The organism is Sphingomonas sp. 1F27F7B, from assembly GCF_005503355.1.
Classification (GTDB): domain Bacteria; phylum Pseudomonadota; class Alphaproteobacteria; order Sphingomonadales; family Sphingomonadaceae; genus Sphingomonas.
Genome location: NZ_SCMK01000021.1, coordinates 1 through 57,671 on the forward strand (window position 1 = coordinate 1; position 57,671 = coordinate 57,671).

The window sequence follows — 57,671 nt, forward strand, 5'->3', positions numbered from 1 at the left end:
CTCGAATTCACCGACATGGCGCTGCCCGGGGACGCGCTGCTCGGCGAGGCCGGGCGCGGCTTCGCAGCGGCGATGGCGACGCTCGACATCTTCCGCACCACTGTGGGCGCCGCCGCGCTCGGCTTCGCCCGCCGCGCGCTCGACGAGGCGACCGCCCGCGCCCGCACCCGGCGGCTCGGCGACGGCACGCTCGCCGACAATCCGGTCACCCAGTCCAAGCTCGCCGAGATGGTGCTCGACATCGATACGTCCGCCCTGCTCATCTACCGCGCCGCCTGGCTGCGCGACGTGCAGGGCCAGCGCAACACGCGCGAGGCCGCGCTGGCCAAGCTGCACGCGACCGACAGCGCCCAGCAGGTGATCGACAAGGCGGTGCAGATCTTCGGCGGCCTCGGCGTCACCGTCGGCGCGCCGGTTGAGGCGCTGTACCGCGAAGTGCGGGCGCTGCGCATCTATGAGGGTGCGTCGGAAGTGCAGAAGATCGTCATCGCCCGCCAGCACCTCGCCCAGAGTACGGGCTGATGTTCCGCGTCTCCTATCCGCTGCGTTTCGCGCATTGCGATCCGGCGGGCATCGCCTTCTATCCGCGCTGCCTTGAGCTGTGCGACGCCGCAGTGGAGGACTGGACCCCGGCGGTGCTGGGCGACGACCGGCGGGCAATGCACATGGGGCGCGGCCTGGGTCTGCCCACGGTGGACCTGGCCGCCACCTTCTCCGCGCCGAGCAAGCTGGGCGATCTGCTCGATTTCGCCGTGCGGCTCACCCGGGTGGGCCGCAGCTCGATCGACCTGGAGGTGACGGTGTCGTGCAGCGGCGAGGCCCGCTTCGCCATCCGTCTCACCCAGGTGCTGATCGATCTCGCTTCCGGCAAGTCGCGATCCTGGCCACCCGAATATCGCCAACGCCTTGAAATGGAATGCCAATGACCGTCCACCAAAGCCTGTTGCCCCCCGGCTGGAAGCGCCCGCGCGGCTATGCCAACGGCATTTCCGCCAGCGGCCGGATGGTGTTCACCGCCGGGGTGGTCGGCTGGAACGACGAGGAGCGTTTCGTCGCTCCCGATCTCGCCGGCCAGTTCCGCCAGGTGCTGGTCAATACGCTGGCGATCCTCGCCGAGGGCGGCGCCGGCGCCGAGCATATCGTCCGCATGACCTGGTACGTCACCAGCCGCGACGAATATCTCGCCGGCCTGGCCGAGATCGGCGCGGCGTATCGCGAGCTGATCGGCCGCCACTATCCGGCGATGGCAGTGGTCGAGGTCGCCGCGCTGGTCGAGGCCGAGGCCAAGGTCGAGATCGAGACGATCGCAGTCGTCCCTACCGCCTGAGGAACCCTGACATGCAGAAATTCGACTGGGCCGATCCCCTGCTGCTCGACGCGCAGCTGGAGGATGAGGAGCGGATGATCCGCGACACCGCGCGCGACTATGCGCAGGCACGGCTCGCACCGCGCGTGATCGAGGCGTTCGACCGGGAAGTGACCGACCCCGAGATCTTCCGCGAAATGGGCGCACTCGGGCTGCTGGGCCCGACAGTGCCCGAGGCCTATGGCGGAGTCGGCGCCTCCTATGTCGCCTATGGCCTGATCGCCCGCGAGGTAGAGCGCGTCGACTCGGGCTATCGCTCGATGATGAGCGTGCAGTCGAGCCTGGTCATGTACCCGATCCACGCCTTCGGCTCGGAGGCGCAGCGGCTGCGCTACCTGCCCCGGCTCGCCAGCGGCGAATGGATCGGCTGCTTCGGCCTGACCGAGCCCGATGCCGGCTCCGATCCCGGCGGCATGCGCACCCGCGCGACCAGGATCGACGGGGGCTATCGGCTGAACGGCGCCAAGACCTGGATCTCCAACGCGCCGATCGCCGACGTCTTCGTCGTCTGGGCCAAGTCGGACGCGCATGGCGGCGCGATCCGCGGCTTCGTGCTGGAGAAGGGCATGAAGGGCCTCTCCGCGCCCAGGATCGAGGGCAAGCTGAGCCTGCGCGCCTCGATCACCGGCATGATCCAGCTCGACGATGTCGAACTGGGCGAAGACGCGCTGCTGCCCGAGGTCGAGGGCCTCAAGGGCCCCTTCTCCTGTCTCAACCGCGCGCGCTACGGGATCAGCTGGGGCGCGCTCGGCGCCGCCGAATTCTGCTTCCACGCCGCCCGGCAATATGGCCTCGACCGGCACCAGTTCGGCAAGCCGCTTGCCGCCACCCAGCTCTTCCAGAAGAAGCTGGCGGACATGGAGACCGAGATCGTGCTGGGCCTCCAGGCATCGCTGCGTGTCGGGCGGCTGATCGACGCCGGCCGGTTTGCGCCCGAGATGATCTCGATCGTCAAGCGCAACAATGTCGGCAAGGCGCTCGACATCGCCCGGGCCGCCCGCGACATGCACGGCGGCAACGGGATCTCCGGCGAGTTCCAGGTGATGCGCCATCTGATGAACCTCGAGACGGTGAACACCTATGAGGGCACGCACGACGTCCATGCCCTGATCCTCGGCCGCGCGATCACCGGGATCGCCGCCTTCTGACGGCAAATGGGGCGGCCGGATCTTTACCGGCCGCCCTTCCCTCACTTCACCAGCAGGATCCGGCTGTTGGGCGGATAGGCCCATTCGAAACCGCGCTCGGTGACCACGCCATTGTCCTCGAGCGGGATCTTGATCTTGCGCATCCCCCATTCGGGCACCTGCGTGTAGAGGAACAGCTCGATCGACAGGAAATTGCTCGCACGCAGCTGGTAGGTCATGCGCAGCGGGTTGAAATCGGCAATCGACGGGCCCGAGCCATGGCCCCAGTCGCCCACCGAATGACTGCCGATCACCACGTCGGACACCTTCAAGTCCTTACTGGGATCATCGTACCGGCCGAGCACGAGTCCCGGCGTCTCCGCCACCCGCTTGTTGACGGCTGCCAATGCGTCACCGGCAGTGACGCCCGGGCGGATCACGTCGAGGATCATCCGGCGAATGTCCTGCGCCTTGTCATAGGCGCGCTGCACTCCGGCCGGCGGAGCGTTCTCGCCGGGCCTCAGCACATAGGCCATGCGCTTCATGTCGGTATAGTAGAAGAGATAGTTCACGCCCCAGTCGACCGTGATCAGGTCGCCCGGCTGGATCACATGATCGCCCGAGACCGGTCCGCGCTCGCCGGGGCCGAGGATGTAGATGCTCGGCAGGCCGAAACTGTTGCCCAGCCCCTCGTCGTGGAGCCGCTCCATCATCCACCAGGCGACGTCACCGGTGGTGGTGTGGCCCGGCACGATCACTTCGTTCGACAGCGCCCGCTCCAGGATCGTCCGCGAATATTCCCCGGCCCTGGCAAAGGCCGCGATCTCGCCCGCCGAATGCCGCGAGCGGAAATCGGAGACCAGCTTCTCCGCCGAGACCAGCCGCCCCGCCAGCGCCGGCCCCAGCGTCTCGACCAGCTTCGCGTGCAGCGAATGGCTGAGCCCGTCCGCCGTGCCGATCTCGGTCGCCACGTCGATGCCGATCCGCTTCGGATCGCGCGCCTCGACGAACCTGCGCAACTCGGCCGGCGAGAGCTTCTGGTCGTAGAGCGGACACTGATCGAACGCCGCGCCGCCGATCCCCATCGCCGTGCGCTCGATCCGGCCGCTGCCGGTGCGGTCGGCGAAGACATGATAGCCGACATCGCCCACATAGCCGCCGCCGAGCAGCGCGGCATTGGGATCGTCATGCCCCTCGCGCGAGGCGACGATCCACATGTCGATGCGGTTCTCGCGCATCGCCTCGGGCAGGATCAGGTCAAGCTTGTCCTTGCGGATCTGGCACATCTGGTCCCAGCGCCGCTTCGCTTCCTGCCCCTGGGCGGGCAGCGCCCCGAGCAGCGGCAGGACGGCGAGCGGTAGGGCCAGACGGCGGAAGCGTTTGGACGACACGCTTGTTCTCCCATGGTTTCACCCTCGGGAACGTGACAGGCCCGCAACGGAAATGGAACAATAATCACGCAATTTTCGTTGATATTTCATCGCTTGTTCGGCATGGGCCCGCCTTCCCGTCCGATGGGCGCGCCCCATGGCGTTTCCGCCACGCAGCCGATCCGGCGCAAATGACGATTGATAGGTGTAGGAACATATGTTTTCGGCTAATTCGCCTGCCCGATGCCGTCCGGCCCGGCGCAACGTCTTGATCCTGTGGAACGATTGAGGGAAACATGGCGACCAGCGCGGTGAAGAAATCGGCAAGAACGGCAGAGGACCTGATGGACAATCGCAGTGTCTACGACCCGAGCAGCCCCAATTTCCGTCTCGAGAACTCACCCTTCTACCTGATGGCGCATGCCGATTTCAAATATCACGAGGACATGGACATCGTGCTGCACAAGCACGGCGTGTCCAAGCCGATCTACCGCGTGATGACGGTGCTGCGCGAGCGCCAGCCGGCCAGCATCGGCGCGATCGCCGAGGCGGCGCTGACCAAGCGCTCGACGATCAGCCGGATCATCGACCGGATGGTCGAGCAGGGCCTGGTCACCACCGAGCCCAATCCGGAGGACAATCGTATCACCGAGGTGACGTTGACTCCGGCCGGCCAGCAGACGCTGCGCAAGCTCACGCCGATCGTCGGCCGCCAGTTCAGCCGCGCGATGGACGGCGTCAGCGACCGCGACATCGCCCATCTGCTGCGCACGCTGCAGAAGATCAGCGCGAACCTGAGCAAGCTGCCGATCGAATGAGAGGAAACCCGGGGGACGATGGGCGACGCGCGGTCACCGGGCCCCGTTCTCCACCACCACCTTGCCATCGGCGATCACATAGCGGACGTCGCGCAGATTCTTTAGCGAATCTAGCGGGTTGGCCCCGAGGATCAGAATGTCGGCGATCTTGCCCGGCTCGATCGTGCCGAGCTTGTCGCCCATGCGCATGATCCTGGCGCCGACGCTGGTCGCCGCGGCAAGCACGTCGCGATTGCTCATGCCGGCCTGGTGGAGATAGTCGAGTTCGCGGAAATAGGCGTCGGGATAGCGCCATTCATTCTCGAACGGGATATCGGTGCCCACGCCGATCGGCACGCCGGCGCGCCATGCCTCGTTCACGCGCTTCAGATGATCCTGCTGGTTGATCACGAAGCGGCGCGAATGCGTGTAGTAGAAGCCGCCGCCGGGGATGCCCGCGGTCGGATAGCCACCCTCCAGCAGATTGTCGAAGGCGCCGATCGTCGGCACGAAGGCGGTGCCGTGCTTCTTCATCAGCGGCACGGCCTGGTCGCTCAGCAGCAGCGGATGCTCGAGCGTGTCGACTCCCGCTTCGATCGCCCAGTCGGTATATTTGCCATAGCTGTCGATCGCGACCGGCACACCCAGCGAATGCGCCTCGTCGATCGCGGCGGCGAGTTCCTCCCGGTCGGCCGGGGCACTGATCTTGATCCAGTCGGCCAGGCGGCGGATCTGCTCCCGCACCGCCTTGCGCCACTCCCATGGCCCGTCGACTCCGTGCGGATCGCCGCCGAGATTGGGCTTCTCGCGGCCTGTGGCGGTGGAAGTCACTTCGTCGCCATGGCCGCCCGTGCTGGCGATCAGCTTGCCGCTCCACATCACGCGCGGGCCGCGGATCAAGCCGCGATCCACCGCTTCCTTGATGCGCAGCGCGACGTCGTCCATCGTGCCGACGTCGCGCGCGGCGGTGATGCCCGCGGTGACCATCTGCTCGGCCAGCACCGTGCCCCGGATCGCCGCGGCGGCCGGGCTGTCCGAATAGCGGCCCATGTCGGTGCCGCGCTGCTGGGTGAAGTGGATGTGGAGGTCGATCAGGCCCGGCAGGATCCACAGTCCGCGCACATCGATCGTCCGCGCCGCATTGGCAGGCAGCGGCGTGCCGGCCGGCCCGACGGCGAGGATCCGGTCGCCCTGAAGCACCACCACCGCATCCGCGATCGGCGCCCCGCCTCGCCCATCGAGCAGGGTTCCGCCGACGAGCACGACGATCGGCGCATGGCTGCGGTCGATCGGAGGAATCGGCAGGCGGCGGACATCGTCCGTCGTCTCGGGAATCGCACGCTGCGCATGGGCGAGATGCGGCGTCAGCACTCCGATCAGCAGCGCCGCCGAGATCGCCGCGCCGCGCAACAACTGCTTCCGTACCGCCCCGTTCTTCCCCGATCTCCGCATGGCGCGACCCCTATCATTCCCAATTACACATGATTTAAAGCGTGATTCTCTTGACGAGACAAGGGGCATTTGCAACCTTTCCCCTCCGCGGGCTCCCGGAAGGAGACCCGCCATGGGAATCCCGCTCGATGGAACAGGCACCGCGACAGGAAGGACCGACACCGCTGGAAGTGGCGCGGACCGGCCTGGACGCGCACGAGCTTGGCGAGGCCCTTCGGCACGCGATGGACCTGGCACGTGGCGGCAAGCCGGGGCCGGCCGAGACCATCCTGCTGCGCGTGCTCGATCTCGCGCCCGAAAATCCCGACGCACTCCAGCTGCTCGGCATGATCGCGCGGCAGGCCAGCCGGCATGCGGACGCGGCGACGCTCTTCCGCCGCTCGCTCGCGGCCGCGCCGGACCAGCCCCATGTGCACAACAATCTCGGCAACAGCCTTGGCGACCTGGGCGACACCGCCGGGGCCGCCCAGGCCTATCGCGAGGCATTGCGCCTGGCGCCCGCCTATGACGAGGCCCGCGTGAACCTGGCGATCGCCCTGCTCGCCGCCGGCGACGCCCGATCCGCCTGCGACACGCTCGCGCCGCTCCTGCGCCGCGATCCGCGCAACGCGCGCGCCTGGGCGACGCTCGGCCAGGCGCGGCGGGACAATGGCGAGCTCGATCATGCCATCGCCGCGTTTCGCACTGCGCTCGCGCTGCGGCCCGGCCATGTTCCCACCTTGCTCAATCTCGGCGCCTCGCTGCGCCTCGCCGGCTGGCCCGACGAAGCCCTGCCGTTGCTGGCCCAGGCGGCCGAGACCGATCCGGCGAATCCGGAAACCGCCCACGCCCTGGGCCATTGCCTCCAGGACCTCGGCCGGATCGATGCCGCCATTGTCGCCTACGAGCGCGCGATCACCTTGCGCCCTGCCCATCGCGACGCGCATCGATCGCTCAACGGCCTGCTCTGGCGGCAGGGCCGGAGCGAGACCTGGCTCGCCAGCTATCGCACCGTGCTGGCCCTGCTTCCCGGGCACGAAGGGCTGCTCTGCGACCTCGCCGATCGGCTGCTGCTCGCCGGGGATGCGGCGGGTGCCACAGCACTGCTCGCCCCCCATGCCGAGCGCGCCGGGCCGGAACTGCGCCATCAGCTGGGCCGCGCGCGCTGGTCGTCGGGCGAAGCGGAGGCAGCACTCGCCGAGTTCGACGCCGCCCTCGCCCTGGACCCCGGCTTCGTGGCCGCCGCGCGTGAGGCCGCACGATCGCGCCTGATTCTCGATCGGCCCGCCGAGGCGCTGGCCCGGCTGGAGCCGGTGCTCGCCGCCAATCCGTCCGACCAGCAGGCGCTGGCCCTTCAGGGGCTCGGCTGGCGCCTTGCCGGCGATCCGCGCGCAGCCTGGCTCAACGATGTCGAGCGCCTCGTCTCGGCGAGCCTGCTCATGCCGCAGGACGGCGATGGCGCCGGATTCAACGCGCGGCTCGACGCGGCACTCACCTCGCATCATCGCGACCACCGTTACCCGCTCGAACAGACGCTGCGCGGCGGCACCCAGACCAGCGACGACCTGTTCGCCCTGCACGATCCGATGATCGCTGCGGTGCGCGCGATGATCGAGGCGCAGGTGCGGACCTGGATAGCCGCGCTGCCGGAGGATCCCGGCCATCCCTTCCTCCGCCGCAATACCGGCCGTTTCACCTTTTCCGGCGCGTGGTCGGTACGGCTGCGCAGCGCCGGCTTCCACGAGAACCACATCCATCCCGAGGGCTGGATCAGCGCCTGCTATTATGTCGCCGTGCCCGAGGCGGTCGACCGCCATCGCCAGGGCTGGCTCAAATTCGGGGAGAGCGGGCTCCGGCTCGGCGAGCGCGAGCGCATCGCGCGGATGATCCGGCCCGAGCCGGGGCTGCTCGTGCTGTTCCCCTCCTATTTCTACCACGGGACGGTGCCGTTCGAGGATGCCGACCACCGCACCACCATCGCCTTCGACATCGTACCCGCATGACCGGGCGCGAGCACATCCGGCCCCAGGGAGGACAGACATGACCAGCCAGACGCTCGAAAGTTTCGCCGCCGCCATCGCATCGGGCGCGATCCGCGCGATCGACCTCACCCAGACGCTGTCGCCCGACACGCCCACGCTCGTCCTGCCGCCCGAGTTCGGCCAGTGCGCCGGGTTCAGCCAGGAGGAGATCTCGCGCTATGACGAACGCGGCGTCGCCTGGTATTGGAACAACTTCACGGTCAGCGAGCATACCGGCACCCATTTCGACGCGCCGATCCACTGGATCACCGGCAAGGACCTGCCCAACAATGCTGTCGACACGGTGCCGCCGGCCGATTTCATCGCGCCGGCCGTGGTGATCGACATCTCTGCCAAGTCGGCGGCGAACCCTGACTATCTCCTCACCCCGGCCGACATCGAAGCCTGGGAAGCGGAGCATGGCCGCATTCCACCGCGCAGCTGGATCCTGCTGCGCACCGACTGGTCGAAGCGCGACGTCGCTGCCTATACCAATCGCCGCGAGGACGGCGCCCATACGCCCGGTCCCTCGGCCGAAGCGGTCCGCTTCCTGATCGAAGCGCGGGATGCGCATGGGCTCGGCGTCGAGACGATCGGCACCGATGCGGGTCAGGCGCATCTGCTCGACCCCGCCTATCCGGCGCACACGCTGTTCCATGCCGCGGGCCGCTACGGGCTCCAGTGCCTGGAGAATCTCGACCGGCTGCCGGCGACCGGCGCGGTGATCGTCGCCGCGCCGCTCAAGATCCGGGGCGGCTCGGGCAGCCCGCTGCGCGTCCTGGCGCTGGTGGCGGGCTGAACCCATGGCCGAGCGTTCGTTCAAGGCGGAAATCGAGCAACTGCGGCTGGGAGACGGCGAGACCTTTCACGGCGAGGGCATATTGGCCGTCACCAAGGCGTTGCTCCAGGCCGGGGTGGCCTATGTCGGCGGCTATCAGGGCTCGCCGATCAGCCATCTGATGGACGTGTTCGCCGATGCGAGCGAACTGATGGCCGAGCTCGGCGTCCATTTCGAAAGCTCGGCGAGCGAGGCGACGGCGGCGGCGATGCTCGCCGCCTCGGTCAACTACCCGCTGCGCGGCGCGGTGGCGTGGAAATCGGTGGTTGGCACCAATGTCGCCTCGGACGCGCTGTCCAACGTCGCCTCCGGCGGGGTGACCGGCGGGGCGCTGATCATCCTGGGCGAGGATTATGGCGAGGGCTCCTCGATCATGCAGGAGCGCACCCATGCCTTTGCAATGAAGTCGCAGATGTGGCTGCTCGATCCGCGGCCCGGCCTGCCGGTGATCGTCGACATGGTCGAGCAAGGCTTCGCACTGTCCGAGGCATCGAACACGCCGGTGATGCTCGAGCTGCGCGTGCGCGCCTGTCACGTCACCGGTAGCTTCGTCGCGAAGGACAACCGGCGCCCCAGGCTGACCGTGGCCGAGGCGGCCGAGGCACCGGTGCGCGATACCAGCCGGATCGTGCTGCCGCCCGCCAATTTCCTCCACGAAGTCGAGAAGATCGAGCAGCGCTGGCCGGCGGCGATCCGCTTCGTCCAGGAACGCGGGCTCAACGAGCATTTCGGCACCGCGGCGGACGAGATCGGCATCATCGTCCAGGGCGGGCTGTTCAACTCGCTCAACCGCGCGCTCGAACTGCTCGGCCTGTCGGACGCCTATGGCAATGCCGCGCTCCCGATCTACGTCCTCAACGTTACCTATCCGCTGATCCCCGACGAAGTCCGCGCCTTCTGCGCGGGCAAGCGCGCGGTACTGGTGGTCGAGGAGGGCCAGCCCGAGTTCATCGAGCATGAGCTGAACACGCTGGTCCGCCGCGCCGGGCTCGAGACGCGGATCGTCGGCAAGGAAATGCTGCCGCGCGCCGGGGAATATGGCAGCGCGGTGATCCGCGAGGGCCTGGCCGCCTTCCTGCGCGCCCATGCGCCCGAGCGCGCACCGGCCGAGACTGCTGCCTCAGCCCCCGCCCTGCCCGCCGCCGCGGTGCCGCAGCGCCCCGCCGGCTTCTGCACCGGCTGCCCCGAACGCCCGATCTTCTCCGCGATGAAGCTCGTGCAGAAGGAGCTCGGCGCCTTCCACGTCTCCGCCGATATCGGCTGCCACCTCTTCTCGATCCTGCCGCCCTTCCATATCGGCAACACGACGATGGGCTATGGCCTGGGCACGGCCGGCGCTTCGGCCTTCAAGCCGCGCGACCGGCGGGCGATCGCGATCATGGGCGATGGCGGCTTCTGGCACAACGGCCTCACCTCGGGGATCGGCAACGCCGTCTTCAACCAGGACGACAATCTGACGATCATCGTCGACAATGGCTATTCGGCCGCGACCGGGGGCCAGGACATCCTCTCGTCGCGCGCCAAGCCGCCGAACCGCAAGACTAACAATCCGATCGAGAAGGCCGTGCGCGGCATCGGCATCGGCTGGGCGCGAACGATGACGCGGACCTATGACGTCGCCGGCATGCGCGATGCGATCCGCGCGGCGCTGACCAGCGCCGAGAAGGGACCCAAGGTCCTGGTCGCCCAGTCCGAATGCCAGCTCAACCGCCAGCGCCGGCTGAAGCCGCAACTGGCCAAGGCGATGAAGGCCGGCGAGCGCGTGGTGCGCGAGCGCTTCGGCGTCGATCCCGACACCTGCACCGGCGACCATAGCTGCATCCGCCTGTCGGGCTGCCCGTCGCTGACGATCAGGCCCAATCCCGATCCGCTGCGCCAGGATCCGATCGCGCATGTCGAGAACAGCTGCGTCGGCTGCGGCGTGTGCGGCGAAGTGAGCCATGCCGCGATACTCTGCCCCTCCTTCTACAAGGCCCGGATCATCGCCAACCCCGATCGCCGCGACCGCTTCCGCCAGCGCCTGCGCGGCTGGGCGATCGGCGCGCTCCAGCGCCGCGCGACCCGCCGGATCGCCGCGAGGGCCTTTTGATGGCGGAGCGGAAGCGCATCGCCATCGCGGTGCTCGGCCTGGGAGGTCAGGGCGGCGGCGTGCTGGCCGACTGGATCGTCCAACTCGGCAAGCGGAGCGGCCATGTCGCGCAGGGCACCTCGGTCCCCGGTGTGGCGCAGCGCACCGGCGCGACGATCTACTATGTCGAGATGATTCCGGATAGCGGCCCGGCCGCACCGGTGCTGGCGCTCACGCCCGTGCCGGGCGATGTCGATGTGGTCGTCGCCTCGGAGCTGATGGAGGCGGGCCGCGCGATCCTGCGCGGTTTCGTGACCGACCGCACCGAGCTGATCGGTTCGACGCACCGAGTCTACGCCATCACCGAGAAGGCGGCGATGGCCGACGGCCGCGCCAGCGCGGAGCGCATCGTGGCGGCTGCCCAGAAACGCGCGAAACGCTTCATCGGCTTCGACATGGATGCCGTCGCCGAGCGCACCGGCAGCGTGATCAGCTCGGTGATGTTCGGCGCGCTGGCCGGCAGCGGCGCCCTGCCCTTTTCCCGCACCGCCTTCGAGGAAGCGATCCGCGCCGGCGGCAAGGCAGTCGAGGCGAACCTGCGCGGCTTCGCGGCAGGCTTCGACGCAGCCCAAGGGAAGGACGAACCGAAAGCCGAGCAATCCCCGATAGCTGCCCCCACCACCGAAGGCGGCCGCGCCCTGGCGGCGCGGGTCGATGCCAGCCTGCCGAGCCAAGCGCAGTTCTTCGCACTCGAAGGCGTCCGGCGGTTGATGGACTATCAGGATGCCGCCTATGCCGGCCTCTATCTCGACCGGCTCGATGGGCTGAAGGGCAGCCCCGAGCTGCTCGCCGAAACCGCCCGGCATCTCGCGCTGTGGATGTCGTACGAGGACACGATCCGCGTCGCCGACCTGAAGGTCCGCGCCAGCCGCTTCGCCCGCGTCCGCGGCGAAGTGCGGGCGAAGGACGACCAGATCGTCCAGCTCACCGAATATATGCACCCCCGGCTCGAGGAGATCTGCGAAACGCTGCCCGCCGGCATCGGCCGCCACATCCTGTCCAGCAAGCGCTGGTCGCGCTGGCTGAAGCCGCTCTTCGCCAAGGGGCGCCATGTCGAGACGACCAGCTTGCGCTGGTTCCTGGCACTCTCGCTGCTCGCCGGCTGGCGGCGGTGGCGGCGCGGCACGCTGCGCTATCGGATCGAGCAGGCGCGGATCGAGGACTGGCTGGCGCTGATCCGGGCGGCGGAACCCGAAGCGGCGATCGAGCTGGCACGGTGCCAGCGGCTGATCAAGGGCTATGGCGAGACCTTTGCGCGCGGGCTGGGCAATTACCAGCGGATCGTCGCACGCTATCGGGCCGGCGGGCTGGACGCCGCCGGGCTGCGGCATCTGCACGAGGCCGCGCTGGCGGATGAGGAAGGGATGGCGCTGGAGGAGGCGCTGGCGCCCCGGGCCGGCAAGCCGGGCGGCTAGCCTCTCGGCACGTAGCGTGTCGCCACGACCCCGGAGCCGAATTCCAGCCGGCTCACCAGCTTCAGATCGAGGTATTTCGAAAGCCCGGCAAATAGCGTCGGCCCATGGCCCGCGACCCGGGGATGCACCACGAACTCATATTCGTCGATCAGCCCCAGCTCCGCCAGGGCCAGCGGGAGCTTCACGCCGCCCACGAACAAGCCCTTGCCCGGCTCCTCCTTGAGCCGCCGGACCGCGCTGCCCAGGTCCCCGCGCACGAGCTCCGCATTCCAGTCGACGCGATCGAGCGTGGCCGACACGACATATTTCCTGGCTGCGTCGATCGTCCGGGCGAAGGGCTCCGTCCAGCTGGGATCCGCGCCGGTCCGCGCCGGCGGCCGGAACGCCGCCTCCATCATTTCATAGGTCACCCGCCCGAAGAGAAGCGCATCGGCCCGGTTGAGGTTCTCGACCGCGTGACGATGCAGTTCCTCGTCTGCGGAACCCGCGCGATGATCACAGCATCCGTCCAGGGTGACGTTGATGGAGTAGCGAAGCGGCCGCATCGAGCGAACCTGTCACGATCCGAACCGGTTGGGAAGCTCCCGCAACCCGGGCAGCGGCTATTTCCGTGCCGCGATCCAGTCGTTCACCACGGCTTCCAGCATCGTCATCGGCAACTGTCCCTGCGCCAGGATCAGGTCGTGAAATGCCCGGATGTCGAAGCGCTCGCCCAGCGCCGCCTCGGCCCGCCGCCGCAGCTCGACGATCTTCAGTTCGCCGACCTTGTACGCCACCGCCCCGCCGGGCGCGCCGATATAGCGGGCCAGCTCGGTATCGATGTTGATGTCGGCCAGCGCGGTGTTCTCGGTGAAGCAGGCGCGCGCCTGTTCGTAGCTCCAGCCCATCACGTGGATGCCGGTGTCCACCACCATCCGGCATGCCCGCCACATCTCGGTCGAGAGGCTGCCGAACGCCTCATAGGGATCGCGATAGACGCCCATCTCGTGCCCCAGCCGCTCGGCATAGAGCGCCCAGCCCTCGCGAAAGGCGAGCAGGTCGCGCTGGCGGCGGAAGCTCGGCCATTCGGGATGTTCCTGCGCGATCGCCGCATGGGTGTGATGGCCCGGCGCCGTCTCGTGCAGCGTCAGCGCCGGCACCTCGTAGAGCGGCCGCTGGTCGAGGTGCGAGGTGTTGACGATGAAGCGGCCGGGAAAGCCCCTGGAGAAGTCGCCGCCGCCCGAGCGCGCGGTGGTGTAGCCTTCCTCCAGGTCCGGCGGCACCGGCTCGACCGTGAAGGGCTGGCGCGGCAGCGTGGCGAACCAGCGGGGCAGCACGCCGTCGATGCGCTTGGCGGCGGCGCTGTATTTCTCGATCAGTTCCTCGCGGCTCCGGGCGTAGAAGCGCGGATCGGTACGCAGGAAGCGCAGCCAATCGACGAAGCTGCCCTTGAACCCGCTCTCCGCGATCACCCGATCCATCTCGCCGCGGATCCGCTTCACTTCGGAGAGGCCGAGGGCGTGGACCTGCTCGGCGGTGAGGTCCGTCGTGGTGTAATAGCGCAGCAGGAAGTCGTAATAGTCCCTTCCGCCGCGGATGTTCGCAATGCCCAGCGCCTTGCGGGCATGCGCGCGGTAGCGGCCGTCGACATAGGCCAGGATCGCGCGCTGGGCCGGGCGGATCTCGCGCTCGATCACCGCGCCAGCTTCCGCGACCAGGGCGTCTCTTCCCCGCAGCGGCGCGAGCAGCGGATCCTCCGCGACCGGCCGCTCGACCTGCTTGCGCAGCACCGCCACCGCGACGTCGACCACCCGCGCCGGCTGGGTCCAGCCCGTGGCGATGCCGCGCTCCAGATTGGCGCGCTGCTCGGCGAAATAGCCGGGCACCCCGCGCAGCCGGGCGATCCAGGCCCTGCCATCGGCGTCGCTGCGCACCTCCACGCCGCGCGCGGCATAATAGGGCGTGTTGTAGAAGCCCTCATGCGCGACGAAGGCGAAGCGGCGCTCGTCGAAGCCGATCCCTTCCACGCGCCAGCCGATGATCCCGCGGAGGAAGTCGCGGTTCCGCCTGTCCTCCGAAGCGAGCTCCGCGTCGGGCAGCGCGGCGAGCGCCTTGTCGATCGCGAGCAGCTCGGCCCGGCGCGCGGCCATGCCGGCGGGGGTCTCGACCGGCCAGCCCTGCGGAGAATGCGAGGGATCGGAGCGGCCGGCCTCCATCGGATAGCGTTCCGAGAAGCGCTCATAGCGAGCGACCAGCGCGTCGAGATCGGACGATGCAGGCGATCCGGACGCCAGCAGCAGCACGGCGCCGACCGGCAGCAGCAACATTCGCAGGGCGCGGATCATCCGCATCTCTCCTTCGGGATCAGGCGGGCACCGGCCGCCCGCTCAATTGGACAGCCAGGCCATCGTCATCAGCAGCTTGGGCAGCAGCGCCGCGCCGGCATGGAGCCGGATCGGATGCGGCTCGCGCGGTACGACCGAGAGCCGCTCGCGGCTGTTCGACGCGATCGCCGCGGCCACTTCGATGCCCAGCTGGGTGTTGATGCCGATGCCCCGGCCATTGTCCGCCTGGATCGCCAGCGCGCCGTCGCCCAGGTCGTAAAGCTCGGGCAGGAGGGACGAATTCACCCAGGCCAGCCCTTCCCAGATATGGTCGATCCGGGGATCGGACAGCGCAGCGAAATGCTGGCGGAGCCGGCGCTTCGCCTCGCGCAGATGCGCCCTGTCGCCCCGCACCAGGAACGACACCGGGAAAGCGGAAATCAGATGCCCCTGCGGATCGAGCCGCGCCGTGAAGAGATAGGAGACCTTGTCGGTGAAGGCGCCACCCTCGGGCAGGATGGCGGCGCGCTGCACGTCGTCCAGGGGAGCGGTGGCGAACTGGACGACGTGCAGCGGCAGCGCCGTGCGCCGCAGCGCCGGGTGCAGCCGGGCATTGCCGCCATTCGCCGCCAGCACCACCCGCCGCGCCGACACTGCGCCGCCGGGCGTCCGCGCGATCCATCGGCCGCCTTCGCGCCACAGCGCCTGTACCGGGCTCTCGCCGAACAGCCTGGCGCCCTGTTTCAGTGCCGCCCAGGCCAGGCCGCGGACATAGCCGAGCGGATTGAGGCTGCCGCCGTCGCCGAAGCGCAGCGCGCCGCAATAGCGTTCCACGCCGAACATGTGCCGCGCCTCGCGCGCCTCGACGAAGCGAACGTCATAGCCGCGCGACCGCCACTGGTCGGCATAGCCGCGCTGGCTCTGCGCAAGCCCCTCGCTATGGGCGGGCGTGTAGAAGCCGTCCTGCCGGGCATCGCAATCGATCGCATGCCGCTCGACCAGGTCGAACACCGCGCGCGCCGATCCGCCGATCATCCGCGTCAGCCTCTCGCCGCAGTGACGGCCGAGCAGCTGGCCGATCGTATCGGGCGCGTGCCGGATATAATCGGGCGCGACGAGCCCGCCGCTCCAGCCGGTCGCCTGGTCGCCGGGCTGGCCGGCCTCGAGCAGCACCGTGTCCAGGCCGGCTTCGGCAAGGTGGAGCGCCGTCGTCATGCCGGCGATCCCGCCGCCGATCACGAGCACCTCCGCTTCGATCTCCGCACCGAGCGGGGCGAGCCGCGGCCCCGGCGCCGCGGTCGCGACCCAGACCGGCGCAGTCGACGGCGCTTCCCCCTTGCCGCGGGGAATGGGCTGATGCTGCATCACCACGTCTTCGCCAGGGTGAAGCCGGGGGCCGGCGCGAAAGGCGAAAGCGCCCCCGCGACGTCCGTGATACGGGACGTTTGCATGAAATCTCGAACTCTCTCGTTCGCCCGCGAGGGGGCGGTGTATGTGCGCCCCTCGAAGGAGCGGTGTTCCTCGAAACGGTCTAGCCGGCGGGCATGGCTCTCCCGCTTCGCCGGGTGCGGCGCGCGATGGCGACGAAGGCCAGTACGAAGCAGAGCGCAACCGGGGTGTTCATGATCATCGGCAGCGACATCTCGTTGCTGCCGACGATGCTCACCGCGATGAAGATCGCCGTACCTTCCTGGCGCATCAGATGCTCGATCCCGATCGCGATGTTCTCGCGCCGAGTGAAACCGGCGAAGCGCACGATCGTCATCACCACACAGACCATGATCAGGTTGAGCGCCACGGTGATCCAGAACAGTGCGCCCAGATTCTCGCGCAGCACCGGCACCTGGTCGAACAGGATCATGCCGAAGGCGCTGAACAGCACGACCATGGCGATGTTCTTCAGATATTTCTTGAAGGCGATCGCGAAGGCGGGCCGCACAGCCCGGAGCGTGAACCCGGCGGCGGCGGGCAGCACGGTGATCGAGAAGATGTTCCAGAAGAAGGAGCCGAGCGGCACCTTCACCTCCGCCTCCAGCCCCAGGAAATGGGCCAGCGCGAAGTGCGCGTAGAAGGGGACGACGAAGATGTAGATCATGCTGAGCAGCAGCGTCATCGACATCGACAGGGCCAGGTCGCCCTTGGCCATGTCGGTGAAGAGGTTCGACAGCATGCCGCCCGGCGTGGTGGCGAGCAGCACGAAGCCCACCGCGAGTGCCGGGGTGGGCGCGACGGTGAGCGCCAGGGTGAGCCCGATCGCTGGCGGCACGATCAGCATCGAGCAGACGCCGAAGATCAGCGCGCGCTTGTTGCGGAACACCTGGCGGAAATCATCGGCGGTGAGCGACAGGCCCATCGAGGCCATGATCGCGATCAGCGAGCCGGGCAGCACCCAATGGCCCAGGACGGACATCAGATCGGCATAGGTCATGTCCGCTTCCCCTCAGGCCGGCTCGACGGTGATGGTGCAGGCGCCGTTCCGGCGGATCGTGCGACAATCGGCCACGGCCTTGTCCAGATCCTCCGGGAGGATGCGGGCGCAGACATTGGCCTGGATCCAGCCGAACGGCATCAGCAGCCGGCCGCCGGCGCCATAGAAGATGCCGATGTCGTAGAAGGGCCCGGGCGGCAGGCCCTGGGTGCTGCCCGGCGCGAGATAGGCGAGCACCACGTCGCCCGCGCCCGGATAGGAAGTGGCGTTCTCGGCCGGGATCGCCGGCTGGGCCATGCTCTGGGGCAGCGCGGCCGAGGGCATGGGCACCGAGATCTCCGGCCCCGTCCAGATCGCGTGCATCGCCTCGAACGACGCGCGCCGCGTGGCGAGATCGCGCAGGAAATCGCAGGATTGCGGCGCCGCGTCGGGAAGCAGGCGGCAGCGCGCCGACAGTCCCGATTTCGGCTCGGTGAAAATTACCAGATCCATCGAAAGCATGCCCCCTATTCGCCCGAAACCATCGACAGATATTCTTGCCGCTGCAGCGCGATCGGCACATTGCCGTTGGTCCAGAGATAATCGTGGAAGCGCCTGAGATCGAAGGACTTGCCTTCGCGGACCCGCGCCTCGGCGAGGAACTCTGTCGTCTGCATCTTGCCGATCTGGTAGCTGATCGCCTGACCGGGCGCGGCAGCGAAGAAGGTCGCTTCCTCGCGCGCCGTCGCCCGGTCCATCGGGACCATCCTCTCCAGATAGTCGGCGGCCTGGGCGATGGTGAATTCACCTAACGCCAGCTTCACGTCCACTTCGACCCGAAGGGCACGCAATCGCGCGAAATTATAGATGATCTCGCGCGTCTTGGGCGCATCGGCCCAGAAGCCCGCCTGGAGCATCATCTCCTCGGCATAGAAGCCCGTGCCTTCGTTGGCGCCGCTGTCATAATAGCGGCGACGCAGCGGATCGGGGTTCCGCCAGCTGAGGCTGAGCTGGAAGAAATGGCCGGGCACGCCTTCATGGACGATGATCGGCCGCGGATCGCGCATGATCGAGAGGTTGAAATAGCCGAGCTTGGGCGAGGGATCGGGAAGATAGACGGTCGCGTCCTGCCCGGTCCGGTCGATGCTGGTGAAATCGAAGGTGCGCCCCAGCCAGCCGATCGGCGCCAGATAGGCCGGGAAAGGCTGGGCCTTGTAATGGCCGACCCAGTCCGGAACGGTCAGCAGGTTCTTCTCGGTGAGGAACCGGCGGACCTTCAGCTCCTCGGCATTGAGCCGCGCGGTCACCGCGCCGATCGAGGGGCCGATCGGCAGCTCGGGCAGCCCGGCATTGCGATTGCGCTCCAGCGTCTCGAACAGCACCGAGCGCGCCCATTCCTGGCGGCCCATCGCCACCAGCTGCTCGGGCGAATAGGGATAGATGCCGACATTGCCGAGGAAATAGCGATAGCTCTCCCGGCCCACCGCCGTCTGCTCGGACAGGCCGGCGCGCTTCGATTTCAGGAAGGCGGCATAGTCGGCAAAGGCAGCGATCGCCTTGTCCAGCACGGCGACGAGGCGCTTCCTCTGCCCCGCATCGGCATGGGGGGCGAGCCCCGCCGCCATGCCGCGCAGGCTCTCCGGCACCTCGGCGAGCTGGCCCAGCGCCACGTCGACGAACGGCCCGCGCATGTCGTCGAGGTTCGCGCGGCCGGCGGCAAGGATGGCGGGCGCATTGGCCAGCAGGCGGATCACTTCCTCCAGCCGGGCGCGCGCAACCGGCGGCGGGGGCAGCAGCACCTCGAACACCGGATTGAGCGCCTGCGCCGTGTAGAAATGCGGCTGGCGGCGCCAGGCGGCGACATGGTCCATTTCCCAATGGACCCGGGCCAGCGCCGAGCCGACCAGCCGGTAACCGACTTTCTCGGCCACGGTGCGGGGAGCGGTCTCCAGCGCCTGCCAGCGCGCTTCGAACGCGGCGAGCTGCCTGCGCTGGGCGGCGACGCCGGTGGGCGACCAGTCGGGCACCCAGCCCGCGGGGCGCACGATGCGGGGGATGTCGTCGCTGCTCGCCGGCTGGGTCGTCCCGCGCCAGGCCCAGAAATCGGCACCCAGCTGCTGGACGGCCGGCTGGGCGGCAGCCGCCTGCGCCGCCAGCAGAACGGCGCCTCCCATCACGGCCGCAATGCCCCTCGCCCGCATGCTACTTCCGGTTCTTCACGTTGCGATCGAAGAACTCGACCATCTTCTTGAAGGAGAAGCGCGTCTGCGGGATGTTCTCCGCATCCCAGCCATGGTTGGCGCCGGGCAAGGTGACCAACTCGAACATCTGCTCGCGCTGGACCATCTGCTCGGCCAGCGCCATCGTGTCCGAATAGAGCACCACGGAATCGCGGGTGCCGTGGATGATCATCAGCGGATCCCGGATCCCCTTGGCCTGGTAGAGCGCCGACTGTGCCTCGTAGCGCGCGGGCATGTCCGGCCCCTCGGGCGGGCCCATGATCCACATCTGCGCCGGGAAGGCGTGCCACACATTGGTGGCCGGCGCGCCGGCGATGCCCGCGGCATAGAGGCCGGGCTTCTTCGACAGCGACATGACCGTCATCAGCCCGCCATAGCTGGAGCCCCAGATGCCGATGCGCTTCGGATCGGCATGGCCCTGGGCGATCAGATAGCGGACGCCGCTCTCGAGATCGTTGATGTCGGTCTCGCCATAGCTTTCATATTGCGTCTGGTTGTGCTCGCGCCCCTGCCCCCAGGAGCCGCGGATGTTGACGGTCAGGACGATATAGCCCTGCGCGACCAGATACTGGTCGAGCCCCCAGGTCGGGTGGGCGCGGCGCCCGCCCCATTGGTTGCGCACCGCGTCCGAATAGACCGAGCCGACGATCACCGGATATTTCTTCGCGGGATCGAAATCGGCGGGGACGCTGACCCGGCCGAGCAGGTTCATCCCGTCGACATGGCTGGGGAACTGGACATAGCTCGTCCTGGCCCAGTTCTGGCCGTAAAAATCCGGCTGAGGCGACTTGGTGACCTGCGCCGCCTTGCCCGGCTTCGCGGTGTCGATCACATAGAGTTCGGGCGGCGTGTCGTCGTTGCTGTACCAGTCGGCGATGCGGCTGAAATCGGGCGAATAGACCGGCTCGTGCGTGCCGCCCGCGGGTCCGCTGATCCGCTGGATCTTCCCGCCCGCCACCGGCACCCGGTAGAGTTGGCGATCCTGCAGGGCGGACTCGTTGGCGGTGAAATAGAGCTGCCCGTTCTTCGCATCGACTTCGAACGAAGCGATTTCCCATTTGCCGCTGGTGATCTGGCGCGGCGCCTGGCCGGCCTTCTTCTGGTGATAGAGCTGGAGCCAGCCGTCGCGATCGGTGAGGATGATCAGCCCGTCGTCGCCCGGCGCCCAGGCGACTTGCCAGTCGGGGCGCAGATGCTTGGGCTCGCGCAGCTGGTAGAAAGTCTCGCGCGCGCCGGTGGCGGCGTCGTACAGGTAGATGGTGTGTTCCTTGGCCTCCATATCGGCGCCGCTGACGAACAGCCGCTTGCCGTCATGCGACAGGCCATAGCCCCAGACATCGTGCTTGGGATCGGGGCGCTCGAACAGGCGGGACTTGCCCGTGGCGAGATCGACCAGGCCGATGCTGGTCTTGCTGGTCTCCTCGCCCGGAAAGGCGCGGATCACGCGGTTGTTCTGCAGCTTGCCCTTGGCATCGTAATAGATGTCGCGCTCGGGCATGGCGCGGTCGTCGGCCTGCTGGAAGGCGATCGCCTTGCCGCTGTCGGCCCATTTATAGTCCTCGATATAGAGCTTGGGGTCGTCGCTGCCGACCAGCCGCGTGGCAGCGGCGCCCTCCCCTGCCGCGGCATCGCGCGCCCAGAGCTGGCCGCCGGCAGCGACCGGCGATGCGTTCGGCGCGGCTGCGAGAAAGGCGAGCTTGCTCCCGTCCGGCGACACGGCGAGCTTGCGGATGCCGCGCTTGTCGCCCTCGACCTTGACGATCTTGCCGTCGGCCTCGCGGATATGGAGTTGGCCGCCCAGGGTGAAGGCGACGCGGCCATGATCGAGGAGCACCGCCTGGGCAATGCCCTTCGCTTCCGCCTCCGGCTTGCTGTCCTTGCCGAGAAAGGTCAGCCGGGTCTTCTGGCCGGTTCTGGGCGACCAGGCCCAGACGTCGCGAAACGCATAGCCTTGGTCGTTCCACAGGAACAGCACGGCGCTGCCGTCCGCCGCCCAGCTATAGCCCTGGGGGTCGAGGCCGACGAGGCTCTTGTAGCGATAGAGCTCGTCGATCGAGAAGCTGGTCCCCGCCACCCTGGCGGTGCTCCGGGCCGGCCCCTGCGCCGCCTGTTGGGCGAGCACGGGCGCCGCGGCGCTCAGCGATGCGATCATGAGGGCCGCCGACATCGCCCGGACGGAAACGCTGAACTTGATCATCTTCCCAACACCTTCAACCACATCGACGCTTCGGGCCATAGGGCCGGTTGCCGGCGGCGGGGGCAACCCCGCCGCCGGACCCGGGGCATCAGAACTTCTTGCGGAAGCCGATCGTGAACCGCCGGCCGATCGCGTCATAGGTGTCGCGCTCGTAGAGCTGGAACGGCGGGTTGTGATCGCCCAGATTGTCGATCGTCCCGTAGATGCTCAGGCTCTTGTCGATGTCGTAGGACGCGCTCAGGTCGAAATAGCTGATCTGGCCCGTCTCCGGCACCGCGAGCAGCGGCATCGCCCCGCCCGAGGCCTTGGCCGCGGCGATCCGCCCATCCTTCGCCGAACCGATGAACCGGTGGCGCAGCGAGACCTGAAAGGCATCGGAGACGTCCCAGGTCAGGCGCTGGGTGAAGCGCCATTTCGGGTTGGCGTTGCCGCAGGTGCCGCCGCCGATATAGCCGGCGCAATCCACCGCCGCGACGATCGGGCTGCTCTGCACGATGCTGTTGATCAGATAGCTGCCGGCCAGATAATAGCTCAACCGGCCCAGCGAACCGATGTCGTGGCGATAGTCGAGGCGGAAATCGACGCCCGAGGTCTTCATCGAGGCGATGTTCGCGTTGAGCAGCGGCACGTCATAGAGCTGCCCGTCCGACGAGCGGTGGTTGAGCGGCTGGCAGAAGATGTTGCTCATCGACAGATTGGCGCGGCAGGCAGTGATCACCGACTGGAGGCCGCCGCCGAACGCCGCGATCGCGCCGTCGATCTTGATGTTGTAGTAATCGACGGTGAGCTGGAGGTTCGGCACGAACTCCGGACGGAAAACCGCGCCGAGCGACCAAGTGTCCGACGTCTCCTCCTTCAGGCTGGGATTGCCGCCGGTGATCGCGCGGATCTGGACATTCTCCTGCTGGAACACGTCGATCACGCTCGCCGGCACGCCCAGCGAACTGACGCAGAAGGCACGCTCGGCCGCGGTACGATTGGCGCCGGTCGCGTTGCAGAAGTCGGTCGCCTGCGGCGCGGTGTTGGTCGCCCCCGAATAGAGCTCGATCACGTTCGGCGCACGCACCGCCCGCTGATAGAGGCCGCGGATCTTGAAGCTCTTCACCGGCGAGAACTCGCCACCCGCCTTCCACGACGTCACGCCGCCTGCGGTCGAATAGTCCGAATAGCGGATGCCGCCCTCGAACGCGAGCAGGTGGACGAAGGGCAGGTCGGCCAGGATCGGCACGACGAGCTCGCCATAGACTTCCTTGACGTCGAAGCTGCCGCCGGTCGCCTGGATGCCCGCCGAGCGCGAGAGCGCCTTGCCCTGGATATAGAGCTGGTCGGGCGTGAAGGTGGAGCTTTCCTTGCGATATTCGGCGCCCACCGAGATGCCGACATTGCCCGCCGGCAGCTTGAACAGCGTGCCGGTGATGCTGGCGCCGGCCTGTTTCTGGTCGACGACGGTGATGTTGGTCAGGTTGGTGTAGATATAGTCGATCATCGGCTTGGTCATCGACATCAGCCCGAACGGGTTGATCGTGACGCAGCGCGGATCGGCCACCTTGCACGCATAGGGATTGCTCGGATTGGTCAGGAACGCATTGGCGAAATTGTCGATCAGCACGCCGCCGCCCTGGACCTCGGTGATCCGGACATGGCCCTGATTGTAGAAGGCCTCCCAGTTCAGCTTGTCGGTCAGCGCGCCCTTCAGCCCGACGACGAAGCGCGAGAATTCGCGGGTCTGATCGTCGGTGCGCGAGCCGAAGTCGAGCAGGCGGCGATTGATGTTGAGCGAAACCAGATTGTCGCCGTCGCCGTCGAGATTGGTGCGCAGGAACTCGCGCAGCGATGAGGACAGATAGGGATTGCGCAGGTCGAACTGGAAATTCGGCAGGAAGCCCGAACTGCTCATCGGCACCGCGCCCAGCGTCGAGTTGATCTCGCTGCGGACGTAATTGCCCTCCCAGAAGGCCGTGACATTGTCGGTCACGTCGTAATGGCCGGTGATCGCCCCCGACCAGCGCTTCATTGGCATCTGGAGGTTGGTATAGGGACGATCGTTGAAGCCGTCGCTGGTCTTGTAGGCGCGCCAGCCCTCGGGCGCGAAGAAGATGCCGGCGGTGCCGATCGTGTTGCCGAACTGGTCGAGCTTGCCGACCAGCGCCGGGGTGAAGATCGTGCCCTGCGGGGTGACGCCGTTGCCGCCGGGGACGAGCACGCCCTTCCCGTTCTGCACAGCATCGACCAGGTAGAGCGTGGCATGGTCGCGCGCGGCGCCCTTCACCATCGAACGGTCGTAATAGCTGCCGTTGAAGACGATATTGCCGCGGCCATCGCCGAAATTGCCGCCGACGGTGAAGTCGATATTGTAGCGCTGGGCATCGCCGCGGTCGCTGATGCCGTACTGGCCGTTGACTTCGAGGCCCTGGAAATTGGTCTTGGTGACGAAGTTGACCACGCCGGCCATCGCGTCCGAGCCATAGACCGCCGAGGCGCCGCCGGTGACGACTTCGACCCGCTCGATCAGCGAGGGCGGGATCATGTTGATGTCGACCACGCCGTCCTGGCTCGCGCCGACGATGCGGCGGCCGTTCTGTAGCACCAGCGTGCGCGCCGCGCCGAGATTGCGCAGGTTGACCGTGGCCGAGCCGTTGCCCGCATTCGACTGGGCGCCCGCGCCGGCGACTGCCTGGGGCAGCGCGTTGAGCAGCTGCTCGGTCTCGGCGGTGCCGGTCTGGCGGATTTCCTCGCTGCCGATCACGTTGACGGGGCTGTTCGAATCGACGTCCGGACGCGGGATGCGCGAACCGGTGACGACGATCGCCTCGCCTTCCTGGGCTTCCGGCTCGGCGGTCTGCGCCATCGCGGTGCCCATCATCATCATCGTGGCGAGCAGCGCGGAACCGCCCCGCAACCCCGCCCGCATCACCGCAACCCGCTTACTGCCCATGTCCGTGTCTCCCCGAATGGATACGCCCACCTGCCTCGCTCCGCTCCGGCGTCGCTGGTTGCGCCATTTCCGTGAACAAGTGCGTGATTTTGAGCATATTAGGAACAAGGGGTCAATTCGGAGTAACGAAAAAATGTGAAAAATGTCGCTTTCCGGTAACAAAGCTGCCGGGAAACCCGCGATTGCGCACGGTTTTTTCTGTGCCGTGCGCTCGGCCGGGCCTGGTCGGAGGTACGTGGCAAACCCTCCCGCAACCACCTGGCAAGGGCCGAGGATGGGCGGATTTCCGGCGATTCGCACCGTTTCGGATTGGTCTGGAGCACCCCGCATGCCTTCGAGATAACACCGATTCGGTGCATCTTGACCAGTGCCGCCCCAACGCCCATCGTATTACAAATCATATGTTTCTGGTTTTATTTTGCGGAAGCGCATCGCCAGCGCGATACGGAACCGGCCACGACGGGAGAGATCGACATGCTCACTGGCTCGAGGACTCACATACGCCATCGTCATTCCCTATCCTCCTCTCGTCATCCCTGCGAAGGCGGGGATCCAGGGCCGAGGGCAAGGACCGCGGGGCTCACCTTGCCGTGGCCGGCTCGCCCCGCGCGCGATTGCTTCGATCGTCCCTGGCCAGCCTGGATCCCCGCCTGTGCGAGGATGACGGAAGTGATCTCCAGAGCGTGCATCGCTTCCCTATCCATGGCGCATTTATCCAGGGGATTGGCGATCGCGATGCTCCTGGCCGGGAGCGCCCTGCCGGCGGCATTCGGCGTCGCGCCGGCAACCGCGCAGCCGGCGGCCAACCAGCCCGAGGGCCCGCCCCAGGGCGCGCGCGGCCATGCCGATCTGGCCACGCTGTTCACTGCCTTCGATGCCTGGCGCACGCCGCCCGCGGTCGATGGCGTGGTCGACTACAGCCCCGCCGCGGTTGACCGGCGCCGCGCCGAGCTGCGCGGCTTCCAGGCGCAGCTCCCGGATTTCGCGGTGGCGCGCTGGGATCGCCACCAGCAGGTCGATTATCTCGCCGTGCGCGCGCAGATGGACCTGGAGGATTTCAACCTGAACATCCTGAAGCCCTGGGCGCGCGATCCGGGCATGTATGTCGATGAGTTACAGCGGCTGGCCTATACCGATCTGCCGCTGAAGGCCGACGCGCTGGCCCGCTTCCGCGCCCGGTTGAAGGCGATCCCCGCCTATCTGGCCCAGGCGCGGGTCAACCTCGATTCAGTGGCGGCCGACTATGCCGATCTCACGCTCCACAGCCTCTCCCACGGCGACGGCGTGGGCCATGGCATGCCGTATCGCGCCGTGGAGCCGGAGGGGCTGATCGGCTGGTTCGCCGATCTGCACGGCCGCGCGCAGAAGCAGCAGCCCGATCTGCTGGCGGACATCAAGGCGGCGGAAGGCGCGATCCGCGGCTTTCGCGACTGGCTCGCCGCGGCGCGCCCGGCGATGACCGCCCGTGCCGGAGTCGGCAAGCCGGCCTATGACTGGTTCCTCGCCAATGTCCGGCTGATGCCCTATACTTCGGACGAAGTGGTGACGCTGGCCGAGCGCGAGCTCACGCGCTTCTGGGCCGACTATGCCACCGAGCGGCACCGCAACCGCAAGCTCCCCGAACTGCAGCTGCCCAGGTCCGCCGCGGAATATGAGGCGCAGCTCGCCGGCACCGACGCCAAGATCCGCAAATGGCTGAAGGACGAGGCGATCATCACCATCCCGGACTATATTCCGGGCAGCTATCGGGAAGTCGGCTTCAACGCGCCCTGGATCGTGCGCCCCACCGGGCCGATGTTCTGGGAGCAGATCCAGTTCCGCGACGCCTCGCCGGACCATCTCCACGCCACCTTCCCCGGCCATCGCTTCGACGGGATGACCGCCAGGCGCGTCACTGATCCGATCCGCAGCCGAGTGAGCGACAGCGGGCGCACCGAAGGCTGGGGCTTCTATCTCGAGGAGACTGCGCTCCAGCTCGGCCTGTTCGACGACCGGCCCCGCACGCGCGAGCTGATCTACATCTTCGGCCTGTTCCGCGCCGCGCGCACGATCGGCGACGTGAAGATGCAGCGCAACGAAATGACCGTCGGCGAGACGATGCGGTTCTGGAAGCAATGGACGCCCTGGCTGGACGACAATGTCGCGCGCACCGATGCCGGCATCTATATCCGCCGGCCGCCGGGCTATGGCATGACCTACACGATCGGCGCGATACAGCTCCAGAAGCTGCTGGTCGATCGCCGCCGCCAGCTCGGCGATGCCTTCGCGATCCGCGACTATCACGATTATCTGATGAACACCGGCCGCCTGCCGGTATCGCTGCTGCGCTACGACCTTACCGGCCAGGACGACGAGATCCGCGGGTTCTGGCGGCATGTCCCGTTGTCGGAAGTGCTGCGCTGATCGCCCCCGCCTCCTACCGTCCCCAACCGCTCGGCCATGATGCCATCGGGCGTCACGACCCGGGGCTAGGACTCGTTCAGCAAACCTTGTCATCCCCGCGCAGGCGGGGACCCAGGGTTTCTCTGCCGTATCGCCCGTGACCCTGGATCCCCGCCTGCGCGGGGATGACGAGAGGTGGATGGCAGGGAAGGCGAGAGAGATGCTTGTCCGGGCGGGACAATCGCCGAACAAGGCCCGGGTGACGGTGGAATTCCGGGCAATGGGTGACGCTCAATTCCAAATGGCGATCCGGCCCGGCGCGTTGCACGCTTCCGGGCCGTCGCGCCGCGTTGCCGCTCGGAGACGCGCGCGATACCCGCCGGTTTCCGAGACCCAGCCCCCTGTCGGCAATCTAATTTGATCATTGACATGATCGAAAAAGATCGAGATTGAATGATTGTGGAAAATCGCCCGAGTGGGTGATTCCATCCCGTGAACGGCAATGACCCCGCGGGAAACGAGAGTCCGAAGGACCAATTGGGGAGGGAATATGAACACCGAGACCATGGAGCCGCGCGTCCGCGGATTCGCGAAGCAGGCGGGGCTTTCGATGCTGGCCCTCGCCACCATGCTGGCTTCGGCCGGCGCTGCGCAGGCACAGACCGCCCCGGCAGCGCCCGAGGCCGCCCAGGCCGACACGCAGCAGGCCGATGACGGCGCCGGCGAATCCCAGGGCGACATCGTCGTCACCGGCACGCTGCTGCGCGGCGTCGCGCCCACCGGCACCAACGTCATCGGGGTCACCCGCGACACGATCACCGCACGCGGCGTCAGCTCCTCGAACGATCTTCTCGCGAAGATCCCGCAGGTCGGCAATTTCGGCACGATCCCGGTGGGCTCGGCCTCGTTCGGCCTGCCGGTCCTTCGCCCCAACATCCGCAACCTGGGCGCCTCGGGTGGCAGCACCACGCTGGTGCTGATCAACGGCCATCGCGGCGTCGGCGCGGGCATCCTCCAGACCACGGTCGATCCCTCGATCCTGCCGCCCGATGTGCTCGAGCGCGTCGAGGTGGTGCCGGACGGCGGCTCCGCCATCTACGGCTCGGACGCGATCGGCGGCGTGGTGAACTTCATCACCCGCAAGCGCTTCGACGGCATCTCCGCCAATCTGCGCTACGGTTTCGCCGACAATTACAAGACAGTCGACGGCAACCTGACCCTGGGCAAGGACTGGGGCAGCGGCTCGCTGTTCCTCTCCTATGCCCATGTCTGGCACGATAATGTCCTCGGCATCGATCGGGGCTATGCCTCGGCTGATCGCACCTCGAAGGGCGGCAAGGACTTCCGGGTGACCACCTGCGCGCCGGGCAACATCCAGATCGGCAACCCCGGCGTCACCTATGCCCTGCCCGGCCTCGCCCCTGGCACGCTCAACAAGTGCGACCAGAACGCCTATGCGGACCTGTTCCCGCGCGAGGAGCGCAACTCGGTCTTCGGCTCGCTCACGCAGCAGCTCGACGACAATGTCGCCTTCGGCCTGACCGCCTATTGGTCGCGCCGCGACACCGTGGTGAACCAGGCCCAAGGCATGCTCTCCGGCACGATCACTCTCCTCAATCCCTTCTTCCGCCCGATCGCCGGCCTGACGGCGCAGACCGCCAGCTTCTCGTTCGCCAGCGTCTATGGGAACAGCCTGACCAGCCGCCAGCGCTTCGAATCCTATGGCGTCACCCCCAGCTTCTCCTTCGCGCTCGGCGACAAGTGGCAGCTGCGTGCGGAGAGCAATTTCGGCCGCAGCACCAATCTGGTGCGCGAGGCTGCGCTCGACACCACCACCGCGTCACTCGCGCTCGCCGGCCTGATCCCCGGCATGGCGCTCAATCCCTATGACCTCGCGGCCAGCAGCCCCGCCGCGCTGGCCGCCATCCGCAACTACGAGAATTACGGCGACGCCACGCAGGAACTGGCGGAGGGCCGGCTGATCCTCGACGGTTCGCTGGCGCATCTGTCGGGCGGCGACGTCCGCCTCGCGATCGGCGCGGAATATCATTACGAGAATATCTCCTCGCGCATCGCCCAGGGCGCGATCGGCTCCTATGCCAATGCCAAGACCTCGCTTGCATCGCGTAACGTGCGCTCGGCCTTTGGCGAGCTGATGATTCCGATCGTCGGCGCCGGCAACGGCAGCCCCGGGCTGCGCGGGCTGCAATTCTCGGCGTCGGTCCGCTACGACGATTATAGCGACCAGGGCGGCACCACCAATCCGAAGTTCGGCGTGAACTACAAGCCGTTCAACGACCTGACGATCCGCGGCAATTGGGGCACCTCGTTCCACGCGCCGAGCCTTGCCGACACCACCAACACCTCGGACTCGCGGGCGACCGTGCTGCCCTACAGCCCGTTCCTTGCGCCCGGCGCCACCCCCGTCGACCCGGCACGTGCGACGATCGTGCTCGCGGGCGGCAACCCGAACCTGAAGCCCGAGCGCGCCGATACCTGGTCCGCCGGCTTCGACTGGACGCCGAAGGCGGTCCCGGGCCTGGTGGCGAACCTCACTTACTACAATGTGAAGTTCAAGGACGCGATCGGCCTGGCACCGTTCCTCTCGCCGACGCTGTTCACCAACACCAACTATGCGAACTTCTACATCCTCCGGCCGACGCTGGCCCAGGCCCAGGCGGCGGTAGGCAACCTGAACGTGGTGGGGGCGCCCAGCATCGCCAGCCTCTATACCGGCCCGCTCACGCCCTATGTGCTGATCGACGCGCGCCGCAACAATCTGGGCGCGGTCAACACCGAAGGGCTCGACTTCAACCTGGCCTATACCCGGCTGACCGGCTTCGGCGCGATCAACGCCAGCATCGCCGGCACCTACACGCTCAGCCGCAAGTCGCAGGCGGTTTCCGGCGGACCGTTCACCGACGACCTGAAGAACGGCGTCGGCCGCACTTCCTTCGTCGCCACGCTGGGCGGCAAGTCGGGCGGGTTCATCGCCTCGGCCTCGTACAACTACAGGGGCGGCTTCCCGATCCTCGGCGTGGCGCCCCAGACCCGGGTGGGCGCGTTCCAGACGGTGGACGCCTTCCTCGCCTATGACCTGGGCAAGCACGGCTTCATCAAGAACGCGATGCTGACGCTGAACATCGACAACATCTTCGACCAGGATCCGCCCTGGCTGAACAGCGCTGCCGCCTATACCAATGGCAGCACCCTGGGACGGCTCGTCACCTTCGGCATCCGGACCAAGTTCTGAGAAAGGGGATCGGGTGTCGCTTCCGTCGTCTGCCCTGACAATGCGTACCCTGTTGGTCTCGGGCACGGCGGCCATGGCGCTTCTCACCGCCATGGCCGCGTCGGCCCGGGACGACGGCCCGGCACCCACCAGCCTGACGGTCGAATATGCCGATGCCGCGCTCGGCATCGACGAGCCCGCCCCGCGCCTCGCCTGGCATTCCCCGGCGAAGCGCCAGGCCGCCTATCAGATCCGCGTCACTGCCGGGGGCCAGCCCGTCTGGGACAGCGGCAAGGTGGCCTCGCCCGACAATGCGCAGATCCCCTATGGCGGCCCGTCCCTCGCCGCCCGCACCCGCTATCAGTGGCAGGTCAGGACCTGGGACGCCGACGGCAGCGAGAGCGGCTGGAGCCGGCCCGGCTGGTGGGAGATGGGCCTGCTCGCCCCGGCCGACTGGTCCGGCAAGTGGATCGCCGGTCCGGCACGCCGCGACCATGACTGGAGCGACGTCCGCTTCGAGAGCGACCTGACGCTCACGGGGACCTCCGTCGACCTGCTCTTCCGGGCCCGCGCAGCCGGCAAGACCTATGGCGAGGCCTATGTCTGGACTCTGGCCGAGGAAAGGGCCGGACCGGTGCTGATCGCCCGGGTCCGCCATTATCCCGGCGGCAGCAGCTCCGGCGTCAAGCTCACCGAGCTCAAGCGCGTACCGCTCACCGGCATCACGCTGAAGGGCGTGCGCCACAAGGTGACGATCACCGCCCGCGGCTCGGACATCGCCACCGCGATCGACGGCAAGCAGGTCGATCTGCTCACCGACCAGTCGCAGCCGCACGGCACGATCGGCTTCTCGTCGCGCGAGGCCGATGCCGCAATCATCCATGCGGTCAGCGTGACCGGCACCGGCAGCCCGGCCTTCGCCACCCGCTTCCCGGCCAACGACAATCCCTTTGTCGGCGGCACCGTCGAGGCGCAGGGGCTCACCGTCGCTGCCGGCGTTCCGAACATCGACATCGTCCTGCCGATCGAGGCGCCCGCTCCGCTCGTCCGCAAGGCCTTCGTCCTGCCGGCGAAGAAAATCGCGGCGGCGCGGCTCTATGTCGCGGGCGCGGGCTGGCCGCGCATGCATCTCAACGGCGACACGGTCGGCGCCAGCGCGATGGCGAGCGGCTTCACTGCCTATGACAAGCGCGTCCTCTACCAGACCTATGACGTGACCGACCGCGTCCGGCCCGGCGGCAACGTCCTCGGCGCCGAGCTCGGCCGCGGCTGGTACGGGCTGACCGACCCGAACGAATGGTATTTCGACCAGGCGCCCTGGCACGGCGAGCCGGCGCTCAAGGCGCAGCTCGAAGTGACCTTTGCCGACGGGTCGCGCCAGACGATCGCCAGCGATGCGAGCTGGCGGACCGTCTCCGGCCCCACCCGCAACGATTCCGTCCATCGCGGCGAGCGCTATGACGCGCGGCTGCTCCCCACCGGCTGGGACAAAACGGGCTTCGCCGGCAAGGGCTGGACCGCAGCGCAGCAGGTCGCAGGCCCCAAGGGCCTGCTCCAGGCCGCGAACGTCGAGCCGATCGCCCCGGTCGAGCAGCTCGCCCCGGTCTCGCTCACCCAGGTGAAGCCGGGCGTCTGGGTCTATGATTTCGGCCGCATCTTCTCGGGCTGGCCCGCGCTCGACGTGCGCGGGCCGCGCGGCACCACCGTCTCGCTCGTCGCCAGCGAGCGGATCGGCGACGACGGGATGGTCGTCCCTGCTTCGGGCCTGATCGACGCGCAGCTCCAGACCGATCGCTACACGCTCGCCGGATCGGGCGCCGAGCGCTGGGAGCCGAGCTTCGGCTATCGCGGCTTCCGCTATGTCGAGCTGCGCGGCTATCCCGGCACGCCGACCCTGGCCACGCTCACCGGCAAGGTCGCCCATAGCGCGGTCGCCCGGACGGGCAGCTTCACCAGCGCCGATCCGCTGCTGAACGAAATCGACCAGGCGGCGATCCGCACCATCCTGAACAACATGCACGGCTATCAGACCGATACGCCCACCTATGAAAAGAATGGCTGGACCGGCGATGCCCAGGCCTCGGCCGGCGCCGCGGCGCGCAGCCTGGGCATCGCCCGCGTCTGGACCAAGTGGCTGAACGACTATCCCGATGCCCAGGCGCCGAGCGGCGAGCTGCCCGAGATCGTTCCGGCCACGCCCTTCTACGGCTATGAAGGCACGCCGGGCTGGTCGTTCGTCTGGGGTCCGTCGACGCCCTGGGACGTTGCGGCGATGATCCTGCCCTGGGAACTCTACCAGGCCGAGGGCGACACCCGCATCCTGGCGCGCATGCACGCCATGCAGAAGCGGCTGGTCGACTATACCGCTACCGTCTTCAAGGCGCCCGACTATCGCCACGATCGCGGCCTGAGCGAATGGAGCGCGCCGGGCCCGCTCGACATCTTCGCCACCAACAATGGCGGGATCGACGCGATTACCACTGCCTATTTCTTCCACGAGGCGGACCTGCTGGCCAAGTCCTCGGCCGTGATCGGCAACCGGGCGGACGCGGACCGCTATGGCGCACTCGCCGCCGATATCCGCCGCGCCTACAACGCGCGCTACTGGGACGCGGCGAACGGCTGGTATCGTACGCTCGACGACAAGGGCGCGACCAAGGGGCCGACCCAGTCGCAGAACATCCTGCCGCTCGCCTTCGGCATGGCGCCGGAGGGCCAGGCGCAGAAGGTCGCCGATACGATCGCCAGGGACGTCGAGGCCCGGGGCCTGCGCGCCGGCGTGTTCGGCACGCGCTACCTGCTCGAGATCCTTAGCGATTACGGCCATGCCGACCTCGCCTATCGCGTCGCCACCCGCACCGAGGAGCCGAGCTGGGGCTTCTGGCTGAAGAGCGGCCACAAGACGATGTTCGAATCCTGGGGCCTCAACGCCCGCTCGCGCGACCATCATTATTTCGGCTCGATCGCAGACTGGATGCGCCAGCGCCTCGCGGGACTGCGCCCGGGCGCGCCGGGCTATCGCATCGTCCTGGTCCGCCCCGAGATTCCGCAGGGCCTGGCTTCGGCTGCCGCCACGATGGCGACGCCGCAGGGCAAGGCCAAGGCCGGATGGCAGGTCGAGAACGGTCGCCTCACGCTCACCGCCACGGTGCCGATGAACGCCGCCGGCGAGATCTGGGTGCCCGCCCGCTTCGGCATGGTCGGCACGGTGCCCCAGGGCGCCACCCTGCTCCGCCAGACCGATGCCGCTACCGTCTATGCCACCGGGCCGGGCAGCTTCACCTTCATGACCGAGGGACGGAAATGAGAACTTCGCTTTTCGCTCTCACCCTGCTGCTCGCGGGCACCGCCCAGGCGCAGGAGGTCCGCACCGACCGCGGGACCCTGCGCGGCACGACAGCCGAGGGCGTCACCAGCTTCAAGGGCATTCCCTATGCGGCCGCTCCGGTCGGGCCGCTGCGCTGGCACGCGCCGATGCCGGTCCCCGCCTGGACCGGCACGCGCGACGCCGCCGGCTATGGCAATGACTGCGTCCAGGCGCGCATGCCGGGCGACCTCGCCAACACTACGCTACCGATGAGCGAGGACTGCCTGTTCCTCAACGTCTGGACGCCCCGGCCCCGCGCCGGCGCGAAGCTGGCGGTGATGGTCTATATCCATGGCGGCGGCTTCTCCACGGGATCGGGCAGCGCCGCGATCCTTGACGGCAGCCGCCTGGCCGCGCGCGGGCTGGTGGTCGTCACCTTCAACTATCGCCTCGGCCGGTTCGGCTTCTTCGCCACGCCCGCGCTCACCCGCGAGGCCGGCGGCGGCCCCACCGGCAACTGGGCATTGATGGATCAGCTCGCCGCACTGCAATGGGTGAAGCGCAACATCGCTTCGTTCGGCGGCGATCCGGCCAATGTCACGATCTTCGGCGAGTCCGCGGGCGGGGAATCAGTCAGCCGGCTGATGGTCTCGCCGGCCGCGAAGGGACTGTTCGCCAAGGCGATCACCGCCTCGGGCGGCGGCCGCGACAGCTGGCCCGATCTCGCAGCTGGAGAAGCCAAGGGCCAGGCCTTTGCCAAGCGCGCCGGCGCCGAGGATCTCGCGGCGCTGCGCGCATTGCCGGCGGACAAGGTGCAGGGCGGCATCAACCTGCTCAACGGCGACGAAGCGCATTATTCCGGCCCGATGACCGACGGCCGGATCGTCACCGGCGATACCGACACGCTGCTCGCCGCCGGCAACGCACGCGGCATCCGCTATGTCGTCGGCTCGAACAGCGACGAGCTGGGCTTCATCCCCGCGCCGTTCCTCAAGGGCTTCGTCGCCAAGGCGACCGAGAAGCTGGGCGCCGCCGCCGATGCGGTGCGCACCGCCTATGGCTCGGCCGAGGCCTATGACCGCCACATCCCGAGCGATTATACCTTCACCGAGCCGGCCTTCTCGCTCGCCAGGCGGCAGGCCGCGAACGCGCCGACCTGGCTCTATCGCTTCGGCTATGTCGCCGAGGCGAAGCGCGCCACGCTCGCCGGCGCCTCGCACGCCACCGACGTGCCCTATCAGTTCGACAATCTCGCCGCCGCGGGCGGCAAGCCCAGCCCCGCCGACATGGCCGCCGCCAGGCTGGTCGCGGACCATTGGGCGGCGTTCGCCAAGACCGGCGACCCGGGCTGGGCAAAGTTCATGCCCGGGGCGCAGATGCTAGTGATTAGCAATAATGGGAGCGCCACCGCGCCCGCCGGCACGCCCGAGATCATGGCGATCGCCGCCGCCCGCGACGCGGCCAAGCAGAAATGAGGAAGTCCATGCGTACCCTCTTCCGGATCCTGGCGCTGTTCGCGCTGTTCGCCGGCAGCGTCACCGCCCATGCCCAGGAGACGATCCGGCTCTGGCCGAACGGCGCGCCGGGTTCGATGGGCCCGATGCAGGCGGAGACCACCGCCGACAAGAAGCCGTATGGCGTGATCACCCGCAACGTCTCCGAGCCTACGCTCACGGTGTTCCGCCCCGATCCGAAGATCGCCAACGGCACCGCGGTGATCGTCGCGCCGGGTGGCGGCTTCCACCTGCTTTCGATCGGCAATGAAGGCGACGGCGTCGCAAAGTGGCTCAACAGCCAGGGCATCACTGCCTTCGTGCTGCGCTACCGCCTGCTCCCCACCGGCGACGATTTCGGCATGGTGCTGATCCGCCGGCTGATGAACTTCAAGTCGCTCGAGGCCGCGATCGTCCCGCTCCGCCCGCTCGCCACCGCCGATGGCGAGGAAGCGATGCGCTATGTCCGCGCCAATGCGGCCAAGTTCGGCGTGAAGCAGAACCGCATCGGCATGATGGGCTTCTCGGCCGGCGGCGCGGTGACGATGTGGACGGTGCTCGGCGCCAAGCCCGCCAGCCGCCCGGACTTCGTCGTCGCCATGTATCCCGGCCTGGTCGGCAATCCGCTGACCGTCCCGGCCAAGGCCCCGCCGCTGCTCGCGATGGTCGCCGAGGACGATCCCATCGTCCGCCCCGAAGCCGGCCGGCTGGTCGATGCCTGGAAAGCGGCGGGCGCCGATGCGACCCTGGTCACTTTCCCCAAGGGCGGCCACGGCTTCGGCATCACGAAAAGCGGCAAGGCGTCCGACGCCTGGCCCGAGCACGCGCAGAAATGGTTCCAGGCCAAGGGGTTGCTCAACAAATGAACCGGATAGCCCATTTCGGCGCACTGGGCGCCGTCGCCACCGCGCTGCTCGTCTCGGGCGGCGCGCCCGAGCCTCTCGCGGCGACCACCCCCACCGGCGCCTGCACCGCGCTCACCGGCATGGCGCTGGCGGACGGCAAGGTCGTGAAGGCCGAGGAAGTCGCCAAGGGCGGCATGGTCAACACCAAGGAGGGCACGCCCGGCCTCCCCGCCCAGGCAGGTTTTTGCCGCGTCTATGCGGTGCTGGCCCCCACGCCGCGCTCCGAGATCAAGGTCGAGGTGTGGTTGCCCGCACCCACTGCCTGGAACGGCAAGCTGCTGGGCGCCGGCAATGGCGGCTATGGCGGCTCGATGCTGCTCCCCCAGCTGACCATGCAGGGGGCGCTCGGCAAGGGCTATGCCACGGTGGGCACCGATATGGGCCATGTCGGCACCGCCGACACCGACGCCAAATGGGCACTGAACCAGCCCGAGAAGATCGTCGATTTCGGCCATCGCGCCAACCATCTCGCCTCCGGCGTGGGCAAGGCCGTCATCGCCGCCTATTACGGCAATGCCCCCAAGGCCGCCTATTTCCAGGGCTGCTCGGACGGCGGGCGCGAGGCGCTGATGGAGGCGCAGCGCTATCCCGAGGATTATGACGCGATCGTCGCGGGCGCGCCGGCCAATGCCTGGAGCCGGCTGATGACCTCGTTCATGGCTACCGACCGCGCCGTGTTCGCCCGGCCCGAGACCATGATCCCCAACGCGAAGCTCAAGCTGCTTCAGGACGCCGCGCTCGCCCAGTGCGATGCGAAGGACGGCGTGAAGGACGGCGTGCTCGACGATCCGCGCCGGTGCGGCTTCGATCCCGTCGTGCTCCAGTGCAAGGCCGGCGACGGCCCCTCCTGCCTCACCGCCGGCCAGGTCACCGCGGCGCGCTCGCTGTATCGCGGTACGTTCGACGGCAAGGGGCGCAAATTCTTCCCCGGCTACATGCCCGGTGCCGAGGCCGTTCCCGGCGCCTGGGATCTGTGGCTCACCGGCCCCAAGGCCCAGCACGGCATCTTCGCCGGCGAGTTCTTCCGCAACATGGTCTATTCGAACCCCGAGTGGCAGCCGGCATCGTTCGATGTCGCGCGCGACTATGCCGCGGCCCGCCGCCTCGCCCCGGTGCTCGACAGCGACAATCCGGACATCGGCCCGTTCCTGAAGCGCGGCGGCAAGCTGATCCTCTATCATGGCTGGAACGACGCCGCGATCGCGCCGGAGAACACGATCGACTATTATCAAGCCGTGCAGAAGCGCGTCGGCGCCGCCGCGCGGGACTCGGTGCGCCTGTTCATGGTCCCCGGCATGTCGCACTGCCTGGCCGGCCCCGGCCCGAACGTGCTCGATACGCTCGGCACGATCGACAAATGGCGCCAGGGCGGCCCTGCGCCCGAGACGATGATCGCCACCAAATACGACAACGACCTGTTCGGCTATCTCGGCTTCCCGGCCAAGCCGGTCCGCACCCGTCCCCTGTGCGCCTATCCCAAGGTCGCGCGCTGGACCGGCAAGGGCTCGACCGACGAGGCGGCCAACTTCACCTGCGTCGCCCCCGGCGCGAAGCAATGAGCCTCGCCGCCAGCCTGGTCCGGGGCGCCGACGCGCCGCCGCTGATCGAGCACACGATCGGCGAGGCACTGGCGCTGGCCGCCGCCCGCTGGGGCGAGCGCGAGGCACTGGTCGCAGTCGAGCAGGATGTCCGCTGGACCTTCGCCGAACTGCTCGCCCGGGCCGATGCAGTCGCCGCCGGCCTGCTCGCGCTCGGGCTGGAGCCGGGCGAGCGGATCGGCATCTGGGCGCCCAATTGCGTGGAATGGACGCTCACCCAGTTCGCCGCCGCGCGCGCCGGGCTGATCCTGGTCACGATCAACCCCGCCTATCGCACCAGCGAGGCAAGCTTCACCATGGCCAAGGTCGGCCTCGCCGCCCTGGTCTTCGTCGATCGCTTCAAGACGAGCGACTATGCGGCGATGGTCGCCGAGCTGGCGCCGGATCTGCCCGCGCTCCGCCGCATCCTCTGTATCGGCGACGCGTCGCGTCCGGGCTGGATCCCGTTCGACCAGGTCGCCGCCCATGCCGACGAGGCGGCCCGCGCGCGCCTGAAGGCGATCGGCCCGGAACTGCGCGCCGGCGACGCGATCAACATCCAGTTCACCAGCGGCACCACCGGCCAGCCCAAGGGCGCGACGCTCAGCCACCGCAACATCCTCAACAACGGCTATTTCGTCGGCCTGGCGCAGCGCCTCCAGCCCGGGGACCGCATCTGCATCCCGGTGCCGCTCTATCACTGCTTCGGCATGGTGATGGGCAATCTCGCCGCGCTCACGCACGGCGCGACCATGGTCTACCCGGCCGCCGGCTTCGATCCCGGTGCGGCCCTGGCGGCGATCGAGCGCGAGCGCTGCACTTCGCTCTACGGCGTGCCGACCATGTTCATCGCCGTCCTCGCGCATCCCGAGTTCGAGCGGTTCGACATCACTTCGCTGCGCACCGGGGCCATGGCCGGCGCGGTCTGCCCCGAGCCGCTGATGCGCGCGGTGAACGAGCGGCTGCACATGCCCCAGGTCACCATCGCCTATGGCATGACCGAGACCAGCCCGGTCAGCTTCCAGACCGCGGTGGACGATCCTTTCGAGCGCCGGATCGGCTCGATCGGCCGGGTCCAGCCGCACCTCGAATGCAAGATCGTCGACGAGGCGGGCGAAATCGTGCCGGCCGGCACGCCCGGCGAGCTCTGCACCCGCGGCTATTCGGTGATGCTCGGCTATTGGGACGAGCCCGAAAAGACCGCAGCGGTGCTCGACGCCGAGGGCTGGATGCATTCCGGCGACCTCGCTGTGATCGACGCGGCCGGCTATGGCAATGTCGTCGGCCGGCTGAAGGACATGGTGATCCGCGGCGGCGAGAACATCTATCCGCGCGAGATCGAGGAGTTTCTCTACGGCCATCCGGCAGTGGAGGACGTGGCGGTGGTCGGCGTGCCCGACGATCGCATGGGCGAGGAACTCTGCGCCTGGATCCGGCTGCGCGCCGGCTTGTCGGGCGACGAGGAGGAAGTCCGCGCCTTCTGCCGCGGCCGCATCGCCCATTACAAGGTGCCTCGCTACGTCCGCTTCGTCGACGCCTTCCCCACCACCGTGACCGGCAAGGTCCAGAAATATCTGATCCGCGAGGCGATGATCGCCGAGCTGGATCTCCAAACCGCAAGCCAAGGATGAAGATGATGAACAAGCTCCTGATCGCCGCCCTGCTCGCCCTGCCGGGCACCGCCCTCGCCCAGACCGCGCCGGCCCCGGCGCCCGCGCCCGCGCAGGCGGCGCCGGCCGCCGCGGCGAAGTTCACGCTGGACACGCCGATCCAGGAGATCGTGGCCGACGCCCAGGGCAAGGCCGCGATCGACAAGAACCTGCCCGGCCTGATCGGCCTGCCGCAATATGACATGTTCAAGGGGCTGAGCCTCAACCAGCTCAAGGCCTATTCGGACGGCAAGCTCACCGACGAGGTCCTCGCCAAGACCGCCGCCGATCTCGCCGCGATCAAATGATGACTCGCGCCAATTTCCTTGCCTGCGTCGCCGCGACGGCGTTGATTGCGAGCGCCCCCGCGCTCGCCCAGGCCCAGAACGAACGCATGACCTATCGTGAGAAGAGCGCTCCGCTGGAGAAGCGCGTCGAAGACCTAATGCACCGGCTCACGCTGGAGGAGAAGGTGTCGCTGCTCGCCGGCGAAAGCTCGATGACGCTGCAATCGATCCCGCGGCTCGGCATCCCCGGCGTCAAGGTGACCGACGGCCCCACCGGCGTGCGCTCGCCCGAAGGCAAGCCCGCCACCGTGTTCCCGGTCGGCGTCGCCATCGCCGCCACCTGGAATCCCGAAGTGGCGAAGGCCGTGGGCGCGGCGATCGCCGAGGAAACGCGCGGCTATGGCGCCTCGGTGCTGCTCGCGCCGACAGTGAACATCGTCCGCACCCCGCGCTGGGGCCGCAATTTCGAGACCTATTCGGAAGATCCGCTGCTCGCCGGCAAGCTCGGCCTCGGCTATGTCGCCGGCGTGCAGGGCAAGGGCATCGGCGTCTCGATCAAGCACTTCGCCGCGAACAATCACGAGACCAACCGCTTCTTCGTCGATTCGATCGTCGACGAGCGGACACTGCGCGAGATCTATCTTCCCGCCTTCGAGATGGTGGTGAAGCAGGCCGATCCCTGGTCGGTCATGGCCTCGTACAACAAGATCAACGGCACCTATGCGAGCGAGAATCGCTGGCTGCTCACCGATCTGCTCAAGAAGGAATGGAAATATCGCGGCTTCGTCGTCTCCGATTGGGGCGCGACGCACAGCACCGCACCGGCAGTCAATGCCGGCCTCGACCTCGAGATGCCCGGCCCCGCCCAGCATTTCGGTGCGAAGCTGCTTGCCGCGGTGAAGGCCGGCGAAGTGAGCGAGGCGCAGCTTGACGACAATGCCCGGCGGATCGTGCGGCTGATCGTGCGCAGCGGCGCGCTCGACGGGCCGCTGCCCAAGGGCGAGATCGGCGGCGAGCGCCACCGCGCGGCCGCCCGCACCGCGGCCGAGGAAGCGATCGTGCTCCTCAAGAATGCCGGCGTGCTGCCGCTCAAGCCCGGCATCGGCAGGCTCGCGGTGATCGGCCCCAATGCCGACATCGCCCGCATCCAGGGCGGCGGCAGCTCTGCCGTCGCTCCCTTCGACAAGCTGGTGACGCCGCTGGAAGCAATCCGCGCCGCGCTGCCCGGCGTCGAAGTGATCTACGAAAAGGGCGTCGACAGCGAGGAGACGCCGCCCACCGCCGATCCCGCGCTGTTCAGCCCCTCGGCCGACAGCAGGGAGACCGGGCTCCAGGCGGATTATTTCGCCAATGCAGACTTCAGCGGCGAACCGGTGAAGCGCCAGCGCGCCACCGATTTCACCAAGCGGATCAGCGCCAATATCGCGAGCGCCAAGGTGATCGGCTATGCGGCGATGCGCTGGTCGGGCGTGCTGCGCGCGCCGGCCACCGGCACCTATGAGTTCAGCGTGCGCGGCACCGGCAGCGGCGTGCTGACGCTCGACGGCAAGGCGATCCTCGACAAGGCGACGCCCGCCAAGCCGGACAATCGCGACGTGATCGGCTTCCCGGTTCCGCAGCGCACCGTCCAGGTCCAGCTCGAGGGCGGCAAGGCCTATCCGATCCAGCTCGACTACGTCACCGGACAGACGCCCTATGAGGCGCTCAAGTTCGGCGTGCGCCTGCCCCGGCCGGACTTCGCTGCGGCGATCGCGGCGGCGAAGCGCGCCGATGCCGCGATCGTGGTCGCCGGCTCGGCTTCACTCACCGAGGGCGAAGGCTATGACCGCGCCAATTTCGACTTGCCCGGCGATCAGGACAAGCTGATCGCGGCGGTGGCCGCGGCCAATCGCTCCACCGTGGTGGTGGTCAATGCCGGCGCGGCGATGACCATGCCCTGGGCGAAGGACGTGCCCGCCATCCTCGACATGTGGCTGCCCGGCCAGGAAGGCGCGGCGGCGCTCGCCGGCATCCTCACCGGCAAGGTCAATCCATCGGGCAAGCTGCCGGTCACATTCCCGGCGAAGAGCAGCGACGATCCCACGGTGCTGACCGAGATGAAGGCCAAGTATAGCGACGGGCTGCTGGTCGGCTATCGCGGCTATGAGGCGCGCGGCGTGGCGCCGCTCTTCGCCTTCGGCCATGGCCTGTCCTATACGAGCTTCGGCTATGCCGGCCTCGCCGCGCCTGCGACGGTGGCGCCCGGTGCGGTGGCGAAAGTTCGCGTCACGATCCGCAACACCGGCGAGCTGGCGGGCAAGGAAGTCGTCCAGCTCTATGTTGCGCGTGCCGATCGCACGCCCGAGGAGCCGATCAAGCAGCTCGCCGCCTTCGCCAAGGTCGCGCTCGCACCGGGCGAGAGCCGCACAGTCGAGCTCAGCCTCGATCCGCGTGCCTTCGGCTATTGGGATGCCGCGACGCATCACTGGGTGGCCCGCGCCGGGGCCTATCAGCTGCAGGCCGGCAGCGCCTCGGACGATATCCGGCTGAAGAAGGACATCCGGGTCACGGTGAGCAAGCCGATCGACTAACCCACCAACTTCGTCACCCCGGCCCCTTCGACGACGCCCGCGTGGTCGAAGGGGCCGGGGTGACGACTATTTGGCCCGCCTTGTTACAATGCAGGGATTTCGCCTGCTTGGCTCGCATGGTCGGGGCCCGTCCCGGCCGCTCTCTGACCTGTAGGAAAAATAGGATCCCGCACACGCAAGAATGTTGCGAGATGTGCGCCGCTTCCGAAGAGAGAGTCAGGATCGAGCGCCCGGAAGAAGCCCGGTTCGCGCGACCTTTGCGACTTTTGGGCTCCCCGGACGCGCCCTAGCTGCCGGCCGCAGCCTCCAGCACCGGCAGGAAATCGGCAACCGACCGGCTGGCGCGACCGACCAGCAGCCCGTCGATCTCCGGCAGGGCCAACAGCGCCGCCGCATTGCCGCCGTCGACGGCGCCGCCATAGAGCAGCCGTGCCTCGCCCGCCTCGGCGCGCAGCATCTCGAAGATCCGGGCCAGATGCGCTTCGTCCGGCACTGCATTCCCGCCGATGCACCAGACCGGCTCATAGGCAATGGCGGCCCGCGACCAGTCGAGATCCGGCGGCAGCGACGCGCGGAGCTGCGCCGCCACCAGCGCGCGCGCATCAGCCGAGCGCTCGCACTCGCCGATGCAGATCACCACCGCCAGCCCGGCCGCCTGCGCGGCGCGCGCCTTGGCCGCCACGCTCAACCCGTCGTCGCGCGTCTCGCTATGCCCGGCCAGCATGTGCGTCGCCCCGGCCTCGCACAGCATCGCCGCCGAGACGGCGCCGGTGTGCGCGCCACCGGCCGCCGGGTGGCAATCCTGCCCCCCGATCGCCAGCGTCCGCGCCACCCGCGCCGCCCGCTCGATCAGCGTCGCCGGCAGCATCAGCCCGGCCTCGACGCCGAGCGCGTGCACGGCGGCGTCGATTCGCCCGATCTCGGTCAGGTCGGGACCCGCACCGTGCATCTTCCAATTGCCCAGGATCAGCGGGCGCCGCTTCGCCATGGTCATGCCGCGAGATAATTGCCGACGCCGATGACCACGGTGGAGAGCAGCAGCGCGCCGATGCCGGCCCATACCAGCAGCCGCGTCCCGCCGCGCACCCCCGCCCATTCCTTGAGCGCGAAGCCCCAGAGCGTGGAGAACAGGATGATGCTCGCCATGTGCAGGGTCCAGGAGGAGAAGCCGTATTTCCCCATCTGGCTCTCGCCCATCGTGTAGAAGAAGAACTGGAAATACCAGAGCGTGCCGCCCAGCGCGGCCAGCAGATAGTTGCGCAGCAGCGGCGGCCTTTCGCCCGAAGCGGCGGCGCCGACGATCTGCCCCGCCGACCGGTTGCGCAGGATCAGCCAGCCGCACCAGACGAAGTTGGTGGTGAAGCCGCCCAGCAGCACGACGCACAGCACCGGCAGCCCCTGCCACAGCGGGTCGGTCCCCGCCGCGACGGTCGCCGCGCGGATCGGCGCACCGGCATCGAGCCCCCAGGCGAAGCAGCCCGACATGATGCCCGAGAAGATCGCGATGGCGAGGCCCTTGGGCAGGTTGAACTCGCTGACGCTCTGCCGCGCGGCTTCGCCGGCCATCTCGCGCTCCTTGCGGCGTCCCGCGGCGGCCACGACCAGGATGCCGGCCAGGGTGATGACGATGCCGACAAAGGTCATCTGCCCGCTCGGCGTGCCAGCGAGTTCGCCCAGCGTGCCGCGGAAGATCGGGGGCCCCATGGTGCCGATCACCGTGGTGAGGCCGAGCGCCACCGCCATGCCGAGGGAAAGGCCGAGATAGCGCATGGTCAGCCCGAAGGTGAGCCCGCCAAAACCCCACATCGCCCCCCAGAACCAGCACCAGAACCAGGTGCTGCTCGGAGTCCGCGCCAGCACGCCGAGCAGGTCGTGCGTCTGGATCGACGCGAACAGCCAGGGCGCGATCAGCCAGGAGAAGACGCCGCCGACCAGCCAGAATATCTCCCAGGACCAAGCCCGGATGCGGCGATAGGGAACATAGAAGCTGGCGGAGGAAAGCCCGCCAAACCAATGAAACAAAACGCCAATCAGCGGATTTCCGCCCATATTACTCCCTCCCCGCGATTATCTTTTCGTCGATCTGGTCGATGCGCGTCACACCGGTCAGTCCCATGGCGACGCGCATCTCGGCCGCCAGCAGCCGCAGCACATGCGCGACGCCCGCCTGGCCCCCGCCAGCCAGCGCCCAGGCCCAGGCGCGGCCGAGCAGCACGCCCCTGGCGCCGAGCGCGAGCATCCGCACCACGTCGAGCCCCGACCGGATTCCGCCATCGGCCAGCAATGTCAGCCGGTCCCCCACCGCATCGGCGATCGCCGGCAACGCGCGGGCAGTCGACGGCACGCCGTCGAGCTGCCGGCCGCCATGGTTGGAGACGATCACGCCCTCCACGCCCCGCGCCGCCGCCTCGCGGGCATCTTCCGGATCGAGGATACCCTTGAGCAGGATCGGGCCCTTCCAATGCTTGCGGACGAAATCCAGGTCGTCCCAGCCGATCGCCGGATCGAAATTGTCGCGCATCCAGGCGAAGAAGTCGTTGAGCCCGGTCTTGCCGGCCAGCACCGGTGCGACATTGCCGAGATGGTGGGGCCGCCCGCGCAGCCCCACGTCCCAGGCCCAGCCCGGATGCGTCAGCGCCTGTCCGAACCGCCGCAGCGATCCGCCCAGCCCCGGCGCGCCGGCAAGGCCGGAGCGATAGTCGCGGTAGCGCGTGCCCGGCACCGGCATGTCGACCGTGAAGACCAGCACCGGACAGCCCGCCGCGCTCGCCTGCTCCATCAGGTCGATCATGAAGCCGCGGTCGCGGATCATGTAGAGCTGGAACCAGGGCGGCGTGGCCACCGCTCCCGCGACTTCGGCGAGCGGGCAGGCCGAAACGGTCGACAGGGTGAAGGGAATGCCAGCCGCCTCCGCCGCCAGCGCCGCCTGTACTTCGCCGCGCCGTGCATTGAGCCCCGCCAGCCCGACCGGCCCCAGCGCGACCGGCATCGCCAGCTTCTGCCCGAACAGGCTCGTCGACAGGTCGATCGCGGAAATGTCGCGCAGCACCCGCTGGCGCAGCGCCACCGCCTCGAGATCGGCGACGTTCCGGCCCAGCGTCACCTCGGCATAGGAGCCGCCATCGATATATTCGAACAGGAAGCGCGGCAGCCTGCGCCGCGCCAGTGCGCGATAATCGGAGATCGACGCCGCCTTCATGCCGCCTCGCTGCTGCCCGTCGCCAGGCGCCGCCAGCGCGCGGCATAGCCGGCGAGATCGCAATCGAGCGGCGCTACCCGGATGAGCGCCGAGGGCGGTGCCAGCGCCGGATCGATCAGGCGCAAGGCTCCATAGGACACGTCGTTGTGCTCGTTGGAGACGAAGACGTGCAGGTCCGGCCGAAGCGTGGCCAGCGTGCGGACAAAGGCCTGCGCCTCGCCGAACCGCCCCTCCACCAGCACGCGCTCGCCCGCCCCGATCAGGTCGAGCATCGCGTCGGCGACCAGCGCGGCATAGAGGCAGACTGCCGCGCGCAGGCCCATCGATTCGGTCGGCCGGTTGATCCAGCGCGTCGCGCCGCCCGGGAACGGCCCGACCCCGGGCGTCAGCGTCGGCAGCACCATTGCCCCGCTCGCCACGACGCCGGGCAGCGCCGCGATGATCGCCGGCTGATCGGGATTGATGTCGACGCGCCGCGTATCGATCCCGGTCAGCAGCTCGATCTCACGCCCACCCATGAACCGGGCCGAGGGGATCGGGGTGCCATGGGCATCGACGTTCACCAGGCAGTCGCGCGTCTCCGGCAATCCCGCCAGGTCGACGCGCGCACCCTTGCCCGGCGTCCGCATCGCGACGAACCAGGTGCCGGTCGAGAGCACCGTCGCCTCGTGCTCGGCAATATCGGCAAAGCCCCGCGCCGCGAGCAGGGCGGCGTTCGAATCGTGGAGTCCGCAATGCACCGCGACATCGGTCGGCAGGCCGGTGCGCTCGACCCATTCGGCGCTGATCGTGCCGATCGCCTCGCCGGCGCGGCGGAGCGGCGCGAGCCGGGCTGCCCAGCCCCGTCGCTCGGCAAGCGCGGACGGTTCGCCCGAAGCGGGGCACCAGAGATCGCTGTGGCAGCCCAGGCTCGTCACTTCGGATGCCGCGACGCCCGAGAATCGCCATGCCCAATATTGCGGCCAGGGCAGGATCGTCGCGTCGCCGCGCAGCAGCGCCGGATCGAGCGACTCGAGGAAATGCAGCTGCAGCCCGAGGTTGAGCCCATCGGGCAGCGCGGGCGAGCCGGTGCGGGCAAAGGGATCCCGCTGGCGATGATAGACGGCAGCGCACTCGGCCGGAATCGCCTGCTCATAATCGAGCGGCGGCGCCGCCAGCGCCCCGTCGCGCACGATCGCGGCAGCGGCGCCGTGCCCCACGGGGATGATCCGCGCCACACGCCCGAGCCCGACGAACTCGCGCAGCACCGCCTCGGCCCACGCCTCGATCCCGGCCGCATCGAGCGCCCGAACGCTCTCGCCGCCCAGCACCGCCACCGGCCGGTCATTGGGCCGCGTCCGCCGGGCCAGCATGGCCCCCGACGCATCCCAGAGACTGAGCTTCGACAAGGTCTTACCCAAATCGAGCACCACGCTCAGCCCATCACCCAATGCTGCCTCCCCAATTTGTTATGATTGATATTTAGCGAAGTTGATTGTATCTGGCTAGACACCTTGATAGAGAAGCTCGCGCCGAACGGGGCGCTGGGGGAGAGTAATTCCGGATGCTTGAAGACGAGACAAGAGTGCGCCGGGCGGTGTCCGCCATTCCGTTTGCCGTGCCGCGTAACCGCTGGTCGGATGTGGAGGCGGCCGACATGTCCCCGGAGGGGCTGCTGCTCTACCGGTCGAACCTGCTCGGCTCGGACCTGACCGTCACCAATTTCGGCGGCGGCAACACTTCGGCGAAGCTCGAGATGGCCGATCCGCTCAGCGGCGCGCCGGCATCGGTGCTGTGGGTGAAGGGTTCGGGCGGCGATATCGGCTCGATGAAGCTCGATGGTTTCGCCACCCTCTATCTCGACAAGCTGCTCGCCCTCGAATCGCGCTATCGCGGCGTGGCGTTCGAGGACGAGATGGTTGCGTACCTGCCGCACTGCACGTTCAACCTGAACGCGCGCGCGGCGTCGATCGACACGCCGCTGCACGGCTATCTGCCCTATGCGCATGTCGACCACGTCCATCCCGACGCGATCATCGCACTGGCCGCATCGAGCGAAGGCAAGGCCGCCACCGATGCGATCTGGGGCGGCGCGATCGGCTGGCTGCCCTGGAAGCGCCCGGGCTTCGAGCTGGGCCTGCAGCTCCGCAAGCTCGCCGCCGAGAGCCCGAACCTGCGCGGCGCGATGCTGGAGGGCCATGGCATCATCTGCTGGGGCGACACCGCCAAGGCCTGTTACGACAACACGATCGCGCTGATCGCGGACGCGGCTGCCTATCTCAACGAGCGCCTGGCCCGGGGCCCGGCGTTCGGCGGCGAAGTGGTCCCGCCCCTCGCTGCCGATGACCGCGCCGTCCTTGCCGCCGCGCTGATGCCCCGGCTGCGCGGCCTGATGCGCGGCGCACGCGGCAAGATCGGCCATTTCTCCGACGATCCCGAGACGCTGGAATTCGCCGGCAGCCGCGATTTCGCCCGGCTGGCCGCGATCGGCACCTCGTGCCCCGATCACTTCCTGCGCACCAAGATCGCGCCGCTTACGCTCGATCCTGCCCGACTCGACGACGAGGCCTATCTGGCCGAGGCGCTGGAGGCGTATCGCCAGGACTATGCCGCCTATTATCAGCGCTGCGCCGAGCCCGGCGATCCGGCGATGCGCGACCCCAATCCAGTGGTGGTGCTGATCCCCGGCATCGGCCGCATCACCTTCGCCGCCGACAAGACCACCGCGCGCCTGGCCGGCGAATTCTATGGCAACGCGATCAACGTGATGCGCGGCGCCGAGGCGATCGGCGATTATATCGGCCTGCCCGAGAAGGAAGCGTACGGCATCGAATATTGGGCGCTCGAGGAAGCCAAGCTGCAGCGCATGCCCAAGCCCAGGCCGCTGGTCGGCCGCATCGCACTGGTGAGCGGCGGTGCCGGGGGCATCGGCGCGGCCACCGTGCGGCGCCTCCTCCAGGACGGCGCCTGCGTGATGCTGGTCGACCGCGACGCCGAGGCGGCCGAGCGGGTCCGCGCCGAGATGGCCCAGACCTTCGGCAAGGACGTGGTCCGCGCCGAGACCTGCGACGTCACCGACGAGCGGCAGGTCGCCGCTGCGTTCGAGGCGTGCACCCGCGAGTTCGGCGGGCTCGACATCCTGGTCGCCAATGCCGGCATCGCTTCTTCCGCTTCGGTGGAGGAGACCAGCGTCGCGCTGTGGCGCCGCAACTACGACGTGCTGACCGAAGGCTATTTCCTCAGCGCCCGTGCCGCCTTCCCGCTGATGCGCGCGGTCGGCGGCGGATCGATCGTGTTCATCGGCTCGAAGAATGCGCTGGCCGCGGCAGTCAACGCCTCCGCCTATGCCTCGGCCAAGGCCGCGTCGCTGCACCTCGCCCGGTGCCTGGCGCTGGAGGGGGCCCCGCACGGCATCCGCGTCAACACGGTCAATCCGGACGCAGTGATCAAGGGCTCGCGGATCTGGGACGGCGACTGGCGCAAGGAACGCGCCGGCGCGCACGGCATCGATCCCGGATCGGAGCTGGAAGAGCATTACCGCAACCGCTCGATGCTCAAGCGCGACGTGCTGCCCGAGGACGTGGCGGAGGCGGTGCATTTCTTCGCCTCCGAAGCCTCTTCCAAATCGACGGGCAACATCGTCAATGTGGATGCCGGGAACGCGCAGGCTTTCCCCCGATAAGAACAAGAGGGTGCAATGGCGAAGGAACTGCCGCTTTCGGTCGACCAGATCGAAAGCCACAATGCGGCGCGGGTGGAAGCGCTGCGCGACGAATATGACAGCCTGGGCCGCGCGCTCGCCCGCCGCGGGATCGATATCGAGGCAGTGAAGGCGCGCGTCGCCGGCTTCTCGGTGGCGGTGCCGAGCTGGGGCGCCGGGCGCGGCGGCACGCGCTTCGCCAAGTTCCCGATCCCGGGCGAGCCCACCACCATCCACGAGAAGCTTGCCGATTGCGCGATCATCCACCAACTCTCCACCGTCACGCCGCGCGTCAGCCCGCATTTCCCCTGGGACAAGGTGCGCGACTATGCCGCGCTGCGCGACGAGGCCGCCGCGCTCGGCCTGGGCTTCGACGCGATCAACTCGAACACCTTCCAGGACCAGCCCGGCCAGAAGCTCAGCTATCGCGACGGCAGCCTCTCGGCCGGCGATGCCGGGGTCCGCACCCAGGCGGTCGAGCATAATATCGAGTGCATCGAGATCGGCCGGCAACTCGGCGCCAGCGCGCTCACCGTCTGGGTGGGCGACGGCACCAACTTCCCCGGCCAGCAGGACCTCGCCAAGTCGCTCGACCGCTATCTGGAAGCGGCGGCCCAGGTCTATGCCGCGCTGCCCGAGGATTGGCGCATGCTGCTCGAGCACAAGATGTTCGAGCCGGCCTTCTACTCCACCGTGATCTCGGACTGGGGCTCGTCGATCCTCGCCGCGCAGGAACTGGGGCCCAAGGCCAAATGCCTGGTCGATCTCGGCCACCACGCGCCCAATGTGAACATCGAGCAGATCGTTGCCCGGCTCCACCGCTTCGGCAAGCTCGGCGGCTTCCACTTCAACGACAGCAAATATGGCGACGACGATCTCGACAGCGGATCGATCAACCCGCACCAGCTCTTCCTCGTCTTCAACGAGCTGATCGAGGCCGAGCTGAACCCGCGCGACGGATTCGATCCAGCCTATATGATCGACCAGTCGCACAACGTCACCGATCCGATCGAGAGCATGATCTCCTCGGCCGAGGCGATCGCGGGCGCCTTCGCCAAGGCGAGCCTGGTCGATCGCGCGGCGCTCGCCGCGGCACAGGAGGCCAATGACACGATGCTGGCCTTCCTCACGCTGAGAAAGGCCTATCGCACCGACGTCTCGCCGATCCTCGCCATGGCGCGGATGGAGAATGGCGGGGCGATCGATGCGATCATCGCGTACCGAGACAGCGGCTGGCGGGCGCGCAAGGCACAGGAGCGGACGACGGTCGGGCTCGGCGCTGGCATCGTTTGAGCGGAAAAGATTGATTTCGGAGGATTTGCCCGGCACAAAGCCCCAGGAAATTTGGGGCTCCACCGGAAATGCATGTCGAAGAGCGCGATAGCCTGATCCTCGATCTGATCGGGAAAACCGGCTTCGTATCGTTCAAGAATCTCGAGGCGACGATCCCCGCTTCGCCGGCCACGCTGCGCCGCGATCTCGACCGGCTGGAGGGCAAGGGCGTGATCCAGCGCGTGCGCGGCGGGGCGCGGCTCGTCGAGGACGAGGCGGGCGAGCGCACCGATGTCCAGTCGCTGGCCGGCGTCCCGTTCCACGAGAATATCGATCGCAACCGCAAGCAGAAGGAAGCGATCGGCCGTGCCGCCGCCGCGCTCTGCCAGCCGGGCGAATCGATTATCATCGACGGCGGCTCGACCACGCTGCAGATGTGCCGCCACCTGGCCGGCCTCAACCTCCAGGTGCTCACCAACTCGCTCCACGTGGTGAGCGCGCTGCTGCCCCAGGCCGGCACCCGCATCGCCGTGCCCGGCGGATCGGTGTTCCGCGAGCAGAACATCATCCTGGGCATCGGCGGCGAGGAATGCATGCCGCGCGTCCATGCCCCGCGCCTGTTCATGGGCGCGGCGTTCCTCGGCGCGCAAGGCGTGATGCAGGCGGATGTAGTCCTCGCCGCCGCCGAACGCCAGATGATCGACCGCGCCGAATGGGTCGCGCTGCTGGTCGACAGCTCCAAGTTCACGGCCCCCTCCGGCTCGGTGGTGTGCGGGCTGGACGAGCTCGACGTGATCGTGACCGATGCCGCGATCGGCGATGCGCATGCCCGGATGATCGAGCAGGCGGGGGTGAAGCTGATCATCGCCTGAAGCCGCCCTGCCGCCACGCCGACGGATCAGGGCGTGCGCAGCAGCACTCTGCCGAACCGCGCGGCTACGGGCTTGCCGTGTGCCAGCGCGGCCTGGCCGTTGACGAAGACATAGTCCATGCCCTGGGCATAGGCATGGGGCTTCTCATAGGTCGCCGTGTCGCGCACCGTCGCCGGATCGAAGACGATCACATCGGCAAAGGCGCCCTTGCCCAGCGTGCCGCGATCGGTGATCGCGAAGACCCGGGCCGGCAGGCCGGTGGCCGCGTGGATCGCCTGGGCCATGCCGATCACCGGCTTGTCGAGCACATAGCGGCGCAGCTTGCGCGGAAAGGCGCCATAGGCACGCGGATGCTCCGCGGTCCGGCCGAAGGGCGGCAGGCCGCCGTCCGTCGACGTCATCGTCCAGCCCTGCCGCATGAACGCCTCGACGTCGTTGTCGCTCATGTTGAACGACACGGTGGGGGCGCCGCCCCGTTTGAGCATCTCGATCGCGGCGTCGAGCGGTTCCAGCTTCATCTGCGCGGCGACTTCGTCGAGCCGCTTGCCGTCAAGCGAGGGATCCGCCTGGTAGTGGCGGATCTGGATCGCATGCGGCCCGGCACGGCGCGCCAGGTTGGGCGCCATCTCGGCGCGGATCCGCGCGCGCATCGCCGGATCCTCGAGCCGCCTGGCCAGCGCCTCCGCCCCGCCTTCCTGCGCCCAGCCGGGAACCAGCGAGGCCATCAGGCTCGATCCCGAGGCGGTATAGGGATATTGATCGGCCCAGACCTGCACGCCCTCGGCGCGCGCCTTGTCGATATGCGCGATCACTTCGGCTGACTTGCCCCAGACCTGCGGCCCCAGCACCTTGATGTGAGTCACGACGCCGGGAAGCCTGGCCTCCCGCGCGACGGTGATCACCTCTTTCACTGCCGCGACGACGCCGATGTCGTAATTGCCCTCGTCGCGGATATGGCTTTCGTAAAAGGCATGCGGAAAGGCCGCCGCGGCCTTGGCGAGGCCGACGATTTCCGCCGTGTTCGAATATTTCGCCGGAATGTAGAAGGGCCCGTCGGACAGGCCGAACGCCCCCAGCTTCATCGCCGCGGTGACCAGCCCCTCCATCCTCGCCTGTTCCTCGGCCGTGGCGAGGCGATCGACATTGCCCATTACCGCCGCGCGGACGGCATTGTGGCCGATCATCGGAGCGACGTTGACCCCGGGGATGTTGGCCCTGAGGTCGGCGATCTGCGGCGCCAGGTCGGCCGGGCCGCCGCCGTCCGGATTGAGGAACAGCGTGGTGATGCCCTGGTAGAGCATCGGCAGCGCGGCGGCGAGTTCCGGCGTCTGGATGTTGGGCGCCGCGTGCGAGTGCGGATCGATGAAGCCCGGCGCCACGATCTTGCCGCGTGCGTCGACCACCGTCTTCGCGGTCGCCCTGGCGGGGATCGTCCCCACCGCGACGATGCGATCGCCCATGATCGCGACATCGGCGCTGCGACCCGGCGCGCCGCTGCCGTCGTACACCGTGCCGCCGCGGATCAGCACGTCATAGTCCTGGGCGAGCGCCGGGGAGACCGTCGCGAGCAATGCGACGGCGGACAGCGTCAGGGCCTTCATCGATCCGTCTCCCTTCACATCTTGAACCGGGCGCCGATGCGGAAGGTCCGCCCGAGCAGGTCGTAGATCGACTGGTTGGTCGCCGGCGTCGCATAGGCGCTGCCCGCTGGTCCCGGCGCCACCACCGGCGGATCCTTGTCGAGCAGGTTGCTGACGTTGAAGAACAGCTGCACGTCCCTCCCCCCCATCTTGAAGCCCTGGGTGAACGAGGCGTCGAGGTAGAAGGCGCCCTTGATCCGGTTGTCGTTGATCGTGCGGTGGGTGACCGTGGAAGTCGGGCAGCCGCTGGTGCATTCGACGAAGCTGTTGTCGTAGACGCCGTCGCTCACGCCGCGCCCGATCAGCGTGACGTTGAAATCGTCCACATCATAGCTGGCCTGGGCGCGGTAGAGCCATTTCGGGGTGCCGCCCGGGGCGTTCTGGCCCACCGTGTCGGTCGGCGCGTCGATGCCGTTGTCGAAATAATTCTTGATGTAGCGCGTCGCCATGCCGCGCAGCGAGAAGTTGCCGGGGCCGACGCGCGTCCGGTACGAAGCCTCGAAATCGATGCCCTGCGCCTTCTGCACCGCGAAGTTGAACGGGCTCTCATACACCTGCAGGTTGTTGCCGAACGCATTGGGCCCGCGCACCACGGCCGCGCAAAAGGCCTGGATGCCTTCGTTGCAGCGATCGACGATCGTCTGGGCGGCGACCGATCCGATCGCGCCGTTGATCTTGATGTTGTAATAGTCGACCGACATCGCGAAGCCGCGCAGGAAGCTCGGCTGCAACACCACGCCGACACCCCATTGATCGGCCTTTTCGGGCTGGAGCAGGGCGTTGCCGCGGGTGGTGCCCGCAAAGGTGACCGACGCGTTGTTCTGCGAGGAATCGATCAGCACGTTGATCCGCGTCGATCCGGCGGTGAACAATTCGCCCAGATTGGGCGCGCGAATGTCGCGCGAGCGGGTGGCACGGAAGCGGATGTCGGGGATCGGCTGGAAGGTCAGGCCCGCCTTCCAGGTTGTGACATAGCCCGAAGTCGAATAATCGGTCCCGCGCACCGCGCCGTTGAGGTCGAGCCCCTTGATCACCGGCACCGCGAGTTCGACATAGCCTTCGGTCACGCTGTACTGGCCGAAGCTGGGCAGGAAGTTCCCGACGAACCAGCCGCTCTGATATTCGGTGGGCACGAAGCCGCTCACCTTCTCGCGGCGATGCTCGCCGCCGACCGAGACGGAGACCGGGCCGGCCGGCAGCGCGAACGCGTCGAACGCCAGGTTGGCGGCGACGACATCCTGCTCGAACTTCTGCCGGCGATACGGATTGCCGAGGACATAGGCGAGCGCTTCGGGGCTGGCGACGCCGATGCCGAGGCGGTTCAGCGGCACGCAGCCATTGGTCGGCGCCGTCAGCGTCGAACGGCACACGATCGTCCCCGCCGGCACGCCCATGGCATTCCCGGCCGGCGCGAACACCGCATCCTGCGCCAGTGCGAGCCGCGCATTGTTGGTGATGTCGCGCGCCATCTCGCGCGTGCGGCTGACACCCTTCTGGTAATAGATGTCCCAGCGCGCGGTGCCGGCGAATAGCGGGAAGCTGCCATTGGCGCCCACCACATAGCGCTGCAGCTCGCGCTCGGTATCGTTCTTGCGGATCGGCAGATCGGCATTGCTGGTGCCCAGTGTGAAGCTGGCGATGCCGCCGAGCTGGGCACGGACCGAAGCCGGGATATAGGCATTGTCCGAACGGATCGTGACGTTCGCCTGGTTGAGCTGCACGCCGAGCCAGCCGAGATTCTGCGACTTGGCATAGGAAGCCTGGCCGAACAGGTTGAGCCAGTCGGCCACTTCGAAGCTCACGCGTCCGAACAGGCTCTTGCGGTTCTCCTCCGGATCGAGCGACTGGAAGCCGTTGACCTGAGTCGACTGCCAGTCGCCGCCGATCTGCCAGGGATCGCGGTTGGTGCCGAAATTATACTGGCTGACCGCACCGCCATAGCCGAACTGGGTGCCGCGCAGCGCGGTGTTGAGGATGATGCCGCCCCGCGTCGCCTGGCTGAGCCCGGCGCCCGAGACCACCAGCCGCTCCGGCTGGCCGTTCCCCGCCACATAGGCGGGGTTGTTGATCATGTACCACCCACGGTTGTTCCAGTCGCGCGGAACGCCGTGCAGCCCTTCCTTTACCGCGAGTTCGCCGTTGAGCAGGATATGGCCGCGCCCACCCGCGAAGCCGGTGCCGGCGGTCAGCGTCGCGCGGTAGTTGGGCGCGTCGCCATAAGTGGAGATGCCATATTCAACCGTGCCCTTGAGGCCCGAATATTCCTTGTCGAGGATGAAGTTCACCACGCCCGACACGGCATCCGAGCCATAGGCGGCCGAGGCGCCCCCGGTGACGATCTCGACGCTCTTGATCAGTCCCTGCGGAAAGGTGTTGACGTCGACCAGCCCGCCGACGGTCGATCCCACCGAGCGCTGGCCGTCCAGCAGCACGAGCGTGCGCGCGGTGCCCAGCGCGCGCAGGTTGAGCGCGTTGACGCCGGCGGTGCCGGCCGAGATGTTGAGGTTCGAATTGGCCGGCGTCACGCTGCCGACGAGCGACGGGATCTCGTTGACATAATCGGCGACGTTGGCGGGCGCGCTCGCCGCCATGTCCTCCGCGTTGATCACGGTGAGCGGCGTCGGCGCCTGATAGCCGTTGCGCTGGATGCGCGTGCCGGTGACGGTGATCTCGGTCTGCGGCGTCTCGGCTGCCGGCTCGGCATTCTGCGCTTCCTGCGCATATGCCGCACCGTTCCAAAGCAGCGCGATCGCCAGCGCGGACAGAGAGGCGGCCCTCGATGATCTTGTCATATTTCTTCCCCTTCCTCAGTGTAGTCGAGCGATGATGCCACTCGTGCGCCGGTTGCTCCGGCTGCACCGCATCGGCTCCTTCCTGCGATTTCCCCGTCAGTCGCTTATCGGCAGCTCCCCGGCCTGGGCTGGCGCGGCAGCGGGCGGCCGCCGGCGGCGCCGGTCGGCTCGCCATTCTCGATGGCGACCACGCCGTTGACGATCACCGTGCGCATGCCCGTGGAGAACCGCGCCGGATGGACATAGTCGGCCCGCGGCGCGAACCGGCCGGGATCGAACGCGATCACATCGGCAAAGGCGCCGGCCTTGAGCTGCCCTCGCCCTTCCAGGCCGAACATCGCCGCCGTCACGGCGGTGCTGCGATCGATGAAGGCGCGCAGGTCGATGACCTGCTTCTCCTTCACATAGGTCGCGTATTTACGGGCGAAGGACGCATAATAGCGCGGATGGCCCTGCGACGCGTCCGAGCTGGTCACCACCCAGGGCTGTTGCATGAACGCAGCGATGTCCGCCTCGCTCTGGTTGAACGACGCGACGCCCGCCTCGCGCTTGCGCAGGATCGCGATCGCGGCGTCGATCGGGTCGGTGCCGGCAGCCGTCGCGACCTGGGCCAGCGTCTTGCCCTCCGCGTCGGCCGGGCCCGAAGTGATCAGCAGCGATGCGGGGCCGCCGCGCCGGCGCAGATTGTCCGCGATCTCCGGCCGCATCTTGGCCATCGCGGCAGGATCGTCGAACCGCCTGAGCATCGCGGCGCGCCCGCCATCCTGGGCCCAGCGCGGCATCAGCGCGGCCGACAGCCCGGTTCCCGAGGCGGACCAGGGATATTGATCGGCATGGACCACCTGCCCCGCCTTCCGCGCCGCCTCGATCTGCGCGATGATCGCTCCGGTCTGGCCCTGCACGTCGACGCCCAGCGCCTTGATATGCGCGATGTGGACCGGGATGCCCGCCTCGCGGCCGATCTCGATCGCTTCGGCGACCGCGCCCTTCAGGCCGATCGTATAGGAGGATTCGTCGCGCAGATGGCTGTCATAGATGCCGCCCTTCTCGGCGGCGGCGCGGGCCAGCGCGACCACCTCGTCACGCTTGGCGAAGCTCTGCGGCGCGTAGAACAGTCCCGTCGAGAGCCCCAGCGCGCCCTGGCACATGGCCGAGGAGACCAGCCCCTGCATCCGGGCCAGCTCTTCCGGGGTCGGCGCGCGATCGTCCGGGCCGATCACCTTCAGCCGGACCGCGCCGAGGCCGACATAAGTGGCGAAGTTGATGCCATAGTCACGGCTCGACTGGCCGAGCGCCGCTTCTCCCTCACCGCCCTTCGCTCCGCTGTCGCGGCCGAAGGTGCGGGCGATGTCGGGATCGCCGCCACCGTCCACGCCGATAAAGGCCGTCGTCACGCCCTGGGTGAGAAATGGCAGCACGAGCCGCGCAGCAGGATCGCCGGACGCCAGGGCATTGTTGACATGGGTGTGGGTGTCGATGAACCCGGGCGCGACGATCAGCCCGGTCGCGTCGATGATCTTCGCGGCGCTGCCCGGCGCCTTCGGGCCGACATAGACGATGCGATCGCCGCGGATCGCCACATCGCCCCGGAAAGGCGCGGCGTTGCCACGATAGATGGTGCCGCCGCGCAGGATCAGGTCGGCGGCCGGTTCCGGGCCGCCTCCCCGTGCGAGGGCCACCCCGGCGGCGGCCAGCGCGATACCTGCCGCTACGCCAATCTTCAGCTTTCGACCCCGAACCATCCGACGCGACTCCCCCATTTGCTTATTACTTTCGGTTATGGCGTTCCCCAGAAGCCGGGCGCCGGCAGCGACAGCATGCCCCCGGCGCCGCGAACGCCGCCCGGCCGGTCTTCCGCCAGCCACAGCGGACCATCGAGATCGACGAAGCCGGACCGCGCCGCGATCACCAGCGCGGGCGCGATCGACAGCGAAGTCGAGATCATGCTGCCCGTCATCACGCCGAGCCCGGCTGCGGCGGCGGCCTCTGCGAGCGCGAGCGCCCCGGTGAGGCCGCCCGTCTTGTCGAGCTTGATGTTGACCACCTGATATTTGCCGGCGAGCGCCGCGACGTCGCCGGCGATGTGGGCGGATTCGTCCGCGGCGATCGGAACCAGCGGTGCGAACCCTTCCAGCGCCGCATCCTCGCCAGCGGGCAGCGGCTGTTCGAGCAGGTCGACGCGCAGCTCGGCGAGCAGTGGCTGCAGCCGCTCGACTTCGGCGATCGTCCAGCTCTCGTTC

General features: G+C 68.2%; 39 protein-coding genes (1 of these 39 running past the window's edge). 21 read left to right on the top strand and 18 right to left on the bottom strand.

The features are described 5' to 3' along the window. The 4 genes from FFS08_RS17570 to FFS08_RS17585 all read left to right on the top strand — a co-directional run. The coding region (locus tag FFS08_RS17570; RefSeq protein WP_137871843.1) for an acyl-CoA dehydrogenase family protein at nucleotides 1-522 on the top strand (522 nt) is incomplete at its 5' end. After that, on the top strand, nucleotides 522-926 hold the full coding sequence (locus tag FFS08_RS17575; RefSeq protein ID WP_137863033.1) for an acyl-CoA thioesterase: 405 nt from the start codon (nucleotides 522-524) through the stop codon (nucleotides 924-926). The genes FFS08_RS17570 and FFS08_RS17575, both read left to right, overlap by 1 nt. Further along, a complete protein-coding gene (locus FFS08_RS17580) occupies nucleotides 923-1,327 on the top strand; it encodes a RidA family protein (RefSeq protein WP_137863034.1) in 405 nt (134 codons plus the stop codon). Before FFS08_RS17575 ends, FFS08_RS17580 begins: the two co-directional genes overlap by 4 nt. Before the next feature lie 11 nt (nucleotides 1,328-1,338). Continuing rightward, nucleotides 1,339-2,514: an acyl-CoA dehydrogenase gene (locus FFS08_RS17585; RefSeq protein ID WP_137863035.1), complete on the top strand. Its 1,176-nt coding sequence runs from the start codon at nucleotides 1,339-1,341 to the stop codon at nucleotides 2,512-2,514. A gap of 41 nt (nucleotides 2,515-2,555) precedes the next feature. Here the strand turns inward: FFS08_RS17585 and FFS08_RS17590 are convergent, their stop codons facing one another. Then, entirely contained in the window at nucleotides 2,556-3,884 is a 1,329-nt protein-coding gene (locus tag FFS08_RS17590; RefSeq protein WP_212742033.1) for a M24 family metallopeptidase, read from the bottom strand. A gap of 275 nt (nucleotides 3,885-4,159) precedes the next feature. On the opposite strand from FFS08_RS17590, the gene FFS08_RS17595 reads away from it, so the two are divergent. Next, complete coding sequence (locus FFS08_RS17595; protein ID WP_137863036.1) at nucleotides 4,160-4,681, top strand: MarR family winged helix-turn-helix transcriptional regulator; 522 nt, start codon at nucleotides 4,160-4,162, stop codon at nucleotides 4,679-4,681. A gap of 33 nt (nucleotides 4,682-4,714) precedes the next feature. On the opposite strand, the gene FFS08_RS17600 is transcribed toward FFS08_RS17595, so the two are convergent. After that, the gene (locus FFS08_RS17600; protein WP_171012669.1) at nucleotides 4,715-6,112 is read right to left on the bottom strand and encodes an amidohydrolase family protein; all 1,398 of its coding nucleotides are present in this window, start codon (nucleotides 6,110-6,112) and stop codon (nucleotides 4,715-4,717) included. A 128-nt stretch (nucleotides 6,113-6,240) separates the two neighbouring features. Here FFS08_RS17600 and FFS08_RS17605 point away from each other — a divergent pair, with 128 nt between their 5' ends. From FFS08_RS17605 to FFS08_RS17620, 4 genes are read left to right on the top strand one after another with little or no spacing between them, the layout of a single operon-like run. Beyond that, complete coding sequence (locus tag FFS08_RS17605; RefSeq protein WP_137863038.1) at nucleotides 6,241-8,094, top strand: tetratricopeptide repeat protein; 1,854 nt, start codon at nucleotides 6,241-6,243, stop codon at nucleotides 8,092-8,094. Nucleotides 8,095-8,131: 37 nt separating this feature from the next. Then, on the top strand, nucleotides 8,132-8,911 hold the full coding sequence (locus tag FFS08_RS17610) for a cyclase family protein (protein ID WP_137863039.1): 780 nt from the start codon (nucleotides 8,132-8,134) through the stop codon (nucleotides 8,909-8,911). Between the two features lie 4 nt (nucleotides 8,912-8,915). After that, nucleotides 8,916-11,039 carry a ferredoxin family protein gene (locus tag FFS08_RS17615; RefSeq protein WP_137863040.1) on the top strand — a complete coding sequence of 708 codons (2,124 nt, stop codon included), beginning with the start codon at nucleotides 8,916-8,918 and terminating at the stop codon, nucleotides 11,037-11,039. Beyond that, on the top strand, nucleotides 11,039-12,493 hold the full coding sequence (locus tag FFS08_RS17620; RefSeq protein WP_137863041.1) for an indolepyruvate oxidoreductase subunit beta family protein: 1,455 nt from the start codon (nucleotides 11,039-11,041) through the stop codon (nucleotides 12,491-12,493). The genes FFS08_RS17615 and FFS08_RS17620 overlap by 1 nt, the downstream gene beginning before the upstream one ends. Here FFS08_RS17620 and FFS08_RS17625 read toward each other — a convergent pair. The 8 genes from FFS08_RS17625 to FFS08_RS17660 all read right to left on the bottom strand — a co-directional run bounded on the left by FFS08_RS17625 (nucleotide 12,490) and on the right by FFS08_RS17660 (nucleotide 24,575). Then, entirely contained in the window at nucleotides 12,490-13,038 is a 549-nt protein-coding gene (locus tag FFS08_RS17625) for a dihydrofolate reductase family protein (protein WP_137863042.1), read from the bottom strand. The two genes, FFS08_RS17620 and FFS08_RS17625, sit on opposite strands and share 4 nt — an antisense overlap. 57 nt (nucleotides 13,039-13,095) lie before the next feature. Continuing rightward, nucleotides 13,096-14,817, bottom strand: coding sequence for a DUF885 domain-containing protein (locus FFS08_RS17630; RefSeq protein ID WP_171012670.1), 1,722 nt, complete (start codon nucleotides 14,815-14,817; stop codon nucleotides 13,096-13,098). Nucleotides 14,818-14,859: 42 nt separating this feature from the next. Then, nucleotides 14,860-16,161: an NAD(P)/FAD-dependent oxidoreductase gene (locus FFS08_RS17635; protein WP_137863044.1), complete on the bottom strand. Its 1,302-nt coding sequence runs from the start codon at nucleotides 16,159-16,161 to the stop codon at nucleotides 14,860-14,862. 166 nt (nucleotides 16,162-16,327) lie between these two features. Then, on the bottom strand, nucleotides 16,328-17,224 hold the full coding sequence (locus tag FFS08_RS17640) for a bile acid:sodium symporter family protein (protein ID WP_137863045.1): 897 nt from the start codon (nucleotides 17,222-17,224) through the stop codon (nucleotides 16,328-16,330). Nucleotides 17,225-17,236: 12 nt separating this feature from the next. After that, complete coding sequence (locus FFS08_RS17645) at nucleotides 17,237-17,716, bottom strand: DUF3830 family protein (RefSeq protein ID WP_137863085.1); 480 nt, start codon at nucleotides 17,714-17,716, stop codon at nucleotides 17,237-17,239. Between the two features lie 14 nt (nucleotides 17,717-17,730). Beyond that, nucleotides 17,731-19,377 carry a DUF885 family protein gene (locus FFS08_RS17650; protein ID WP_171012671.1) on the bottom strand — a complete coding sequence of 549 codons (1,647 nt, stop codon included), beginning with the start codon at nucleotides 19,375-19,377 and terminating at the stop codon, nucleotides 17,731-17,733. A 28-nt stretch (nucleotides 19,378-19,405) separates the two neighbouring features. Beyond that, on the bottom strand, nucleotides 19,406-21,640 hold the full coding sequence (locus tag FFS08_RS17655) for a S9 family peptidase (RefSeq protein ID WP_171015322.1): 2,235 nt from the start codon (nucleotides 21,638-21,640) through the stop codon (nucleotides 19,406-19,408). Between the two features lie 88 nt (nucleotides 21,641-21,728). Beyond that, on the bottom strand, nucleotides 21,729-24,575 hold the full coding sequence (locus FFS08_RS17660) for a TonB-dependent receptor plug domain-containing protein (RefSeq protein WP_171012673.1): 2,847 nt from the start codon (nucleotides 24,573-24,575) through the stop codon (nucleotides 21,729-21,731). Nucleotides 24,576-25,310: 735 nt separating this feature from the next. Here FFS08_RS17660 and FFS08_RS17665 point away from each other — a divergent pair. The 9 genes from FFS08_RS17665 to FFS08_RS17705 all read left to right on the top strand — a co-directional run bounded on the left by FFS08_RS17665 (nucleotide 25,311) and on the right by FFS08_RS17705 (nucleotide 41,977). Then, nucleotides 25,311-26,978 carry a DUF885 family protein gene (locus tag FFS08_RS17665; RefSeq protein ID WP_171012674.1) on the top strand — a complete coding sequence of 556 codons (1,668 nt, stop codon included), beginning with the start codon at nucleotides 25,311-25,313 and terminating at the stop codon, nucleotides 26,976-26,978. 529 nt (nucleotides 26,979-27,507) lie between these two features. Continuing rightward, nucleotides 27,508-30,210 (top strand): TonB-dependent receptor domain-containing protein, encoded by a 2,703-nt coding sequence (locus tag FFS08_RS17670; RefSeq protein WP_171012675.1) that lies wholly within the window; start codon nucleotides 27,508-27,510, stop codon nucleotides 30,208-30,210. Nucleotides 30,211-30,250: 40 nt separating this feature from the next. After that, entirely contained in the window at nucleotides 30,251-33,496 is a 3,246-nt protein-coding gene (locus FFS08_RS17675; protein WP_171012676.1) for an alpha-L-rhamnosidase, read from the top strand. Continuing rightward, on the top strand, nucleotides 33,493-34,971 hold the full coding sequence (locus tag FFS08_RS17680; RefSeq protein WP_171012677.1) for a carboxylesterase/lipase family protein: 1,479 nt from the start codon (nucleotides 33,493-33,495) through the stop codon (nucleotides 34,969-34,971). Before FFS08_RS17675 ends, FFS08_RS17680 begins: the two co-directional genes overlap by 4 nt. Nucleotides 34,972-34,979: 8 nt before the next feature. After that, complete coding sequence (locus tag FFS08_RS17685) at nucleotides 34,980-35,855, top strand: alpha/beta hydrolase (protein WP_171012678.1); 876 nt, start codon at nucleotides 34,980-34,982, stop codon at nucleotides 35,853-35,855. Continuing rightward, nucleotides 35,852-37,453 carry a tannase/feruloyl esterase family alpha/beta hydrolase gene (locus FFS08_RS17690; protein ID WP_171012679.1) on the top strand — a complete coding sequence of 534 codons (1,602 nt, stop codon included), beginning with the start codon at nucleotides 35,852-35,854 and terminating at the stop codon, nucleotides 37,451-37,453. Before FFS08_RS17685 ends, FFS08_RS17690 begins: the two co-directional genes overlap by 4 nt. After that, nucleotides 37,450-39,102 (top strand): AMP-binding protein, encoded by a 1,653-nt coding sequence (locus FFS08_RS17695; RefSeq protein WP_137863055.1) that lies wholly within the window; start codon nucleotides 37,450-37,452, stop codon nucleotides 39,100-39,102. Before FFS08_RS17690 ends, FFS08_RS17695 begins: the two co-directional genes overlap by 4 nt. 5 nt (nucleotides 39,103-39,107) lie before the next feature. After that, nucleotides 39,108-39,428, top strand: a complete 321-nt coding sequence (locus FFS08_RS17700) for a hypothetical protein (RefSeq protein WP_137863056.1) — start codon at nucleotides 39,108-39,110, stop codon at nucleotides 39,426-39,428. Next, a complete protein-coding gene (locus FFS08_RS17705; RefSeq protein WP_171012680.1) occupies nucleotides 39,428-41,977 on the top strand; it encodes a beta-glucosidase in 2,550 nt (849 codons plus the stop codon). The genes FFS08_RS17700 and FFS08_RS17705 overlap by 1 nt, the downstream gene beginning before the upstream one ends. A gap of 286 nt (nucleotides 41,978-42,263) precedes the next feature. Here FFS08_RS17705 and FFS08_RS17710 read toward each other — a convergent pair whose 3' ends face one another. From FFS08_RS17710 to FFS08_RS17725, 4 genes are read right to left on the bottom strand one after another with little or no spacing between them, the layout of a single operon-like run. Further along, on the bottom strand, nucleotides 42,264-42,965 hold the full coding sequence (locus tag FFS08_RS17710; protein WP_137863058.1) for a triose-phosphate isomerase family protein: 702 nt from the start codon (nucleotides 42,963-42,965) through the stop codon (nucleotides 42,264-42,266). 2 nt (nucleotides 42,966-42,967) lie between these two features. Further along, the gene (gene rhaT / locus FFS08_RS17715; RefSeq protein ID WP_137863059.1) at nucleotides 42,968-44,026 is read right to left on the bottom strand and encodes an L-rhamnose/proton symporter RhaT; all 1,059 of its coding nucleotides are present in this window, start codon (nucleotides 44,024-44,026) and stop codon (nucleotides 42,968-42,970) included. A 1-nt stretch (nucleotide 44,027) separates the two neighbouring features. Then, nucleotides 44,028-45,176 (bottom strand): FMN-dependent L-lactate dehydrogenase LldD, encoded by a 1,149-nt coding sequence (gene lldD / locus FFS08_RS17720; protein WP_137863060.1) that lies wholly within the window; start codon nucleotides 45,174-45,176, stop codon nucleotides 44,028-44,030. Then, nucleotides 45,173-46,606, bottom strand: a complete 1,434-nt coding sequence (locus tag FFS08_RS17725) for an FGGY-family carbohydrate kinase (protein ID WP_137863061.1) — start codon at nucleotides 46,604-46,606, stop codon at nucleotides 45,173-45,175. The genes lldD and FFS08_RS17725 overlap by 4 nt, the downstream gene beginning before the upstream one ends. Nucleotides 46,607-46,719: 113 nt before the next feature. Between FFS08_RS17725 and FFS08_RS17730 the strand changes: the two genes are divergently transcribed. From FFS08_RS17730 to FFS08_RS17740, 3 genes are all read left to right on the top strand, one after another. Then, nucleotides 46,720-48,837, top strand: coding sequence for a bifunctional rhamnulose-1-phosphate aldolase/short-chain dehydrogenase (locus tag FFS08_RS17730; protein ID WP_137863062.1), 2,118 nt, complete (start codon nucleotides 46,720-46,722; stop codon nucleotides 48,835-48,837). Nucleotides 48,838-48,852: 15 nt separating this feature from the next. After that, nucleotides 48,853-50,148 (top strand): L-rhamnose catabolism isomerase, encoded by a 1,296-nt coding sequence (gene rhaI, locus FFS08_RS17735; RefSeq protein ID WP_137863063.1) that lies wholly within the window; start codon nucleotides 48,853-48,855, stop codon nucleotides 50,146-50,148. 68 nt (nucleotides 50,149-50,216) lie between these two features. Further along, nucleotides 50,217-50,999 (top strand): DeoR/GlpR family DNA-binding transcription regulator, encoded by a 783-nt coding sequence (locus FFS08_RS17740; protein ID WP_137863064.1) that lies wholly within the window; start codon nucleotides 50,217-50,219, stop codon nucleotides 50,997-50,999. A 26-nt stretch (nucleotides 51,000-51,025) separates the two neighbouring features. Here FFS08_RS17740 and FFS08_RS17745 read toward each other — a convergent pair whose 3' ends face one another. From FFS08_RS17745 to dgcA, 4 genes are all read right to left on the bottom strand, one after another. Beyond that, nucleotides 51,026-52,600 (bottom strand): N-acyl-D-amino-acid deacylase family protein, encoded by a 1,575-nt coding sequence (locus FFS08_RS17745; RefSeq protein WP_137863065.1) that lies wholly within the window; start codon nucleotides 52,598-52,600, stop codon nucleotides 51,026-51,028. 14 nt (nucleotides 52,601-52,614) lie between these two features. Next, nucleotides 52,615-55,431, bottom strand: coding sequence for a TonB-dependent receptor domain-containing protein (locus FFS08_RS17750; protein WP_137863066.1), 2,817 nt, complete (start codon nucleotides 55,429-55,431; stop codon nucleotides 52,615-52,617). 104 nt (nucleotides 55,432-55,535) lie between these two features. Next, entirely contained in the window at nucleotides 55,536-57,173 is a 1,638-nt protein-coding gene (locus tag FFS08_RS17755) for an N-acyl-D-amino-acid deacylase family protein (RefSeq protein WP_137863067.1), read from the bottom strand. 35 nt (nucleotides 57,174-57,208) lie between these two features. Further along, on the bottom strand, nucleotides 57,209-57,671 hold the 3' end of the coding sequence (gene dgcA / locus FFS08_RS17760; protein ID WP_137863068.1) for an N-acetyl-D-Glu racemase DgcA. The gene runs 527 nt beyond the window's last position; the window shows 463 of its 990 coding nt (coding positions 528-990); its start codon lies beyond the right edge, outside the window; the stop codon is at nucleotides 57,209-57,211.

Bases quoted from the DNA above. Each gene is read 5' to 3' on its own strand.
- FFS08_RS17575 (WP_137863033.1), top strand. From the start codon at position 522: ATGTTCCGCGTCTCCTATCCGCTGCGTTTCGCGCATTGCGATCCGGCG.
- FFS08_RS17580 (WP_137863034.1), top strand. From the start codon at position 923: ATGACCGTCCACCAAAGCCTGTTGCCCCCCGGCTGGAAGCGCCCGCGC.
- FFS08_RS17585 (WP_137863035.1), top strand. From the start codon at position 1,339: ATGCAGAAATTCGACTGGGCCGATCCCCTGCTGCTCGACGCGCAGCTG.
- FFS08_RS17595 (WP_137863036.1), top strand. From the start codon at position 4,160: ATGGCGACCAGCGCGGTGAAGAAATCGGCAAGAACGGCAGAGGACCTG.
- FFS08_RS17600 (WP_171012669.1), bottom strand. From the start codon at position 6,112: ATGCGGAGATCGGGGAAGAACGGGGCGGTACGGAAGCAGTTGTTGCGC.
- FFS08_RS17605 (WP_137863038.1), top strand. From the start codon at position 6,241: ATGGAACAGGCACCGCGACAGGAAGGACCGACACCGCTGGAAGTGGCG.
- FFS08_RS17610 (WP_137863039.1), top strand. From the start codon at position 8,132: ATGACCAGCCAGACGCTCGAAAGTTTCGCCGCCGCCATCGCATCGGGC.
- FFS08_RS17615 (WP_137863040.1), top strand. From the start codon at position 8,916: ATGGCCGAGCGTTCGTTCAAGGCGGAAATCGAGCAACTGCGGCTGGGA.
- FFS08_RS17620 (WP_137863041.1), top strand. From the start codon at position 11,039: ATGGCGGAGCGGAAGCGCATCGCCATCGCGGTGCTCGGCCTGGGAGGT.
- FFS08_RS17625 (WP_137863042.1), bottom strand. From the start codon at position 13,038: ATGCGGCCGCTTCGCTACTCCATCAACGTCACCCTGGACGGATGCTGT.
- FFS08_RS17630 (WP_171012670.1), bottom strand. From the start codon at position 14,817: ATGATCCGCGCCCTGCGAATGTTGCTGCTGCCGGTCGGCGCCGTGCTG.
- FFS08_RS17635 (WP_137863044.1), bottom strand. From the start codon at position 16,161: ATGCAGCATCAGCCCATTCCCCGCGGCAAGGGGGAAGCGCCGTCGACT.
- FFS08_RS17640 (WP_137863045.1), bottom strand. From the start codon at position 17,224: ATGACCTATGCCGATCTGATGTCCGTCCTGGGCCATTGGGTGCTGCCC.
- FFS08_RS17645 (WP_137863085.1), bottom strand. From the start codon at position 17,716: ATGGATCTGGTAATTTTCACCGAGCCGAAATCGGGACTGTCGGCGCGC.
- FFS08_RS17650 (WP_171012671.1), bottom strand. From the start codon at position 19,377: ATGGGAGGCGCCGTTCTGCTGGCGGCGCAGGCGGCTGCCGCCCAGCCG.
- FFS08_RS17655 (WP_171015322.1), bottom strand. From the start codon at position 21,640: ATGATCAAGTTCAGCGTTTCCGTCCGGGCGATGTCGGCGGCCCTCATG.
- FFS08_RS17660 (WP_171012673.1), bottom strand. From the start codon at position 24,575: ATGGGCAGTAAGCGGGTTGCGGTGATGCGGGCGGGGTTGCGGGGCGGT.
- FFS08_RS17665 (WP_171012674.1), top strand. From the start codon at position 25,311: ATGCTCCTGGCCGGGAGCGCCCTGCCGGCGGCATTCGGCGTCGCGCCG.
- FFS08_RS17670 (WP_171012675.1), top strand. From the start codon at position 27,508: ATGAACACCGAGACCATGGAGCCGCGCGTCCGCGGATTCGCGAAGCAG.
- FFS08_RS17675 (WP_171012676.1), top strand. From the start codon at position 30,251: ATGCGTACCCTGTTGGTCTCGGGCACGGCGGCCATGGCGCTTCTCACC.
- FFS08_RS17680 (WP_171012677.1), top strand. From the start codon at position 33,493: ATGAGAACTTCGCTTTTCGCTCTCACCCTGCTGCTCGCGGGCACCGCC.
- FFS08_RS17685 (WP_171012678.1), top strand. From the start codon at position 34,980: ATGCGTACCCTCTTCCGGATCCTGGCGCTGTTCGCGCTGTTCGCCGGC.
- FFS08_RS17690 (WP_171012679.1), top strand. From the start codon at position 35,852: ATGAACCGGATAGCCCATTTCGGCGCACTGGGCGCCGTCGCCACCGCG.
- FFS08_RS17695 (WP_137863055.1), top strand. From the start codon at position 37,450: ATGAGCCTCGCCGCCAGCCTGGTCCGGGGCGCCGACGCGCCGCCGCTG.
- FFS08_RS17700 (WP_137863056.1), top strand. From the start codon at position 39,108: ATGAACAAGCTCCTGATCGCCGCCCTGCTCGCCCTGCCGGGCACCGCC.
- FFS08_RS17705 (WP_171012680.1), top strand. From the start codon at position 39,428: ATGACTCGCGCCAATTTCCTTGCCTGCGTCGCCGCGACGGCGTTGATT.
- FFS08_RS17710 (WP_137863058.1), bottom strand. From the start codon at position 42,965: ATGGCGAAGCGGCGCCCGCTGATCCTGGGCAATTGGAAGATGCACGGT.
- rhaT (WP_137863059.1), bottom strand. From the start codon at position 44,026: ATGGGCGGAAATCCGCTGATTGGCGTTTTGTTTCATTGGTTTGGCGGG.
- lldD (WP_137863060.1), bottom strand. From the start codon at position 45,176: ATGAAGGCGGCGTCGATCTCCGATTATCGCGCACTGGCGCGGCGCAGG.
- FFS08_RS17730 (WP_137863062.1), top strand. From the start codon at position 46,720: ATGCTTGAAGACGAGACAAGAGTGCGCCGGGCGGTGTCCGCCATTCCG.
- rhaI (WP_137863063.1), top strand. From the start codon at position 48,853: ATGGCGAAGGAACTGCCGCTTTCGGTCGACCAGATCGAAAGCCACAAT.
- FFS08_RS17740 (WP_137863064.1), top strand. From the start codon at position 50,217: ATGCATGTCGAAGAGCGCGATAGCCTGATCCTCGATCTGATCGGGAAA.
- FFS08_RS17745 (WP_137863065.1), bottom strand. From the start codon at position 52,600: ATGAAGGCCCTGACGCTGTCCGCCGTCGCATTGCTCGCGACGGTCTCC.
- FFS08_RS17750 (WP_137863066.1), bottom strand. From the start codon at position 55,431: ATGACAAGATCATCGAGGGCCGCCTCTCTGTCCGCGCTGGCGATCGCG.
- FFS08_RS17755 (WP_137863067.1), bottom strand. From the start codon at position 57,173: ATGGTTCGGGGTCGAAAGCTGAAGATTGGCGTAGCGGCAGGTATCGCG.